Origin of the sequence: Vibrio sp. 10N.261.52.C11 (genome assembly GCF_041471405.1) — a bacterium.
GTDB classification, from domain to species: Bacteria; Pseudomonadota; Gammaproteobacteria; order Enterobacterales; family Vibrionaceae; genus Vibrio; species Vibrio crassostreae_C.
The window spans coordinates 57,672-115,342 of record NZ_JBFROI010000014.1 but is presented as its reverse complement, the minus strand read 5'-3'; the positions used below and the strand labels follow the sequence as shown (position 1 = coordinate 115,342).

Sequence of the window (57,671 nt, the reverse complement as noted above, 5' to 3'; positions counted from 1 at the left end):
CGGCCTTAAAACCCAATGCAGCAAACGAACCTATCAATGGTAGACGTTACTTAAGAATGATTTCGCCAGGTGTTTTTAACACTCTATTCGCGAGAATGCGTTGTCTACGTGGTCAAAGCGATTTTTAATTGTCATCTAGTACTTTTGACTCAGTAGGTCTATACGGTTACGTGAGTTCAACACCTCTTTCAGATGTCTTCTAAAAGTCTTGTACCAAGGCTGCACTTTCTCTCTCCTTATTTAGGTTGAGATATGAACTTTATAAAAATCGTTTTCCAGAAAATCTGGGCCGTTGTGATGGTCTTGATTAAATTCTGCCTGTTTATGGCAGTGATGTTTGCGGGAGCATGGGCTCTTGCACCATTAGGCACAATCCATTCTAAAGACATCGACATGTCTCAATTCAACAATCATCCCAATGAAATGATGATGAACTTCTTCCAGATGGAGTCCTTCTCTGGTTACTTGTTCTCAGTGACCATTGCTGTGGTTTTAGCCGGTGTTTACGGCATGTGGCAGTTGCATGAACTGGGTGTGCATAAAGCAAAAGAGCACAAAAGCGCTCACGTACAAATCGTGTTTGCACTGTCACTTTGTGGTCTATTCATTAGCAAAACATTCTGGGTTATTGCATTAGTTATCGCGTTGGCGAACTGGAAGCATATTGGTCAATCACTGAGTGATGTTATTCGCCGTGGTGTTCAGCCTAAACAAGACGCGACCAATACAGAGACAGCCGCAGTCCACGTATCACCTGAACAACCGGTAACAGAGCCGTCTTCAGTAGAGCAATCTTCAAAAGAACAGGCTTCAGAAGAAAAGACTCCAACAACACCATCCGCTACAGAAAAAGAGGTCGCATAATGAAAGAGATGATGATTCCATACATCCTAATTGTATGGTCACTGTTTGCGACAGGCGCACTTAAGAAGAACTTCAAGAACTACACATGGGCTGCCATTGGCGGCGTAACGATTCTTGCGGTATTAGCGGTTATCTCTCGCTTGTGGGCACCCGTTGATCTAACCAACTCAACCACAGTGAAAGCACCACACGCGGTGATGTCACCGATCTTTGGCCAGCAGATCGACCAAGTGCTTGTTGAACACAACCAAATGGTTAAAGAAGGCGACGTAATTTACACACTCGTCGACATTGACTCAGCCGCAGACAAAGCAAAGATCGAATCTTCAATTGTTCAGAAAGAAGAACAGATTAAGCAAATGACTCGCGACTTAGAGCGCGCTGAAACTTCACCTGAAATTTTCAATCTGCGTGACGTAGAAAAGTACGACTCAGACCTTCGAGTGCTGCACGCTCAACTTGTGTCGTTAAAAGCCGATCTACAAAAAGTAAATTGGGCGCAAGAGAAGAAAACGATTAGAGCTGAATTTGACGGTCAGGTATCGATAGTGAATATTGCTGAGGGGTCTGTAATGGGGAACATGCACCTTTACAACACCAGCAAAAAGTTCCTTGAGATGCGTATTTCAGACCAAACTTACGGATATGTTCAAGTAGGCGATTTTGCAGAGTTCTTCGTTGATGCATACCCAGGGCACGTGTTCAGAGCAAAAGTACACAGTTTCAACGCAGGTACGGGAGAGTCGAGTATTTCTCCACTTCAGGGGCCACAAAGCGTCGGTCAACACGTGGTCAGAAACGGTAATGGTTTAGGTCGTACTATCGTACTTGAGATCATCGAACCAGAAGGTTACAACATCCCTATTGGTTCAACTGGCGCGGCTTGGATCTCGGCAGAGAAACCACATCCGTTCTGGGGCTTCATTGATGTAATCGGCGCAGCAACAGTTCGCCTACAATCTTACAAGTCATACCTAGGTGCTTGGTAAACGATTAAGCTCTTGGTAAACGATTAGCTCTTGATAAGCAATTAAATATTCAATGATTTGGCTGTTATTCACTCGTATCACAGCCACTCATGAACTAGCGACTAATTGTAAAACAAATGCCCTGAGTTTCAGGGCATTTTTGTATCTGTTGCAAGCTCATTTACTAATTGATTTAGATCAAAATTAATCGCCAATACAATCGTTTATCAAACAAATCATCGAAAAAACGATAGATTGAAATATTATTAGCGCGTAGATAGCGACCTACCCCACCTCTATCATTTGGCTCAAGAAATCCAATTCCTGTATCCAAATATAAGGTCACTACCATGACTAATACATTCAAAAAAATGGCGCTTCCTGTTGCTATTGCGAGCACTCTACTTGCTTCTGGTTTTGCATCTGCAACACCGATTGTCGAAGCGACATCGAAAGTCGGCCAAGAACTTCAGACGGCAAATGCTGCGCAATACCAAAACATTGATCTTGATGCTCGCTACAAGAGCGAGGTTCTATTCGAACACAAATCAAACATGTTCTGGGGAAAAGGCGAACGTATTCAAGTTGTTTCTAAAACAGGCGATTCTCTAGCTTACACTGCTGAGTCTGACCATGTTCACCCAATCCTCACCAAGCATGGTCGTAAAATGGACCAAGCAATCATCAAAGTAGATGACAACGTATATCTTGGTTACGGTTTCGGTCTAGATACACCCGTCATGATTGAAGGTACGGACGGCATCATCATTGTTGATCCAGGCGAGTCGGTAGAAATGGCTCAATCGGTTAAAGAGCAATTCCGTCAAATCACCGACAAGCCGGTTAAAGCAATCATTTATTCTCACAACCACATCGACCACATCTCTGGTGTGCGTGCGTGGGTGACTGACGAAGAAGTGGCATCAGGTGAAGTAAAAATCATCGCTGAAGAAGGCCTAACCGCTGCAGTGGCTAACTGGTCTTCAAACCTAGGTACTCTATTTGGTCACCGTACTTCTTACACAGGTGCTAAGCACGTAGAAGAAGGCGAGCACGGCACAGTAAACGACGGCCTTGGTCCACGCTTCATGCAAGGTGCTATCTCGTTCATCGAACCAAACCTGCTTGTACCAAGCCAAAGCCACATCGAAATCGAAATTTCTGGCGTGAAAATGCACATCGAGAACGTGCCATCTGAAACTAAAGATGAGTTAGTGGTTTACTTCCCAGACCAGAAAATCCTGCACGCGGCTGAAGTACTTCAAGGTGAGAACTTCCCTAACCTTCACACCATCCGTGGTACTAAATTCCGTGACCCATCAATGTGGTTCAAGGGCATCGACGTAATGCGTAAGTTCGACACTGAGATCATGATTAACTCTCACGGTCGTCCTGTTGAAGGTAAAGAAGCAGTAGCTGACGTACTAACGGCTTACCGTGATGCGATTCAATACACTCATGATCAAACTATCCGTTACATGAACAAAGGTATGACGCCAGACGAGCTAGTTGAAGTAGTTAAACTTCCTAAGCACCTTGCAGAACACCCTTGGTTAGGTGAACACTACGGTACTGTTGCACACGCCGTGCGTCAGATTTACGTAGGTTACAACGGTTTCTTCGAAGCGGATCCATGGCAGCTAGAGCCAATGGCTTACGAGCAACGCGCTAAAGCATTCGTAGAGATCATGGGCGGTCGTGACAACATCATCGACACAGCAAAAGCAGCGATGAAAGCTGAGAACTACACCTTTGCAGCAGAGATTCTTTCTTACCCAATCACGGTAAATAAAGATGACATGGAAGCACGCTTACTGAAAGCACAAGCTTACAAAGCATGGGCTGCAGACCAAGTGAACATCAACTGGCGTAACTGGGCGCTCAACGCGGCGGCTGAACTAGAGAACAAACGTGACTGCGCTAACTTACAACTTCTCTGATACCAACGAGTCATTCACTATCGAAGTGCGTAACGGTATTGCTCAGCTTCATGAAACGGCACTAGAAGGCGCTGATGTTCAAATCAACACTTCTCGTCAAGTATTGAACCAAATCTTGATGGCTGGTCCAAACGCTCAACAAGTGATTGGTACCAACATGCAGTCTGGTGCGTTTAAGTTCTCGAATGGCGACATTCAAGCCTTTGGTCTATTCATGAGCTACTTCGATAAGCCTCTTTCCCCTGAAGAGCTGATGCTTATCGTTCGTTAACTGACACACGTTAGTTAAGGGCTCGCTAGGATAGCAAACGGATAAACATAGGGACCCTTCGCGGTCCCTTTATCTTTTGCTTATTATATAATTCAAACTCCTCCGCTCACATCAACTTTACTGATGGCGTGATGTGAAATATATACGTTCGACTCAAGGTTTCTAGATGCTAAAACGTTTCGCTCTGCTACTTTCACTCAGTTCATCTTTGGTTTTTGCTTGCGGCCTGCATCAAGATACTGGACTTAGCTTGATCACTGAACCGGGCTCTCTCGAAGTCTTTGGCAACATAATCAATGCAAGACAAGATGACGAATTTGGCAATTTAAATAAGCCTGATCATTTCCGCCTTTTTGCGATACAAGCAGCACTTGGCAAAGCACATCCAAACAAAATTGAGTTCAATCTATTTGAAGCAATCAAAGGCCACTACAGCGAAATCAGCTTTGCTAAAGGTGTCAAAGTTTCAGGAAGAGATACATTACCAACCGAGGAAGATTTACTTCTGATCACAGAGTTAGACGTGTTCGATGCGCTAGCAACAGGAACCATTTCTTGGGATCAAGCAAGCTTGCAACGTTTAATCGTCATCAACGGCCCCCAAGATAAACGTGATCAATTGGAAGCTTGGTTTAATGATATTTTTGAAGGGTAATAGCTAAAATCTAAGTAATTCAAGGCTGAATAGTTAAAGGGGGGAGCAACAAAGAAAAATAAGACAGATGACAAAAACAAACAATAAAAAGTCGTCAAACCCTCGGACTTCAAACATTGAGAGTTCAACGACAAACTTAAATCAAAAAATTGCAGGCAACGGAATCAACTCCAGTCCTAGCACACCACTGATGCTCATGACCACCAGCAAAGAAACTTTAAACACTGTCTTTGACCATTGGATGTAGTTAAGGCAATCAACCTTACGGAACGTCACTTTGGTCCACATAAAGCAAACCGCTGCCGATACCGCTAGGTATTCATAACCCGCCTCTCCGAGTAAAAATAACCCCAGAGCAACTGCTCCAAACGCCACCACATACGCTTTCATGTGTTGATGTGCTTTGTCGACGCCCTCTTTCACCGGTAACACAGGTATACCTGCATCGCGGTAGTCTTGAATGCGGAACATCGCAATCGCATATGAGTGTGGCATCTGCCATAAGCAGAACATGATGAACAGCAGAACGGCTTCTAAGCTCAAGTAATTCGTCACACCAAGGTAACCAACTAATGGCGGAACTGCGCCAGAGATACTGCCAACTAAGGTGCCGTAAACCGAATTACGCTTGTACCACATGGTGTAGAAAAAGACGTAAAACACATAGCCAAGCAACACCACCACCGCAGACATCGGATTAACGAATTGAAACAGCAACGCCGTGCCAGCCAACAACATGACTAACGCATAAATAAATGCGACGTCTATGTTGATGTTGCCCTGAACCAATTCGCGGTTCTGGGTACGTTTCATTTTCTGGTCGATATCTCGGTCAAAGATGTTATTCACCACACAACCTGATGCAATCACAAGCCCTACACCCGCTAACGTCGTCAGTAACAACATCGCACTGGCTGGTTCTGTTTTTGCGGCGAGGAAGAACCCCGCCGCAACAGAAATCAGGTTGCCGAAAATGATGCCCGGTTTGGTAATAGACAAATAACTTTTCAGCATACCCGAGCCTACAACTTCATGTTGACGTTCATGTTGTAGATGATCCACACCGAGCCAGCGATAAGGATCAATACAACAATGGCGGTAAACATCAGTGATACCAAGTTCCAGCGCCCATCGGAAGATTTCGCTTCCATGTGCAAGAAGTACTTAAAATGCACAAAGATTTGCACCAGCGCGCAACCGAACAAGATCACGTAAGTTTCAGTGCTTGGCAGCGCATGTTCCCACACAATGTAGAACGGAATAATGGTCAGAATCAGTGACGCAATAAAGCCTTTCACGTAATCCGTTGCACCGCTATCTAGATGCTGTTCCATTACATCACCCCCATTAAGTACACGATGGTAAATACACAAATCCAAACGATATCAAGGAAGTGCCAGAACAAGCTCAAGCACTGGAAACGCATCGACATGTTGTCGTTCAAGCCTTTGGTTGAAAGCTGGTGATACGCCACCGCCATCCAGATAAGACCGAACGTTACGTGCAAACCGTGTGTACCAACCAAGGTAAAGAACGCAGAAAGGAACGCACTCTCTTGAGGACCATAGCCTTCTGCAATCAAGTGGTGGAACTCATACACTTCCATACAGATAAAGGCTAAGCCCAATACGAAAGTAACTTTGATCCATCGCTTGAGTCCTAGAACGTCTTTGCGCTTCATCGCAATCATGCCAAAGCCGAAGGTGATACTACTGAACAGCAGCATCATGGTTTCGACAAACACGAACGGCAGTTCAAAGATGTCTTTACCTGTCGGCCCAGCGATTGAGCCACTCTCAAGCACGGCATAAGTCGCGAAAAGCGTGGCAAACAGGACACAGTCACTCATCAAGTAAACCCAGAAACCAAACAACTTGTTGCCCGCGGCTTCGTGGTGATGATCATGCGAGTGTGCAAGATCATAAGTGTGTGACGGAGTATTAGCTTGCATACGTCGTCTCCAAATCATCTTTATTTTCGTTGTTATCACTGTCACCGTCAGCGCTGTTACCACGACTAGAATTGTCGCTTTTCACTGACTGTTTCTTCGCTTCTTCAAGCTGTGCACGTCGAGCCGCTTCAATCGCTTTGATCTCTTCAACTTCCACGTAGTAGTCCACATCGTCGTTGTAGCTGTGTTGAATACACGTCACCACGATGCCCACTAGGCTTGCAGCTGCTAACCACCAGATGTACCAGATCATTGCGAAGCCAAATGCCAACGCCCATGCAGACACATAAATACCTGTTGGTGTGTTCTTTGGCATATGAATACGTTCGTATTCTTCTTCCTGAGTTGGGTCAAACTCGCCACTTTGCTTTTGGTACCAGAACGCATCTAGTTCATCGCCCTTAGGCAGTTTTGCAAAGTTGTAGAACGGCGGTGGTGAAGACGTTGCCCATTCGAATGTACGTCCACCCCATGGGTCACCGGTTAGATCTCGGTTTTGGTCGCGGTCACGAACACTCACGTAAATCTGAACGAACTGACACACCACACCCATCGCAATCACGCCCGTACCTGCAGCCGCAACCGCCAATAGTGGGAAGAACTCAGGGTTAATGTCTTGGCTCAAACGACGCGTCATGCCCATAAAACCTAGAGCGTAAAGCGGCAAGAACGCCATCAAGAAGCCGATGATCCAGCAGTAGAACGCGCGTTTGCCCCAAAGCTCGTTCAAAGTGAAACCGGTCGCTTTCGGGAACCAGTAACCAATCGCAGCGAAACAACCGAACACTACGCCACCGATGATTACGTTGTGGAAATGCGCAATCAGGAATACTGAGTTATGCAGAATGAAGTCTGCACCCGGTACTGCCATTAACACGCCCGTCATACCACCAACGGTGAAGGTGATAAGGAAGCCAACTGTCCACAACATAGGTGTTGTGAAACGGATACGACCTTTGTACATGGTGAACAGCCAGTTGAAGATCTTAACCCCGGTCGGGATAGAGATAATCATGGTTGCGATGCCAAAGAAGGCATTCACATTGGCGCCTGAACCCATGGTAAAGAAGTGATGCAGCCAAACCACAAACGCTAAAATAGTGATAGCCACCGTCGCCCATACCAGTGAGGTATAACCAAACAGTTTTTTGCGAGAGAAGGTTGCAGTCACTTCAGAGAACACACCGAAGATAGGCAAGATTAGGATGTACACCTCAGGGTGTCCCCATGCCCAAATCAGATTCACATACATCATCACGTTGCCACCAAGGTCGTTGGTGAAGAAGTGCGTGCCGATGTATCTATCCAACGTCAGAAGCGCGATGGTTACCGTTAGGATTGGGAAAGAGATGATGATCAGGATGTTGGCACACAGAGATGCCCAAGTGAATACTGGCATCTTCATCATTGGCATAGACGGAGTACGCATGCGCAAAATGGTCGCAAAGAAGTTCACACCCGTTAGCGTAGTACCCACACCGGATATTTGCAGCGCCCATATCCAATAATCGACACCCACACCCGGGCTTGCCTCAATGCCGGAAAGCGGCGGATACGCCAACCAACCCGTACGGCCAAACTCACCTAAGCCCAGTGACATATTGGTTAGGATAATACCCACCACAAACAGCCAGAAGCTCAGGTTATTCAAGTAAGGGAATGCAACATCACGAGCACCTATTTGCAACGGCACGATGATGTTCATCAAACCGATAACCAGAGGCATCGCTACGAAGAAAATCATGATCACGCCGTGAGCCGTGAAGATTTGGTCGTAGTGATGTGGCGGTAAATAGCCAGTCTCACCAGCTGCAGAAAGCAATTGCTGACTGCGCATCATGACCGCATCGGCAAAGCCACGAACTAACATCACCATCGCGACCGCAATGTACATGAAGCCTAGTTTTTTGTGGTCTACAGACGTAAACCATTCATTCCAAAGGTATTGCCACTTACCGGCTTTTGTTACCGCATACACCACTAAGCTGCCCACTAAAGCGATCATGGTTAACGTGACCAAAATAATGGGTTCGTGGTAGGGAATTGAGTCTAGAGTTAATCTTCCAAACATGACGATTATCCTTGGGTTTCCGGCAAACAGTTCATTGAACCAGGGTGCTGGGTCACGACATCGGTGAATAAAAATGGTGGGATACTGGAGAACAGAGTGACGGGTTCAGCCACACTTGGCGCAGCCAATGAACGGAACTGCTCCCAATCTTCAATGCGATCAGGGCTTGCTTTCACTTTTTCCACCCAGTTTAGAAATGCCACTTGATCAGGCATGGCTGATGCAGTGAATTTCATCTGTGAGAAACCTTTGCCACTGTAGTTCGATGCAAAACCTTTGAAGTCACCTTCGTGGTTTGCAATCAAATTCAACTTGGTCACCATTCCCGGCATCGCGTAGATCTGCGAACCAAGACGCGGGATAAAGAACGCGTTCATGATGTTGTCTGAAGTTAGCTTAAACGTCACCGGTACATCTTTCGGGAACGCAACATAGTTAACCGTCGCAATGTTTTGCTCCGGATAGATGAACAGCCACTTCCAGTCCAGAGAGACCACTTCGATCACCATCGGCTTAACGTCACTCACCAGAGGCTTGGAAGGCTCTAGTTCGTGTGTTGTTCGCCAAGTGATGGTGGCCAGAATCGCAATAATGATGATTGGAATCGTCCATACCACTATTTCAATCTTGGTTGAGTGCGCCCAGTCAGGTGCGTACTCTTCTGTGGTGTTGCTTTCACGGTATCTATAAGCAAAGTAGATGGTCATCAGGATCACGGGGATGACGACAATCAGCATCAGCAACAGAGCAGTAATAATCAGCTCCTTTTCCTGAACGCCAACGCTACCTTTTGGGTCGAGCAATGCGGAGTTACATCCTTCGAGCATCAGGACGGTTCCCACCAAACCAATCCTCGACAGATTTGCTCTCGATAAAATGCGTTTATATCTTGAAGCTTCCATTAACTTTCTCGATGGTTATCCAGCCTCAGAACGAACGTCTGAGTACTGGTTGTCATGATCATTAGAATATTTATGTGTTGAGCATGTGAAACGCCGCATCTCAAAAAGCAATGCAATAAGGTTCGTTACTGCTGGGTTAAAACCACACAGAAAACATGACTTAATTGTTACACTTTGAAATACATTGTTACATTTGGCGCATTATGAAGAGTTGAAATTGAAAGCTCACCAAACAAACTTGGAAACTAACCTTCCATTTATGAAGACGAAAACTAAGAAGCAGTAAGCGATTAAGACACACATCAATTGCGTGCTACACGGATAGAGCCAGTACTGACAAGGGATTTAGAAAAAGTAGATAAACACTCACTCACCACTAAAGCTCGGGGCAAGTTCAAGGTACATTAGAAAGAGCGAATAAATAGAAGTGTGACGCCCGTCAAAATTGTGAATTCACATACCATTTACAAGGTATTCACTGGTCAGATTATTCAAAATACCCACTCATTCACCAGCAAGATAACCAAGCATTCATCGATGTACTACTGTGACGAATTGAAAGAATATTATGACTAACAGAAAGGATAATTTGACTAATTGAGAACGTTATAGCGGTGAAAAGAACAACACAATGGTAGGAATTGGGATGAATTTATCGAGAATAACAACACCATAATCGAGCCAGATACGGCTCGATTATGGGCAATTGAAAAGCAGTTAAATTAAAAAACAGTTATGCCGCTTGAGTAGCGATGGTTTTTCGCTGATTTTTAGTCATTAAATGATAAACCACCGGCACAAAGTAAAACGAAATAAGCGTGGTTAATACGGTACCGCCAACAATCGCGACCGCGAACGGAGGCCAGAAACCACCACCAGCAATGATCAGTGGCATAAAGCCGCCAACAGTCGTTATCGTTGTCGAGCTGATATGACGAGTACACGACATCACCGCCTCAACCACCGCATCCACATTACCTGATGAAGCTTGTTCATCGAGTTTCAATTCCGTCAGAATCACGATGGCAGCGTTAATCGCTAAGCCCGCAATCCCGAGCATGGCGATGATCACCGTAAAGCCAAACGGATAACCGAAGATCCACACCGACAACAGCCCTAGGCCACCAGCCAACCCTGCTACCATGAAGATGATGCTGCTCATTCGGAACGAGTTGAATGACATCACCACCACCAGCACCATCAATACCACCACGACTGCGACATTCGAGATGAGGCTGTTGACTGAATTGTCTCGCTCCGCTGATTCGCCACCAAAACCAATGGTGTAACCCGATGGCATCTCATAGCTTGCTAAGCGTTTTTGGAATTCATTAAGTACGGTTTGAGGTAAGACACCCGCTTCAATGTAACCCTCGATGGTATTCACACGCTGCCCGTTACGACGAGTAATCGCACCGCGACTGGTCGTCAATTCCAGTTCTGCCAGCGTCGAAACATTGATCCCTGTTGAGTAGACATCAGAACTGATTGGCAGACGAATATTGCTTAAGTGAACCAAGTTTTCACGCGCCTCATCTGCCACACGAACACGGATTGGTACCGACTCACTGCCTTCAATCACAGAGCCACTTTCACGACCTGTCAGAGTAGTTTGCAGCATACCTGCGAACTGGTTCAATGAAATACCATTCAGCTTTGCGGTGTCTTCATCAACCTTCAACCACACCTTCGGAGTACCTGGTTGCAGGGTTTCCCTTGTGTGCGTCACATGAGGAACACCCGCCAAAATCAATCGCACATCCTCACCAATCGCTTTCAACGTATCGAGGTTTTCACCATAGACACGCAGTTCAACGGGCGCGGTAAATGGAGGCCCTTGGTTAAGCTTACGTACCAAGATTTGTGCTTCCGGCACCTCTTCATCCAACACCTTTTGCAACTGTGGAATTAGCGCATTGGCTTGGTCAAAGTTCTCTGTTTTCACCATCGCTTGCGAGAAGTATGGCGCATTATTTTGCCTTGCTTGCAGGTTGTAATAGAAGGATGGGAAGTTAGCGCCCACGAGCCAATCAATGCGCTCCACTTCAAGGTAACGATGAATGATATCGTCTATTTTCTCAGAGGTATTCTTCGTCGCATAAATGCTTGCTTGCGGCGGCATGTACACCTGAATCTCAAACATATCTCGGTCTGATGGCGGGAAGAATTGCTCAGTCAGCTGAGACATACTCCAGTAACCAGTAAACGGAACCAACAACACCAAAGCAATCGTGATGATTGGATGCGTGACGCCAAAGCGAACAGAAGATGAGAACCAGCGCGTCAAAGCAGGAATTCTCAAACCCGTCATGTACCAATGGTGCTGCCCTTTCTTGTCGACATCACTGAGTTGTTTCGGCAGTAGCTTGGTCGCTAAACCTGCGATTAAGGTGTGCGAGATAATGTAAGAGCCGATCAATGAGAAAGAAACGGTAATCGCAATACCACCGACAAATTCACCCGATGCTCCCGGCATCAAGATAATCGGGGCAAACGCCAACACGGTAGTTAAGGTTGAGCCTAATAACGGCACCCATAAATGCTTCAATGCATTCATGGTCGCTTCAGCTCGCTGTTGTCCTTTCAAACGATAAGCTTGAATGGTATCGACCATCACCACCGCGTTATCAACCATGATCCCGAGCGCCACAATTAGGCCTGTCACCGACATTTGGTTAATCGGCACACCGGTCATTTTCATGATCGACAGGGTCAATAATGAGGTTAACGGCAGAGAAATGGCGACTAAGATCGCGGCACGCACGCCTAAAGTGACAAACAACACAATCAAAATCAGACCGAAACCGATCATCAAGCTTTTGCCTAAATCGTCTAAGCGAGTTTCGGTATAACCTTGCTGATTAAAGAGCACCGTCACCTTAACGTTACTTGGTAACTCTTGCTCAAATTTACCAATCAGAGCATTAGCTCGCGACGTCCAGTTGTCGACTCGCAGATCAGGATGCATTCTTGCCGCGACAATCACACCCGGCTCACCATCAATAATGGCAATCTGGTCTTGTGGGGTTTTCTCACCACGTTTCACAGAAGCAATGTCTTCCATACGGATGATGTGACCATTGCTATCAGTGGCTATTGGCACTTGCTTAATACGTTCAATAGAATCGAGTTCAGATTTAATTTCTAAGCCAAAGCGAGAATAAGCACTCACTAACTCGCCGGCGGAGTTCTTGGCGTCTGCCCCTTCGAGCGACTCAGCAATATTGGCACTTGAGCGCCCTAGAGCAGCGGCATCGGCCGTACGTAAACTGATTTGAATCTCTTCTTGCGGCATCCCGTATTCATCAACGAATTCAGTACCCGACAAAGTTCTTAGTCGCTTGGCGAGCTCTTTGGCATAACGGCCCAGCGTTAACCTATCAGGCTCGCCTGCACCAGACCAAGTTAGAGATGCGATGGTCGTGAAAGCATAGGTATGGTCGCTATCGAGATCAGGCGATTGAGCACCCGCAGGCAAAATGGATTCGATATCAGATAACTTGTCGCGAGCTTGGGACCAAACTGGCTCAGGCTCGGTGATGGTGTCATTCAATTCTAAGGTGACAATAGACACGCCCGGTCTTGAGGTTGAGCTCACGAGTTTAACTTCACTCAGCTCGCGCAGCTTGTTCTCGATAACTTCTGTTACCAAGGTTTCAACACGCTCGGCACTGGCTCCGGGGAAACTGGTAGTAATGTTCGCGTAACGGTTGATGATTACTGGGTCTTCTGCACGTGGCAACGTCATGAACGCAGAAATACCACTCACCATCAGCAGTGCGGTCATCAAGATAAGCAGTCGAGTGTTGGAAATAGTCTCTATTATTTTCATACTATTACCTACTCAGCCGCACTGACTGGTTTCACGATTTGGCCCGGAACTAAGCGATGTAAACCACTGGCGATGACCTGTTCACCGTCTTCAATCGCCCCACTCACGTACGCTTGTTGATTGTTGGCAAACAACACCTGAACACTTCTACGTTCAACCTTATTGTCTTCACCAATCACAAAGATGTTCCACACACCGCGCAATCCATCAATCAAACTCGTTAATGGCACCCAGTAACCTGAGTCATCAATCTGCTCATCAAATTTAAGGTAGGCAAGTTGCCCTTCCAATACCGATGATTGTTCAGGGAATAGGTAACGCAAACCGACACTGCGAGATTGGGTGTCGACCATTGCGCCGGGATTCAATAGCTCCACGGCATAATCTGTTCTCCCAACTCGGATGTTAGGCGAAGAAAGTGAGGTGACTTTTTGCATTTGGTGAGCAGGAATACCGATGAAGGCCTCTTTGCCCTCAGAAGCGAGCAGTGTAAGAGTTGGATTACCCACATTCACCACATCTCCGAGCGAAACAAAGCGCGTCGCGATGGTTCCAGAATAAGGCGCAAGCACTGTCGACTTCACCAATTTCAGTTCATTGCCTTTTACCGATGCATCGATGCGCAACAAGTTCGCCTGCAATACGCGTTGCTCACTGGTGAGAGAATCAATCTCCGCTTCGGCACTGAAGCCTTTCGCTTTCAATGAACGTTGACGTTTAAGGTTCGCTGCCACCAAACTCAATTGAGCTTTGACTTCTTCAGCCTGCGCTTTCAGTTGGCTAGACTCGGTTTCCAAAAGTTGGGTATCCAGTCTGATCAACGGCTGACCCGTTGTGACTGTGTCACCGACATCCACCAGAATCTCGTTTACTTTTCCGGCCAACTCGAAACCTAAATTGGCCTGTTGACCCGCCTTAACCACACCGACATATTCGCGTTGTACTGCATAAGAGGAAGACAGCGCCAAGGCCATCGTTTCCACGGTTAAAATAGTTTGGACGCTCGATGCCGTTTCAGAGGTTGAATCAACCGACTCTTGGGCTTGTTCCTTTTCGCCACATCCAACAAGAAAAGCCGACAACGCCACTGCCACTGCGCTTCCCTTCATCAATTTATACATACGTACTGTTCCTATGCGGTACTCAATTATGTTCTTTTTTTAGACTAACCAAATCAAACTAGACTGTCTAGTTTGATTGTGTTAAAAATAAGTTTCATCGTTAATGATTGATAAAACCATCACAAAAAGCATAATGCTTAGCGTAAAACGAGACACATAGAACTGAGCACCAACAGGCACCAAGCAAAGAGACAAACTAGGTAACGAGACAACACTAAGTAACGAGAAGCAAGCACGTGACTAAAATCATCAAGAGTGAACAGAAGAGATCGCAGATCTTAACCGCAGCCAGCCAACTTTTCTCTGAACATGGCTTCAAGATCAATATGGACCAGATAGCCAAAGCAGCGAACGTTTCTAAGCAAACGGTCTACTCTCACTTTAAAAACAAAGACGAACTTTTCGAAACCTGCATGCAAACCAAGTGTGCGGAGCGAGAACTCAGTCCTGCTGCCTTTGATATGGATGCTGCGGTGGGTGATGAGTTGGTGAAATTTGGTGTGAAGTTTCAGGATTTATTACTTGATGAACAATCTAGACAAACCTTTCAAAATGCCATTAGCCAAGCGAATACGCATCCAGAGATCGCCTCTATCTATTTAGAAACTGGGCCTCAGAAAACCACCAAGTTACTTGCTGATTATTTGCAGTCGAAAATAGACTCTGGTGATCTCACACTGTCGACATCAAGCTCGCCAGTCATTGCAGCACGCCAACTGTTGCTGATGTTTCACGGCAAATCGGCGTATTGGGGATTCTTCGGACACGATAGCGGAGAATCTGAAGAAGAAAGACTTCACTACACTCGCGAATGTGTCGCGCTATTCTTGAACGGCAACCAGCCTCGTTAATCTTAGAATATTTAACCGTTAGCTCGCATTTGAAGCTGACTCAAGAAGTAACTCATAGAAACGTTTAGCAGCAGGGCCTGTCTTGGCTCCTTTTGGTAAAGTCAGGTGCAGCGGAACGTGATACCCACTGCCATTTTCGACATTCAACACAGTGAGCTTGTCGCTACCTCGACTTTCAACAATGTGCTTTGGTAGTCGACAATAACCGACTCCCTGCTCTACCGCGCCAAACGCATGATCGAAATTATCCACCGTAATGCGCTGACTCGACTTCAACCAACCCACATCCTGTTTGTTCCCTTGGCTTTTAGTGCCTTGATTAGATCGTGTACCTAAATCTCGCACCACAATTTGCGGCAAAGACGACAGTTGATTCAACGACACTGAAACGGCACTTGCTAACGGATGTGAGCTAGCAACTACTGGCTCCATCATCGTAAAACCAAAGGCTTCGGCTGAGTAATTAGTAATAGGCAAGTTGATGATAGCCACATCAGCCAGTTCTTGAGTCACCATTTCCGTTGTTTTAGACAGAGACGTTTCAATCACTTGTATCGATGTGGTGTTGTTCTCCGTCAAAAATGTAGCCATTGGTTGATAAAGGCGTTCAAGGCAGCACAAGTGATCAACAGCAACCACAATTTCAGACTCAACACCTTTCGCTAGCTGTTCACTGATCAACTCTAGCTCGCGAGCTTGTTCCAACATACTGCTTGCACTGCGCAACAGTGATTTCCCATCCTCCGACAATACCGCCCTACGACCTTCAACCTGCACTAAAGTCACGCCTAATTGGTCCTCCAATTTTCTCAGCGCATAAATCAGCGTGGTGTGGCTCTTGTTCAATTGCACTGCCGCCGCCTGAATGCTGCCTGCGCGGTCAATCTCGTAAAGGGTTTGCCATTGGTCGAGGGTGGTTTTCAATCTCATCGGTCTAAAATCCTGACAGTTAATAACTATATTATGAACTTTTCTGTCTGTTTTTTACAGGTAATATCTATTCCAACAGGCAATCAAGCCCCCTACGTTTTGCGAAATGACCATGAGTCTCAGCGCAATACCAAGTAACTGTTTGGAGAAATAACCATGAAATTATTACAAGTCGATTTTGAATTTAGCGGCCCATTTGGTGAAGAGATGTCAAACGCACTCGTTGACCTAGCAAAGTCTATTAACAACGAACCGGGCATGATCTGGAAAATCTGGACAGAGAACGAAGCTGAAAAACTGGGCGGTGGTGTCTACCTTTTTGAAGACCAACTCAGTGCAGAGACTTACCTAGCGATGCATAGCGCTCGCTTAAAAGAGATGGGTGTCGACGAAGTACGTGGGGTGATTTTTGACGTCAATCAGCCATTAACTACCATTAATAAAGGCCCAATCAACGGTTAATCAAACTTGTTCATTCGCTGAATGACAACAAAGATACTGAATAGCTAAGTCGCTAAGTAATAAATAGAGAGATACGTAATGAACAACAAAACTTTTCTTAGCCTACACGGCATTATTTACGCAGGGTTTGCCATCGCACTGTTTTTTATCCCAACGGTAATGTGGCCCATGTACGGCGTGGAAATTAATGATAAGTACGCTTACTTTCTCTCTCAACACACCAGTATCTTTTTGGGTGGTATCGCAGCGATAAGCTGGTTGCTTAGAGACATTGAACCTGGCGTGTCAGCTAAAAAGCTCATCCAAGGTTTGGTGGTTACGAATATGCTCGGCGCTATCATCACATTGTATGCGGCGTTTACAGGAATCTTTGTTGGCTTTGGCTGGAGTGATCCTGCGTTCTTCCTGTTTCTATCAATACTGAGCGTGTTGCAGGTTCGCAAGCAAGCTTAACCAATGAGTTCAGATAGCACAAACAAAAAAACACTCGGTATATGCCGAGTGTTTTCGTATTAAATCGTTAACTTTAACGTCAGGCTATGAGCGACCAAGCATACGACTTAGCGTGCCATCTTTATCGACAAACTGATGCTTCAATGCGCCTAATACATGCAGAGCAAGTGCCACCATAATCAGGTTCACTGAATTGACATGAACAAAAGAAGCCGCAGACTGTAACCATTCGGTTTTTTCACCAGCAGCGATAAGCTCGAAACCGAACACGTCTAATGCACGCCCACCAGCAACACTCATCACAGCACCAGAAATTGGCATCGCCAACGTCACCAACAATAAGAAGTGGTGAACACTTTTCGCTGCGATTTCTTGTGCTCTCGTCAATACGGCAACACTCTCAATTGCGCCCTCTTTAAAACGCAATACCAAGCGTGAAAGTGCGACAACTAAAACAATCAAACCCAACGATTTGTGTAGCCCCATCAACTCACCTTTTTCGGGGCCTCGCGGCATACCTTCAAATTGAAGTCCAATCACAAACACGACAAGGAACAAAATACCGGTAAGCCAATGGAAAAAAACAGTCTTTTTCGATAACGAATTACTCATAATGACCACTTTATGTCTCTAAACTTGATGCTATTTTCGCCTAATATCATTACGTTTTATAGGGTAAATACGTAAAGTTAGGTAAAGACAAATAGAAGCCAGAAATCGTTATTTTGTGTGCTCTACAAAAATCAACTTGTCAGTGTTGAAGCCACGCTCTTTAGACATGCTTTTGAACTTCTCCATCACCTCTGGCGCAACTTCTGGTGTTCTTGAAAGCAGCCATAAGTAATCGGTGTCAGGGCCAGAAACAAACGCGTACTGGTATCCCTCTTTGTCCAATTCAAACACCACATAAGCACCGTAGAAAGGGCCAAAGAAAGACACTTTCAAATAGCCTTGTTCAGAGCCTTCAACGAAGTACGCTTTTCCTTCCGCTTCGTTCCACTCACCCTCTTCGGCAGAGTATCCACGGTTAATCACCTTCACGCCACCATCATCACGCAGGCTGTATTCAGCGCTCACATTACTTAAGCCGCGCTCAAACGAGTGATCCAAACGAGCCACTTCGTACCATTTCCCTAGGTATCGTTCCAACTCAAACTGTTGAACAGGCTTAACCGTTTCGGGCATGCCAACACAACCACCCAATAAGATCACGCTAAGCAGCAATAATATTTTTTTCATCCTAACCTCGACTTGTTTTTATTAGTAATGCGAGTAAGTCTCGTGAAAACATAAACTTACATCCTTGGTAATACGTTAAATCCATTTTTATAGTTCACTTAACTGTAATTTATTCAGAACCTTATGTGAATCGTTTAGTCTGCGAATGGATTCGTAATCCTTTATTCATGAGCTGTATTCCCACAACCACCTCAAAAGATATTGGAATTACATGCAAACAAGAGAGCAATCAAGGACACTTTATTATTAAAAATTCACGATATGATTCTGGCCACTCGCTTTCTATACTTACTAAACAGTGGAACATGGAAGACATAATAATGAATAACAAGCTCACTCTGTCACGCACTGCATGGATAGCATTACTCGCAAGCTTATCGGCCGTAGCGCCGGTGCTTGCACAAGCCAACACTATTGTTCAAACACAAACAGCAGTTCAAGCGCAAACAACTGTTAAAAGCCAAAGTGCTGACCAAATTTTTACCAATGCAGATATATATGGGCATCGCGAGTCAGACTCGATCGTTACCCACAAAGGCAAGATCATCTTTATCGGTAACCAATCACAGGCGCAAACTTTTCAAGGGCAAATCACTGATGTCATTGATCTAGACAATGCCTTTGTCTTGCCGGGGTTCATTGACAACCATAACCATGTGTTTGAAGCCGCCTCAGAGCTGGGTGGCAATTGTGAACTCGACTCTGAAGCAACATTAGAAGAGCAAATCCCCTACTTAGAAGCGTGTAAGATCAATGCTGATACCGATGGCAGAGGTTGGCTAATGGGTTATGGTTTTTCTTTAGAAGCAACGCTCGATAGCGACTCTGACTATACACCGCTAGAGATCATCGACAGTATCTTCCCGGATCGCCCAGTGGTGATCATGGAGCAGACTTCACACTCGATGTGGGTCAACTCAAAAGCACTAAAAATCGCTCGAATCAGCCAACAATCTTCAGACCCACAAGGCGGTGCCTATTTAAAAGATTCTGATAGCGGAAAACTTAACGGCATCTTATTAGACAATGCTGGCGATCAAGTGATGGAGATGGCTTGGAACAGCCAAAGCGAGCTGTTTGAGCAAAGCTACCAAGGGTTAATGTTCGGACTTGAGGAAGCGGCAGCCCACGGCATCACCACCATTGGTGACGGTCGCATGTATTGGAAACGAGGTTGGTATGACGTTTGGCTAGAGGCCGAGCAAAATCAAGACTTAACGGCGCGTGTATCGCTGCGCCCTTGGGTGTATCCATCGATGGCAATGCCTTCTCAATTAGAAGTCTTTGAGAAGATGTATTCCGACGATAAAAGCCGTCTGTTACTTGTCGATCAGGTGAAAATGTACAGCGATGGCATCTTCATCAACGGCACCGCCAAAACACTCGCGCCCTACTTAGATACTTATCTGCCCCAGTCTCCTAATGGCTTGAACTATATTCCACCAGAACAAATGAAGGAGTGGCTAACTGCGCTCGAGAAAATCGGCTTTAGCGCCCACATTCATGCCATTGGTGATGGAGCGATTCGTGAATCTCTTGATGCGATAGAAAGTATTCGCAAACAAGGTTCAACCAAACCCTACATCCTAACCCATGTCGAATTAATCAATGATGAAGATGTGCCACGCTTTCGCCAATTAGACGTGACCGCAGATTTCCAAGTCGGCTCTGATTACGTTGCAAGGCATCAACACCAATGGGCCGAAGCTTTTCTTGGTGCTCGCCGTGCCAAAGCCATGATGAACCTCGACGCGATACTCAAGACCGACGCGAATATCACCTTAAGCAGTGATTGGAATGTACACGACATCAACCCTTTGGTCGGCATCGCGAACAGCTTAATCATGGGCAAAACCGGCCTAACTGATATTTATACCGCGATTGATGCTTACACACTCAATGCCGCCAAAAGTCTTGGAATTGAAGACGTAACAGGTTCTATTGAGGTGGGGAAATCCGCTGACTTCGCCATTCTCGAACGCGACATCACCACAGTGTCAGCAAGACAAATCGCTAAGACTCAGGTGTTGATGACGGTGTTACGCGGGGATGTGGTTTACGAAAAATAAAGCCAATTAGCGTATCGAATTGGTTATCGCAACTCAAACGAAAACGAGCCAGCTTATTCAGCTGGCTCGTCTGTTATTCACATAGGTATTTTATGTTGTGTTACGCGTTGGTCTCTTTAAGCGCTTTCACATTTGAATCTTGTTTGTCATCCAGAGCAAAGTAGATCTTCGATACAATCACTTCAGCAACCAGAATCGTAAATACCACCGCGAAGAACGCGACAACACCGCCCCAAGGGCCGGTAAAACTCACCTTATCTCCGAACAGAAGGTTAATCGCTTCTAGCATCACGAATTTTGAGCCCACCAAGATGATATAAGTGGTGATTGCTCGGTAAACCTTAGGCGCGGTGCCCGGCTTGCTTTTGAAGTGCTCGGCAATCTTGTGCTCTAAACCAATAGAGAGCTTCAACAACAACGCCGCAATCAAAGAGATAGTGAAAGACTCAATGTTGACGAAGTCCCAGTACTCATCGAAGAAGTTAAGTACGACCAAGTCCACCAGCACGGCTAACGTGTAACCTACGAATAGACGTTGTGGTGTGTTGAACCCGTAAACTTTGTCTGATTTAATCATTCTGTCTCTCTCTAATTTGATAAGTAGCCTTGATTTGAAATACATCTTAGCGTTCGAATCGAAGCAAAACTTACCATTTCATGACACTACTCAAAATCATTCACAACACAAATGAATCGTCATAGTGTCTTCGCCCCTCCACCTTCAATAATCCTGATCGCCCACGTATCACTGTAAAGTAAAATGGCACTCTCGAGTGATCTGCTACTACCAAGTAACCTGCCACTACCAACTAAAGAAAGAATAGCGACGCTAAATGGATGACCTTTATTTAAGCAATGAGTGTGTTAATTGAAATCTTGCGTCCAATAAGACATCTTCGATGCATCTGACTTACTGGCTTTGTATCCAATCCCCATCTTTGTGTGTCGGCTATTCATCACGTTTTGGCAGTGACCTTCGTGACCAGCCCAACTATTAAGACCAGCATTGTTAACTTGCCCATCACTTCGCGGGCTGGTGTAACCAAAAATAGGAATCACAACAGAATTGGATGAGAGGACAAACGCATTCTGACCAGAACTGTTCACAACAAAGTGACCTTGAGCATCTCTTCGGTACTGCTCATCTGAATTCAACTGGGCATTACTTGCCGTGTTATTGTCCCAAGCGATAGGAGCTGCTGGTGGGTAGTTACCACTCGAAAACGATGAACCAAATGCATCACAATAACGTTGTGTCGACCTCGCACAATTTGTCGAAATAACAGATTGATACTTAATACTGTTCTGACTTAGATCTTCTGGAATATTCACAATTCGGCACCATTTTTCATCGGCAACGCCTTGACCGGGCATCCCCCAAATCGCACCATTCAATAATTGATTTGTATCTAGTGAAGCGAAATCGATGAGAGTGTCGCTATTAAGCTGACCTAGATCCAAATCGATCTTTCCAGATGAAGTGTTCAACTCAAAGATCGAGGCCCCAACCTCCTTAGCTGCTGCGTTAATTTTGTCGCGCTGTAATAATTCCCAAGAATCACCAAACCGCTCTTTTGACTGCTCTCCATAAGCTTGAGCGATAAAATCGTAAGTAGGTAAATTAGACTCTATCCCGCTCCCATCTTTGGAAACTACGCTGCCAACGGTTTTAAATTCCAACGAACTGTCGAACACCGCATCATTAAACACATACGATCCCAAGTGCTCACTAGAACAAGAGTTACTTTGCATATCGTATCGATATTCAGAAATTGTACCGTCCACAAGTAATTGATGATTCTTCCTTTGCGCGCTTAATCCTGTGGTTTCGTAACAGTGCCAATCGTTAACAAAGTTGCTGCCATTATCGATAACGATTGTTGGTACAGCGATAGTCACATCAACCTTCTGAGTATCTCCACTCTTGAACGCAGGCAGCTCATTTTTGACGGTAATAGATGAGAAATTTCTGATTGGATCCGTTTCTTCGATAAAACCTTCGATAGCAAAAATCATATTGTTGCTAAGAGCTTTAATGTCAGGCTGCTGAGAGGTAGATGATGAGCCGGTATTACTCGGATTACTTGAATTACTTGGATTACTTGGATTACTTGGATTACTTGGATTACTTGGAACATTAGCGTTATTAGACGTTGTGCTGTCACCTCCTGATGAACTTTCTCCTCCACAACCTGTAATAATCAGTGCTAGAAGGGCGACTGCCGAGATATTTTGTTTTTTCATGAGTTAATCCTTAAGCATATATTTATCTTAATGTAAGGATGTTGCCTCATAGAACGAACTTAAATTTCAGACCAATGTCAGAGCCCCAAATACTGACACCGATTTAACATTTTATAAGATATTGTCAATTTAACGTTCGACCTATAAGCCAATGAACTCATTCAGTATTTTCCTTAGGCCTTCCGTTTTATAGCCAGTTACAGTTCGGTAAATTGATTCTCAACACAAGGTGACGACGATTTGAAATACACCTTAACGTTCGAGTAGGAAAAACTTAGAAATATAGAAAAGCACCAAAAGATAAGTCTCGTCATTGCTTGTCACCAAATGGCCATTCTTCAAATGCTGCGCCCCATATGATGACCCCATCAGCGACACACACTCATTTCCAAAAGGTGCAGACTATGAAAAAGCTAATCACTAACGCGAACGTATTTAACGGTGTTGATAACAACTTAATCGAGAACGTATCAATCCTCATCGAAGATAACTTGATCCCTCAGATTGGAGAGATTGACCCAACGATTGCCGATGAAACGATTGATGCTCAAGGCGGTACAGTCATGCCAGGCCTGATTGATGCACACGTTCATATCACTTTATCTGCACCATTCAATGTCATTGATACCATGACGCGTGAAGAAGTGGCGATTCGCTCAGCAAAGATTTCAGAAGAGATGTTAATGCGCGGTTTTACTACCATTCGCGACGTGGCGGGTAATACGCTTGGCCTTAAAAACAGCATCGACAAGGGCTATGCCACTGGCCCACGTATTCTTCCGTCAATGGCGGCTATCTCGCAAACTTGTGGTCACTCAGATTACCGTCAAAACCAAGCACAAGAGCGTTTAGCAAACGGCCATGAAGATTCACCTATGATGAAACTTGGCGCCATGAAAGTGGCAGATGGTCGTTCAGAAGTATTAAAAGCTGTGCGTGAACAACTGTTTATGGGCGCTTCTCAAATCAAGATCATGGCGGGTGGTGGCGCATCTTCAACGTTCGACCCACTAGACACGTTGCAATTCACATCAGAAGAAATGAAAGCCGCGGTTGATGCCGCTTCTGATTATGGCACTTATGTTGCCGCGCACATCCACACCTCTGATGCGATGCGCCGAGCCGCTGAAGCGGGCGTGATGTCTTTCGAACACGCGACTATCATGGACGACGACATTGCCGAGATCATTAAAGAGAAAGGCATTTGGGTGATTCCTTCTTACTTTACCTCTTCATTGATTGCAAAGCGTAAGATCCCGCTGCCAAATGAAGAGACATACCGCAAGACAGAACGCGTAGGCAAAGCGATGTTCAAGTCAGCAGAACTGATTAAGAAATACGACATTCAGAACATCGCTTTTGGCACTGACTGTGTAGGTGAAACCAACGTTCACGCGACACAATTGAATGAACTTGGTGCGATTGAGCAAGTATTCGATACCATCACCGCACTTCGCATGGCGACATCAAACTGTGGACGCTTGTTCGAGATGTCGACTTATCGACACCCATACCAAGAAGGCAAGCTAGGTAAGATCGTTGAAGGCGCGTATGCCGACCTATTGATCATCGATGGCAATCCACTGGAAAGTGTTGCTTGTGTGGCGAACACAGAGACACAAAAACTGATCATGAAAGACGGCAAGGTGTACAAAAACACGCTTTAACCTCTAAAAGCGCTCGTCCATTCACCATAAAAGCAACAAATCTAAAGCAAATAACCGAGATGACTAACTTGGTTGTTTGCTTTTCTTTGAATCGCCTAAAACTGATCTCGCTTTCGACCAACAAACTCTGACAACAACTCGATTCTATTTTAGATCAGCATAAATTGTGGTTGGAAAACCAAGGCGGCGAACGAGCACAATTAGGTAATACCGATCTAAGTAATCTAGCGCTTCAAGATGTTGACCTTCGTTGCGCCAACCTGATACGTACTGATTTTAGTGGCGCCGATTTATCGGGTGCGAACATGAATGAGGCTGACATCACCTATGCCAATTTCAGCCACGCGAACCTCAACAATACGAGCTTCCGCGATGCTGACCTACGTAACGCCAACATGAGTTACGCCCAAATGCTCAACGTCGATTTACTGCGTGCCGACTTGTTTCGCACTGACTTCAGCAATGCTCAAGTTAATGACTCTGCTTTCAAACGAAAAGACACAGGCAATACCATTATTGAGCTGCGAGATCCTACCCGACAGTGTCTCTCTGCCAAGTAGGCTCAAACAGCGATGATCTCCAATGCGCTGATATTGTTGCATATTCATTCGATTATTCGATAAATACCGAATTGGACTGGGCACTCACCTACTGAACTCAGGTCGTAATAGCAGATCTCGCACCCCATATCACTAAGCATCGAACGACATTGTTCTTACTTGGTTTTTTGTTCTTACATATTTTCGATTCTCATGTATTATGTGCGCCCATAATTGTATGACAAATATGTAGCGCCGTTTCTGTATGACCAAAGCCACCAACCACGCGATTTTGCTCTTAGTATTCGCCAACCTGCTCGCCTCCTTTTCAGACGTTTCACTAAAAGTACTGAATGGCGAAGTGCCCACGTTCCAATATGTGTTTATCCGCCAGCTATTGAGCGTGATGTTGCTGCTTCCTTTTTGGCTAAAGCTACCCAGAGAGACGCGCATGCAAGGTGGCTGTCGCATCAACTTCTTACGGGCTCAATTCATCCTAGTAGGTAGTGGCTGCGCAATGATTGCCATCACACACCTCACCTTGGCGACCGCAAATGCGATGTTCTATGTTGGGCCCATTCTTATGCTCCCGCTTTCTATTGTTTTACTGAAAGAGAAGCCGACATCATCAAAAGTGGTGGCGACATTGATTGGTTTCGTGGGTGTGTTAATCGTGTTGCGTCCAGAGCAATTTCACTGGGCCGCTATTGCAGGGTTAGGCAGTGCGCTCGCGATGGGTGTCGGCAATATTTTGATTAAACGTCTTCACGCAGAACAACACATTATCTCGACACTATTTTGGACCAGTGTGATGACTCTACCGCTGGCGTTGGCTCTTGCTCTACCTGCATGGGCGGCGATTGAATGGCGTCATGTTGGGTGGATTATGGCAATCAACCTGTTCGTTCTTGGATACCATGCCCTTGTGGTGGTGGCTTATAAAAAAGCACCAGCAAACCAAATTGCTCTCGCGGAATACTCGGGGTTGGTGTTCGTGACCTTATTTGGCGTGATGTGGTTTGATGAAATTCCAGACATGTTGACCCTTGTCGGCATCAGCCTGATCGTCATTCCGATGATGCCAATAAAGTGGAAGAAGTACTTCAGTAAGCCAAATCAAACGGCGCTTGATATAGAAGCCAATCAGACTAAGTCTTAATTGCCAGCAGTATCCTTGCAGCGCATCGAGCTAACCCACTTTCGACCTATTCAAATGAGAAAAGGGACCGGTATTTCTACCCGTCCCTTTTTTATTTTCGTTTGTATAAGGTGTTACTTAAGCTTGAACACCAACACTTTGTTGTATGCCGTTACCATCAGTAAGTCTTGCTGTTTCCCGCCAATTTCTAGGTTGCTGATATGGCCCGCATCAATAGCAATGAAGTCTATCTGCTTACCGTCTTTATCGAACACACCCACGCCACCGTGCGCTGCAACAAATAGGTTGTCATCGGCATCAACAGCGACACCATCAACCATAGGTTCAGAGCCAGACTCCGCCTTCACTTGAGCAAACTGAGTCTTATTGCTGAGTGACTCTCCATCAACATCAAATCGGTATACCCAGCCATCAGATGTGTCGGCAACGTATAAAGAAGATTCATCAGAAGAAAAAGCGATGCCGTTTGGCAGCTTGAACTCTCCGGTGATCAACTTTAGATCACCATCTAAATAACGATAAACGCCATTAACCGGTTGCTCTGGTTCTGCCTTTGCTGGGCCGTAACCTTGGATACCAAACGGAAGATCGGTAAACCACACGCTGCCATCACTGTTAACGGTTAAATCGTTCGGACTATTAAGCAGTTTGCCGTTATACGTTGCAGCGACAATCACTTTCTCTCCGTTGCCCTCACGGTACGACAGCTTTCTATCATGGCGGGCTGCCCAAAGGTTGCCTTTCGCATCAATATCGAGACCATTGGCATAGCCAGAGTTATCATCAAAAACGCTCAACTTACCGTTAAGATCGTAAGAATAGGTAGTGTTATTTGGAATATCGCTAAACAAGAAACGTTGATGTTCCACATCCCATGTAGGGCCTTCAACAAAGCCAAATGAGTCTCCAACCAATGTTGGGTTGCTTTCTACAACAGAGGCAGCTGAAACATTCATAGAAGCAGCCATTGCAGCGGTAATAAGTAGTAATTTGTTCATTGTTCTTCTCCTTTCTGTTTACGTTTTGAATCTTAGTTTCTTGAAGGAGTGAGAAAAACAGTACAAAATGACTTAACTGTTTACTAAATGGTGTTAATGATGAATTTGATTTATATGCAGACCTTCTTGACTGTCGCCGAAGAGCTAAGCTTCACCAAGGCCGCTGAAGTATTGGATGTGTCGAAAGGTTTGGTGTCTCGGCATGTACAACGACTCGAAGAAACATTGAATTCTAAGCTGTTTCACAGAACGACTCGTTCTATCAGCCTCACAGAAGTGGGTGAAGAGTTGTATTCGAAAGCGAAGCAAATTCAACTATTAGCAACCGAAGCGGAAATGCGTGTCTTAGACATGACGCAGGAAGTGGCAGGCGATTTAAAAATTACCGCCCCGATAGAGTTTGGGCGTGCGCTTTGTCGCCATATCATCCCTACTTTCAAGCAAGAGTACCCAAAAGTGGATTTGATTCTCGACTTTGGGCCGATGAAAAAGAAGATAGAGTCTGGCGACTTTGACATTGCTTTTAGAGCCTACGATGAACTGCCTAATGATGTGATTGCCAACGATCTCGGACATATCCGCAATGTTCTGGTTTGCAGTGCGGGTTACGCATCGACTAACCCACTTGCCACCACTAAAGACATCCATAAATGCAGCTTCATTCTTAACAGTCAAAATGAACGCTGGAATCAGCTGGAGTTGAGCAATGGCGAACAAACCTACCATGTTGAAGTAACCGGAAGTGTTAGCTCTAATACCTACAGTTCAATTTTAGAGTTAGCGATGCAAGGGATAGGTGTCGCCAGCTTGCCGTTCTATCAAGTTGAAGAGCAGCTCAAACAAGGTGAGCTTATTCACGTGTTCCCTGAGTGGTCGATAAAAGCCCAAAAGCTAAGCCTTATCTATGCTCAAAGAAGAGTAACACCGCAGAAGTTAGTCACTTTTAACCGAGCGGTAAAAGAGTGGCTGGAATCGAATAACGCTTATACGTTGTGAGTTTTAGAACGCTAAACCTTTCAATTGGAACGTATGTGCGTTCCATTCATATCAGGCTCAATCGCAGTGCTTTCAATAGCTGATAGGCTGCCGTGTATTCGTCGATTTTGAAACACCCTCCCCCTCTAACTCCCCCTCAAGTTGAGTTCATCCCCCTCTCTAGATTGACGACCGAGGGGGAGAATCTTCTTTGGCGCTGAATGTGAAAATGCGCATGTCGCCATCGGCATTCAGTTCCTCCCCTTTCCACGAAATCATAATGGGTCGAAAATACGGATTAAGGGGAGATTAGGAGGGAATTTGAGGTTGGTGTGATTACCGAGGGAGGTTGGGCTAACACGGATTTGCCCCAATACGAGTTACGAGCACATCTGAAGCTGCAATACTTACCTCTCAAATTCGTTGAGTAAACTTATAACCAACACCATAAACAGAGCGAATTGGTGATTCGCCCGTAGAGACTTGGCCTACCTTTTTACGAATATTCTTGATGTGAGTGTCGATGTTGCGATCCGATACATCAGCCGTGTCTGAATAAGCCCGATTTAAGATATCGTCACGGCTGAACACTCGACCTGTGTTTTCAAGAAACAGTTTTAGGATCTTGAACTCTTGTGGCGTCAGGTCAATTAAAGCTCCTTCAAAGCGAACTTCAAACTCATCAGGCTTCATTTCAAAACCAGAGTCGATGATCATGGATGCTTGCTGATTTGCCGAATTTATCGGTGTCACTCGGCGCAGCACCGTTTTGATGCGGGCGATGACTTCGCGTGGACTGAATGGTTTACAGATATAATCATCGGCGCCAAACTCAAGCCCCAGCAGTCGGTCAATCTCTTCGCTTTTTGCCGTAATCATAATAATTGGCAGTTGAGAAAATGCCCGAACCTGTTTACAAATATCCATGCCATCGGTATCTGGCAGCATTAAATCAAGCAGCATCATATCAACATGGTGAGTTCTGATATGGTTGATGACGTTTGAACCACTCGCGAGATGTGTTGCTTCAAAGCCACTGTTTTGGCAATACGCCACCAGAACTTCTGCGATATGAGCTTCATCCTCGACAATCAAAACTTGAGGTTTCGTCATAGGTTTACTTCCTTAAACAGTGGTAATCGGATGGTCACTTTTAGGCCGCCAAGTGGGGAATTACTAGCAATAACAATGCCTTGATGCGCTTCGGTAATTTGTTTACACAGAGCCAAGCCTAGCCCTGAACCGCCATGTTCGCGGTTTCGAGAGGACTCGACTCTGAAGAAACGATCAAACAATTTGTTGTGCATCTCAACAGGTACGCTTGGCGCCGAGTCTTGTAAGACTAATGTGAGGTCTTGATCTTCAATCTGAGCAATTAGGTTCACTTGCCCTTTAGCATGCGTATATCGGTAGCTGTTTTCCAATAAATTAGTAAATAGCTGCTTCAGGCGGTCACTATCGCCAAGTATCTGACAACGTTCATTGTTTAGCAGGGGGGTTAACGTCGAACAGTTAACAGAAAGTGGCTTTTGATCGAGTTTTGCTTCAAATCCGCTCAACACTTCCAGTAACAATTGTACTGGCTGCACCACCTCTTTTTTATAGGAGAGTCCACCGACATCGGTGATAGAGAGTTGGTACAGGTCGTTAACGATGCGGCTTAATGAATCCACCTGATCCACCATTAGTTGAATGCGCTTTTCATCGGCTTGGAAAACCCCATCTTGAATGGCCATCAGTTGTCCACGCATCACGGTTAATGGTGTCTTAAGCTCGTGCGAAACATCCGACATCCATACCGATCGGTTATTTTGGTTTTGCTCTAAGGTTTGCGCCAGAATATTCACGTTTTCCGCCAGATGAGCAATTTCATCTTTGCTCTGTTTCTCAACGCGAACTTGATAATCGCCTCGAATCATTCGATAGGTACCAGATATAAGGCGACTGATGGGTGAGACAAGATGTCGCGAGAAAACCCATGCAGTAACAAATGACAGAATAACCACAGCAAGTGCGATGGTGTAGTAATTTCTGGTTTGTTTGGCCAGAAACTCATTCTCTGCACTGTAGCTATTAATTTGAGCGGGTATGAATGAGAGGTAGCCCACTAAGTTACCATTATGCAGAATGCGCTGGTTGCGCGCATCGGGGTGAAACTCTTTACGCCCGATCACCACCTCTTTATTGGCATCAAAAAGACTCACTCGTCTCGGTACGTGAAGTAAGCGACCCAAGCTATATTCGCTCTCCGCCTCTTGTGTTGATTGGTCTGCTTTTCGATGAAAGTTAGCAATACTTTTCCACAATGCGTCATCTTGTTTTAACGACTCCCAGCTCTTTTCTTGGTCGTAAAAAAGAGTCAATTGCTCTTGTAGCGCGGCAACATGCTTTAATTCCTCAGCTTCCACGTAATCATTGAAACCCGTAGATAAGTTATGCGTGACCAGCAGCAACATTAATCCCACCGATGTAAAGCTAGTCACACAGAAAGTGAAGAAGAATTTGTAGAGTAGTTTCAATGTTCTGTCCTAGTAAAGGTTCGCCACACACACCATAAGGAATGGGGCGTTTTTGGTTTAATCTCGCGCTAGTGCTTCTACTGGATCGAGTTTGGCGGCATTGCTCGCGGGTAGAAATCCAAAGACAACGCCAATTAAAGTCGAGCAACTGAATGCTGCGATGATAGAACTTGTTGAATAAATCATTCGAATGTCACTACCCATATACCCTAATGCAAAGCCAACAAAGTAAGCCAAGCCTATTCCCATCAAGCCACCTAAAACACAGACTAACACAGCTTCAATCAGAAATTGGCGCAGGATGTCGGTTTGTCTGGCTCCGACGGCCATACGAATGCCTATCTCCCTCGTGCGCTCGGTAACGGACACCAACATAATATTCATTACCCCAATTCCGCCAACAACCAGCGAGATAAAGGCGATGGCTGAGATGAGCATGGTCATGGTTGATGAGGTTTTCTCAATGTTTTGGCGAATAGCGTCTGTATTGACTGTAAAGAAATCCTCGGCACCATGACGCGCTTTGATGAGCGTGATAATCGCCTGTTCAGCCGCTGAACTTGATACCTCGTCATTGAGTCTTACCGTAATGTCGTTAACATAGCTTTGGTTCAGTAATCGGCCCGATACTGTCGAGTAGGGGAGCCAAACATTCAACGTATCGCTGCTGGTAAGGCTATCATCTTGCTCTGCGGTGACACCGATGACGCGCACAGGCAATTGACCAAGAAAGATGACCTTACCAATCGGGTCCTCCCCCTGAAATACATCGGTTACGACATTGGCGTCAATGATCGCCACTTGCTCGAGCGAATCGATACTCTCTTGACTGAAAAACTGCCCTTTATCGAGCTCAAGCCCCTTAACTCGAAAGTAGTCTAAACCCACTCCCTCAACGCTTCCTGTATGCACTTCACTGGCATAACGAATGGCACCATTCGCTCGTACTGTTGGTGTCACGCTATCAACAAATGCAAAGTTTTCGAGCACTTTGGCATCATCCGCAGTAAGCGTTCGGATACGACCCGAGTGTTTATCACCCCTGCCAGTTCCGGGTTTTATCTCTATCGTGTTGGTGCCCATGTTTGCCATGTTCTCAAGGATGGTTTGCTGGGAGCCAGTACCCATTGCCACAACCGATACCACCGAGGCGATACCGATGATGATCCCTAACATGGTCAGAAAGGTTCGTAGACGGTTGTTAGACATCGCAAGCAACGCCATCTTAAACGCCTCTAGATAGCGAAAAATGCTGAGTTGTTTGTTGTGATCTTGGATCGCGTTGTTCTCTTTAGCGACAACGTTTGATTTAGGTTTATCGTGGTTTTGCTGGTCTTGGATGATTTGACCATCTTTGATCTCAATGACTCGATCAGCAAACGCGGCAACCTTAGGGTCGTGAGTAACAAGAATGATGGTATGTCCGTCAGCGTGAAGCTCCTGAATAAGTTGCATCATCTCTTTGCCGCTGTGACTATCGAGCGCACCTGTCGGTTCGTCAGCAAGGATCACATCGCCACCATTGACCAGTGCTCGGGCGACACTCACACGCTGCTGCTGACCACCACTTAATTGATTGGGCTTATGATCAAGGCGCTCCTCTAAACCCAATCGAGTGAGTAGCTGCTCGGCTTTCTCACGGCGTTGCTCTTTGGTTGTATTCGCATACAAAGCAGGGATCTCTGCATTCTCAAGCGCCGTTAAGTCACTCAGTAGATGATAGCGCTGGAAAATAAAGCCGAAGTTTTCTCGTCTTAGTTGTGCAAGCTGATCAGCATCCATATTTGAGACATCCTGACCATCAATCAGATATTGGCCTTGGGATGGTTTATCAAGACAACCAAGAATGTTCATCAATGTAGATTTTCCTGAGCCAGAAGCGCCGATAATCGCCACCATCTCGCCTCGATTTATCGCTAGGTCAATGTTGTTCAGCACAGTGAGTGCTTGATCGCCAGATTGGAACGCTCGGCTCACGCCTTTGATTTCTAGTAGTGGATTATTCATCGCTTACATCCTCATTGGGCCTTGGCCGCGTATGGGCATATCGCTAGACGCGGTTGACGAGGCTTGACCAACCACCACCTCATCTCCCTCTTGAAGGCCAGATGTTATTTCTGCATATATATTATTGTTAAGCCCAACTTCGACCTGTCTTAGCTCCACTTTTCCACCCTGAATAACAGGAACTTGAAAGCCATCTTTGCCAGAGTTTTGTAGTATTTGCGCTGGGATCATCAAAGCATCATCCGCACTATCAAGAACAATCGACACCTGAGCTGTCATGCCAATGCGTAAGAGTCTGTCTGGGTTTTGCACCTCGAAGCGTGCGTTGTAGTAGATCGCATCGCTGTCGCCAATTTCTAGATTGCTATCATCACCGTTCATTAAGGTCGGGCCCGGTTCAATTGAGCGTAATACGCCACTAAAGCGTGTATCTGACTCGCCAAGAATCGAAAAGTAAGCCTGTTGCTCCTCACTGACATGGATAACATCCGCCTCAGAAATTTGAGCACGGACCACCATGGTATCGAGATCGGCAATCTCAACAATGGATGGGGTAGATTGATTGGTGTTGACCGTTTGTCCTTCCTCTACTGAAACGTACACCACAGTGCCACTCATTGGGGCATCAATCGTGGTGTAGCTCAGATTTAGACGAGCAGTATCGACGTTGATTTCGGCTTTCTGTTTTTCTGCAACTAGCTGATCTAATTCAGCTTCGTAGATAGCAAGCTCTGCTTCAGCACTGTCGTAATCCGCTTGTGATGACGCCTTGTTACTTAGCATCGACTTATAGCGCTCAAAGGTGGAGGTTGATTTCTTGATCATGGCTTGCTTAGCACGAATTTGCGCCTCGATAGAGTCGAGAGAAGCAAGCGCTTCTTTTAGCTCATTTTGTTGAGTGAGGCTGTCTATCTGTCCGATCAACTCTCCTTGCTGGACTTCTTGACCTAACTCGACAGCAATTTGTTCAATTTCTCCGGAGACTTGAGCACCGACGTTAACCAATTTATTTGGGTAAAGCACACCATTGCTCAGCACGACATCCTTGATGTTGCCTCTACGCACCATGTCAGTGGTGTACACCATTTCTTGTTGAGCGTTCTGAGCTTGGTAGTAGTATGCGCCGCTACCTATAGAGCCAATCATCAAGCATGTAATAATCGCTTTGGTTAGTTTTTTCATCATATCCCCTGAAAGGTTAAGTCGGCTGAATGAACGTTGCCTTGATTGATGATGAAATAATAACTAACAAAGATAGGGGAAAAATGAAGTGCGGTAATTTTTAAATAACTGAATAGTAAAGGTTAATTTGAATTGTGAAGAGATAATGAAGATTATGGTGTGTGCTATGAGACTATAATAAGTATTCGCTATTGATAACCGAAAGATTAGATGCAGATATCTGCCATTGAATGGAATGGAGCTTTTATTCTAAACCATTTTTGTCCGTGCGACCTGAGGTCGTATGAAGCGTTGTTCACCGCTTAACGAGTGAACCATCTGTATCACCAGATGAACCTACGAGCCTGAATAAAGCAGCGGCTCGGACAATGTAACGAAACTTGGCCGTTGGGCTGAGTGGGAAAAGAATCGTGAGAGGACGTTCCTCCTGAAAACCACAATTCGGGTAAGTGCTAGGTAGTCAGTATGATGAACGTATGTGAATCCATTCAAGGTGCGTTATATGATGAAGCAGCGGAAGTGGTTAATACGCTGTGGCCAAAAGGCAATGAGAGTTGGAAAGAGGTTGGACAGTACTTTTTCGTGGTCGCCGTACTCTCCGCACTATAGTGGGCATCTAAGCTGACATTTTACGTAACATACGGAACAGGGTAAGCCTGTATCACTCCCTTTGGGAAAGCCTTTGTGGCCGATAGTGATGCAGGTATAGGAGGTCGGAAAAAGCGAAAGCTGCATTGTAATGATGCAGATACAGACTTATGTCTGATCACGAAAGTGAGCCCACTTCCGACTGGTCTCCCATTGCGAGAGAATTTGAAGAACTTTATTCAAGGAGAAAAGCAAATGGTGATCTCGAAAGAGATTAGTGCATCTTCTGACGGCGCTCAATGGCAGTCCATCGACTGGAAATCCGTTGAAGCACACGTATTGAAGCTTCAAATGCGTATCGCAAAAGCAACGAGAGAAAAGAAATACGGTAAGGTGAAGTCCTTACAGTGGCTCTTGACTCATTCTCGCTCAGCCAAGCTTCTTGCGGTTAAGCGAGTCTCTCAGAATAAAGGCAGTAAAACGTCTGGAATAGACGGTGTCACCTGGAACACAGATGTACGCCGTATGAAAGCAGTCAATCAACTGAGCCGCAAGGCTTACTCTGCAAAACCACTCAAACGTATCTACATCCCCAAAAAGAACGGTAAGCTCAGGCCATTGGGTATTCCATGCATGATTGATAGAGCGCAACAAGCCCTCCACCTTCTAGCATTAGAACCAGTGTCCGAAACGCTTGCCGACCTCAATAGCTATGGGTTTAGGCCAAATCGCAGTACGGCTGACGCCGTCAGTCAGTGTTTCAAATGTTTGGCTCTAAAGCGATCAGCGAAATGGGTTCTTGAGGGAGATATTAAGGCTTGCTTCGACAAAATCGGGCATCAATGGCTTATGGACAATATCACGGTAGATAAACGTATGTTAGAGCAATGGTTACAGTCTGGCTATGTGGATAAGGGTCTGTTCTATGATACCGATGAGGGTACACCTCAAGGTGGAATAATATCTCCAACCTTGATGCTAATGACTCTCGCGGGAATAGAGCAACAAATAAAATCTACAGCTCTGAAAATGGGTGCTAGGGCCAACTTTATTGGTTATGCGGATGATTTCGTGGTCACCTGCTCTTCAAAGGAAGTGCTAGTGAACGATATCAAACCGTTGATTGCTGACTTTCTGGCAGAAAGAGGGTTAACCCTCTCCGAAGAGAAAACGAAGGTCACTCATATTGATGATGGCTTTGACTTTCTGGGTTTCAATCACAGGAAGTACAAAGGGAAATTGCTCATTAAACCGAGCAAATCTAACACGCTGTTATTCCTTAGAAATCTACGTGAACTTATTAAAAAGCACGCAACCATCCCTGTTAACGATCTTATCAAGTTGATAAATCCGAAACTTAGAGGGTGGGCGAATTACTATCGCCACTGTGTTGCTAAACAAGTATTCGGGTATGTCGGCCACAAACTATTCCAAGCGTTATGGCACTGGGCAGTTAGACGTCATCCAACCAAGTCCAAAGACTGGGTTGTTCATAAGTATTTTCTCAATCGTAAAGGCCAGTGGCAATTTCACGGTTGGCAGAAAATCATGGACATGGACTGTCACTTCAATCTGTTCCAAATAGCTAAAGTGCCCATCGAGCGACACGTAAAAATCAGGAATGCAGCGACCCCTTTTGACCCTCAATACCAAGAATATTTGGTGAAGAGAAAATCTAAAAGGCTAGCTCGTAACTCTTGGAAAGAGCCTGTCCCGACTGCGTTATAAGTTGCTGGGTATCAATGATGCCTTAGTGGAGGCTTGAGCCGTATGCAGTGAAAGTTGCACGTACGGTTCTTAGAGGGGCGGCACTTGGTAACAAGTGTCGTCTACTCGACAGAAGCTTCGTAGGATGAATTTTTACCTTTGGCACTTCCTTTCTCGAAAGTGCCTTAAACGTTTCATTAGGTATGGCACGAGTAATACAACTAGCTAATGTGAAAAACAGGTACATTGCTCACCAAACAGCGATAAAAAAAATTCGTTTCCAAATTTTGAAATAGACCCAGTAAAGCGCAGTGTTATTTTTTGTTATTGTGGATCTACATGCCCAGAACAAGTATAGGACTGACCATCAACACCACGAATAGCGATCTGGTAGTTCAGCGCCAATCCATTGCCGACGATGTCTGACAGGCCCTCAGTTTCTGGATTGTTCATGCGATCGTGGTACATCTGACAAACGTGTTCTTCACCATGCCATTTTGATTGCACCTCTTCGATTCCATCAGCCTCGATGTCTACGCGAGCAACTCCATTTGTGCGCTTAGCTGCCTTAGTCGTGATGATCGTCGTCGTCATTGATGTATAACGGATACCATCGATTTTCGAACTAGCTTCGGTAAGTTGGTCGTGGTCTGCGTGTGTGATAATTGGGTCAGACACGAAGGCGTTCGCAGCCTTTACCTTTAAGCTGGTACAGCCAGTAATTGTCACAAGTGCAAGTGCGATAGCTGTTAAACCAATGGTTTTGATTGAGGTCATTTCATTGTCCTGTTAGTCATTCTGTCTGGGGTTTACTATAAACAATAAAACACTGTATTATTAGTTCAAACTATGAATACTAACTTACCGATAATAGAAAGCCGCGACTAGCATTCGTTACTTGTTTAAGGCTGCTCTAAGTCTAACTCTTCACGTGGTTGGTCGTGAATGTCCTTTGGGATTCGTATCATAAGGGCTATGTTAGATCCGGGTTATCCATAAGCTTTGTTAAATTAGAAAAAGCGCAACTCAATTTTATCCAAATCCAATTCAACACACCCAAAACAAAAAGGGATTGGTATCTCTACCAATCCCTTCACTACTTGTTTATAAAGTAACGGTTCTTATTCTCTACAAGCTCTCTATTGCCTTTTGTACCGCAGGGCCAATCTGACGCTTACGCGAAGTGACGCCTTCTAATGTCAGCATGTCGCTTGTTGGTTCAGCGTTGAAAGCCGATTTGATGACTTGATAGTCGCTTTCATCTACCCAAAGTAAGTTTGCTTCTTTGTTCTTAGTGTCTGTGATAGAGAAGAACAGATGGTCCAAGCCGTTCTCTTCTTTGTAGGCTTTCATAGCCGCCAAAAGCTCATCTTTACGGTCAATCAGTTGTTGAGCCGTTAGCGTTTCAGCGACACCGATACCCACCTGTTTGCCACCGTATTTAAAGTTTTTGTAATCCAGCGTCAGAATGGTTTCAGAAGAAAGGTGACTGAGATCCGACTTAGCAATCAGCATCTGTTGACCGAAATCTTCGATATCTGAAATACCTGCAACTTTTGCCAGCTTTTCAGCGTATTCACGATCATGCTCAGTGGTGGTTGATGATTGGAATACCACGGTATCAGAGAGAATTGCGCCTAAGCCTACACAAGCAAGGTGCTTAGGTATTGTCACATCCAACTTTTCAGCGTTGTCAGCAAGAATAGTTGCAGCCGATCCCCAGCCTCGAATATCCATCTCGACAATTTGTGGTGTATTAATCGGTGAGCCACCAATCGCGTGATGATCAACCACAGCAACAATAGATGCTTGGTCGATAGTTGGCGCTAGCTGAGTGACCTGATTGAAATCCACCAGCCCCACGCGGTATGAAGAGTAATCTGTCTCTAGGCGTGGCGATTCAGCATTGCAGTAGTTCAAGATGAAGGTGGATTCTGGATTAATCGGCTCTGGTACTGTCGCTGTACCGCCATAGATATGAGCCGCGAGCATCGCAGACATTACCGTGTCGCTATCTGGGCTTAGGTGCCCTGTCCATACGAGATCTTCACTGTTTTCATTAGCAGATTGTTGCAAGCTAAAAGCAAAACTTGCTGAACTGAAAGACATAATTACGGCTGCAACGACAGGGGTTAGCTTCACGGGTATTTCCTTATTTGAATTCGATATAGAATCACATAAGCTAAACACCAAAAATTTCAGAACCGTGTCACTAATATTTCAGATTTACTTCAGTGAGTAACGAAATGTAATTTCCCTCACTTCGAGAGTCTTCTTCTCCTATCAATTGTACCTCCCCCTTTCTATTACACGCCCGCCACAACCAATTTTGGATTAGTTCAGCTTTTCATTATTTCACAATGAATTTCAATGAACCCTAATAACAAGAAAGCTAAGACACTGATTTATTGACCACATAACATCATCAAACCACATATTAGAAATAAGATAATCTTATTAAAAATGGATTATCGAAAGGCACAAAAAAGGCTACAAAGCAGCCTTATTGAGTAAGCATAAATGAGCTATTGATTCACCGATATCGAGGTTCTGTTCCTCCCCTTTCCCACTACTGGTAAGGGATCGTAGATGTACACCAAGGGGAGGTTAGGAGGGGATTCTAGTGTTTATATCGAAAGGTATTACTATCATCAACAATCTCGATTTTAACAGGCACGGTGCCTTGTTTAACGTTGCCGATTTTTGCAAATGCCTTGTGCGACAGGTCGATCACTCTGCCTTTTACATAAGGGCCTCGATCATTAATTTTCACATCAACATACTTGTTATTGTCTGTATTGGTCACTCTCACGATAGTCCCGAATGGCAAGGTTTTATGAGCCGCAGTATTCGCATTCATATTATACGTCTCACCACTTGCTGTGAGCCTTCCATGGAATTTATCGCCATACCAAGAAGCTTTACCAGCAAGAGCATGTGACTTGGCATATTCCTTTGTTTTAGAACTGCCGACAGCCGACGTTGAGGTGCATCCGGCTAATATCATAAGGATAAGAGCGGTAAAGATAATATGTAATTTTTTCATGTGGTTTGTGTGCGCTAATCTCTGCATGTTTCTCTATTTTCGTTGTTGTTGGTTAGCAATATAATGCTGAGTATAGTTACTGCTCAGCCAAGGCTACCATTCGGTATGATGACGGAATGTTTTCATGAACGACACTTTCTTCCGTCATATTCATGAAAGGTTTTATCGTCAAAACGTCAACTTTAACAACGTCTTAAATCTGTATATTTCTTAATCGCTTCATGTAGATAAGTCACTCAGCCAAACATCCAAATACAAAAGCGGATTGGTATCTCTACCAATCCTCTTTAGGGGTAATTCGTTTTTCTGCCTTAAGCGCAATTGTCCGTAATCAGTCACCTACGCTTCTTCTCGGCTGTATAAGTTACGCTTTACTGGTTTGTACCGAATTCGTCATCGATTTGGCTTTAGTTTCAGGCACCAAAGACATCAACCCGGTAATAACAAGAGCAGCAACACCCGACATCGTGACTGGCGAGCCAAATATGCTTTGCACTAGCGTGGGGGCTTCTTTCAATAAATCCGGTACCAGCATTACCCCCAGCCCTAAACCTAATGAGATGGCAATCGTCATGATTCTGCGACGATCCAGCTTCTCACTAGCGATAATCTTGATGCCCGCCGCAGCAACCGTACCAAACATCACCAATGTCGCTCCGCCTAATACTGGCTTTGGAATCGTCATTAATACCGCGCCTAAGATGGGAAATAGACCTAATAGAAACAGAATTGCCGCAATGAAGTAGCCAATGTAACGACTCGCAATCCCAGTAAAATGGATCACGCCATTGTTCTGGCTGAAAGTCGTGTTCGGAAAAGTATTGAATACCGCTGCGATGAGCGAGTTCACACCGTCACCTAGCACGCCCGCCTTGAGTCGATTGATGTATTTTGGACCCTTAACTGGTTGGCCTGAGAACATACTGTTGGCGGTAAGGTCACCCGTGGTTTCAATAACGGTAATCAAGTAAATAAAAGCGATAGGCAGGAAGGCTTGCCAATCAAAAGCGAAGCCATATTTAAATGGAACTGGAATGCTCAATAACGGTTGAGATGCAAAAGAAACCATGGGTGCTTTGCCCATCAAAATAGCAACGCCCCACCCTACAACTAAACCGACCAAAATAGACGACAGCCTAACCATAGTATTGTTGCTTAGGTTAAGTGCCACTATGGTTCCGAGCACAATCGCACCCAACATCAGATTGCTTCCAGAACCAAAATCTTCTGCGCCAACACCACCAGCGATATCAGTGACGCCGACTTTAATCAAAGAGACACCAATCGTCGTGATAACGATGCCGGTCACAACGGGCGTGATCACTACTTTGAGTTTTTCGATAAAGCGCGATAGGACGATTTCGACAAATGCACCAAAGAAGCAGACACCAAAAATGGTGGCGAGCATCTCATCCGGCCCACCGCCATTTGCTTTAACAAGAAAACCCGCACCTAAGACAGAACCTAAGAACGCAAAGCTGGTCCCTTGGACACAGATCATCCCTGCGCCAACTGGCCCTATTTTTCTAGCTTGTATAAAAGTGCCAACCCCAGACACCATCAATGCCATGCTGATCAAATAAGGGATGTGTTCACCCAACCCTAAAACACCGCCAATAATGAGCGTGGGTGTGATAATTCCAACAAAGCTGGCTAATACATGCTGCAGCGCCGCGTAACTGGCTGCTTTGACTGATGGTCGATCGTCTAATCCGTAGATCAATTCACTGTTCTGTTCCATGTGACTTCCTTTATGTATTTTTTATTGTATACAATTTACATAAAGGCAATAGAGCAACATATATGCCAATGGTTTAACATCATATTTATCAATCAGTTAAGTTTTCGCTCAAGCCAATGCTGCACTATAGATCAACAATGTCGGCTTGTTTTAGTGCAACCGATAGTTTATCCGATGTTCCTAAATTAAGCCCTACAGACACAAAAAAAGGATTGGTATTGCTACCAATCCTCTTTAGGGGGTGTTTCGGTTTTTCTACCTATGGAAGGCAGTAACGCTATTACTCGTAATCAGTCGCGTACGTATCTTCGTATGTGTGCGAGTAGAATTCGAATAGGTTGCCAAACGGGTCTTCTAGATAAACCATTTGCGCTTGTTTTAGTTCGTCTTCTGGGTGGTAACGCATGATGTCCATACGAACCTTACCGCCAAACTCTTCAACGCGCTTAATAGCTGAATGAAACTGCTCTTTTGGAAGTTGCAGACAGAAGTGGAAGATGCCTAGACGAGAGAAGTCTACTTCGTGACGCTCTTGACGATCTTTCATTTCGAACAGCTCAACACCGATGCCATCAGATGTGACTAGGTGTGCAATGTTGAAGCCTTTGAAGCCTTCGCCAAATACTGCGATACACATACGGCCGATTGCTGATTCGCGCTCTTCCAAAACCTTAGTGTTGTTCATTACGATTCTTAGACCCAGAGCCTTAGTGTAAAACTCGACTGCTTTGTCCATGTCGCCAACCATGATGCCTACGTGATTCATTTTCATAACTTGCTCCAAATTCGTTTTTAATTCTGTGCGTTTCGAAGACTGGCTTCGATGTTTCGTTTCGATGGAGAGAGTATAGGTACATGCGTTAATTAACTGAAATTATCATAATTTATATTAATGATAATTTTTTGTTATTTACAGTTTGATATAACAACTCAACTCACGCAAAGAAACCATACCGAACCCTACCTACATAGACACATAGATACACACACCAATAGAGATAAGCCCAATGTAGAGAACAACCTAAAGAGCATAGCTACTTAAATTGGGAGTTGTTGATGTTTGATGGCTTTTGTTAATTGTTTTTGTTGATAGCTTTTACCGATAGCCTTTTCCTTTCGAAGATAGGATTCGCCTATTGAATCTATAGAAATGTCCGATTTCACTAATTTTCGGTGGCAATGCAATATATCTACATCGACGCGGGATAGCGTTAAACACTATAAATTAGAAAGAGAGTCAAATCATGATCAACACAGAAATCAAACCATTCAACGCAACAGCATTCAAAAACGGCGAATTCGTAGAAATCACTGAGCAAGACGTTAAAGGCAAGTGGGCTGTATTCTTCTTCTACCCAGCAGACTTCACGTTTGTATGTCCAACTGAGCTAGTTGACCTACAAGACAAATACGCAGAGCTTCAATCTCGCGGCGTAGAAGTTTACTCAGTATCAACTGACACTCACTTCTCTCACAAAGCATGGCACGATACTTCTGACAAAATCGGCACTATCGAATACTTCATGGTAGGCGACCAAACTGGCAACATCACAAATAACTTCAACGTTATGCGTGAAGGTCAAGGCCTTGCAGACCGTGCAACGTTCCTAATCGACCCTGAAGGCGTTATCCAAGCAATGGAAATCACAGCTGAAGGCATCGGCCGTGACGCAGAAGACCTACTACGCAAGGTTAAAGCAGCACAATACGTAGCCGCTAACCCAGGTGAAGTTTGCCCAGCTAAATGGAAAGAAGGCGAAGAGACTCTAGCTCCATCTCTAGACCTAGTAGGCAAGATTTAATCTAAGCCTAGCTAACAAGAATAGCTAAACGGTTCTACAGGCGCGCTTCGGCCCCCCTCCTAAAGGGCAGTCGCGCGCCACCCTTTCAAAACATCAACACCACAATATTTGCCGACTTGCGCCCCCTTTTTATTTTCCTTTTTCAGCAAGAAGGTATTGGTCAATACCAAGACACAGAATTTAAGAGCAGGCACGATTATGTTAGATCAAGCAATGAAGCAGCAGCTAAAAGCATACCTAGAAAACCTAAAAACCAATGTTCAGTTAGTGCTTAGCCTGGATGGCAGCGACACCGCGAACAAACTTCAAGATCTGGCGAATGACATCTCGTCTTTAACCGATAAAATTGAAGTGACTCGCGATGACAGCGCAAGCACTCGCAGCCCTATCATGCAGGTCGTGAACCAAGAGAAAGGCACCGCGATCGGTTTTGCCGGTTTGCCAATGGGTCACGAATTTACGTCACTGGTTCTAGCACTGCTTCATAGTGGTGGTCACCCTATCAAGCTTGAAGCGGACGTAATCGAGCAAATTAAAGAACTCGATCAAGAGCTTAATGTAGAGATTTTTATCTCGCTCTCATGCCAAAACTGTCCAGAAGTGGTTCAAGCCTTCAATATGATGTCGGCGATTAATCCTCTGGTTAAGACAACGATGATCGACGGCGCAGCATTCCAAGATGAAGTGAAGTCTCGCGACATCATGGCAGTACCAAGTGTATTCGTTAATGGTGAGCTATTTGGTCAAGGCCGTATGTCACTGGCTGAAATCCTTAACAAGGTTGATTCATGCGCAGCGGAAAAGAAAGCAGCAAACCTAAACCAACAAGCACCGTTTGATGTATTGGTTGTCGGCGGCGGCCCTGCAGGTTCTTCAGCGGCAATTTATGCTGCACGTAAAGGCATTCGTACTGGTGTGGTTGCTGACCGATTCGGCGGCCAAGTGATGGACACCATGGCGATTGAGAACTTTATCTCAGTAAAAGCGACAACTGGCCCTAAATTAGTGGCAAGCCTTGAAGAGCACGTAAAAGAGTACGGTGTTGAAGTGATGACTGAGCAGCGCGCTGCAAACATCATTGCAGCAGAAGACACTGAAGACGGCTACATCCACGTTGAGCTAGAGAGCGGCGCAACACTACGAGCTCGCACGGTTATCACAAGTACCGGTGCTCGCTGGCGTGAAATGAACGTTCCGGGTGAGCAAGAGTACCGCAATAAAGGCGTCGCTTACTGCCCACACTGTGACGGTCCTTTATTCAAAGGTAAGAAAACAGCGGTTATTGGTGGTGGTAACTCAGGCATCGAAGCGGCAATTGATTTAGCGGGTATCGTTGAACACGTAACCGTACTTGAATTTGCAGACACATTGCGTGCCGACCAAGTACTTATCGACAAAGCGAACGCAACACCAAACATCGAAATCATCAAGATGGCACAAACAACGCAAGTGATTGGTGATGGCAACCGTGTAACCGGTCTGGAATACAAAGACCGCAACACCGATGAACTTAAACAGATTGAACTCGCAGGTATCTTTGTTCAAATCGGCCTGATGCCAAACAGCGAATGGTTGAAGGGTTCGAAAGTTGAGCTCTCACCACGCGGTGAAATTGAAATTAACGCTCATGGCGCAACATCAATGAAAGGTGTGTTCGCAGCGGGTGACGTAACAACCGTACCTTACAAACAGATCATCATTGCGATGGGTGAAGGTGCGAAAGCAAGCTTAGGTGCATTTGACCACCTAATCCGTAACTCAGCTCCAGTTAAAGAGGCTGAAACCGCTTAACCTTTACACTGAAAAGCTTAAAGCTTTTAACTCAAGCTCCTTAAATATTTGTTAACTTAATTCTTTACTGTTAACGACTTAGTCGACATTTAGACGCCACTCCTATGGATTTAGGAGTGGTTTTTTTCTTTGTGATTTACGCCGGTTGATAAAGCATAAAGGCAACCACCATCGCTAAGCTTCCGCCCAAGCAACGGTTCACAAACATCATCTGTTTTGGTGATTGCAGTAGCTTTTTAAGCATGGTGCCGCAATACGCCCACACCAACATGCACGGTACACCGGTAATCACCATACCCGCGATAATGGTCACGACTTGAATCAAGTAATCTGCATTCGGAGTGATGAACTGCGAAAACACGGTTAATGACGCTATCCAACCTTTAGGATTTAACACCTGCACCAACACACCCGACACAAAGCCTGAACGATTGTCAGTGGTGCTTTCTTCGATTTGCATATTCGCAATCGACCACGCCATGAACAGCAAATAAGCCGCACCCGCGTATTTCAAAATGCTGTATAGCTCTGGGTAAAGGGTAAATAGGCTCACCAAACCGACACTAGAACCCGCCAGTACGATGATGATGCCAACAGCGTTCCCAGAGATAAAAGGTAAAGTCGCAGCAAATCCATAACGACTTGAAATCCCAAGTAATGCGATATTGCCTGCCCCAGGGGTAATTGCAATTGATGTTGAAAATAGCAAGAACGCCAGCATTAATTGAGAGCTCATTTCCTCTCACTCCTAATAAGTAAAGTATTTATAGGGAGAGAGTTTACAGATTCGACTAGGAATTAAATTGCTATATAGGCTAATATTAGTCCAAATTTGAGCAAGAATTTTCCAAAATAGCCATGAAACAGAAAGAATCCACCAAAGAAGTATTGGATGACACAGATATCGCCATCTTAGAGCATATCCAGCAAGACGGACGCATGAGCAACAGCAAGCTCGCAGAGAAGGTCAACCTCAGCGAAACCCCATGCTGGCGTCGTTGGAAACGCATGGAGGAAACTGGCTATATCGATGGTTACGCCGCTAAGCTGAATCGTAAGAAATTAGGCTTTCATGTGGCTGGTTTTACTCTTGTGACCTTGGGTAACCATGAAGTTGAAAACACAGAACCATTCGAAGAATTTGTCGCGGTAACCGATTGGATTCCTATGTGTCACTGCATTGCAGGCGGCGCCGATTACATGGTGCAAGTGTTGGCCAAAGATTTGGAAGAGTACTTTGAGCGTATTAGCTCGATCAGACGAGTCAAAGGCGTGAGTGCGATTCAGTCGAACATCTCAGTAAAAGAGTTGAAAAACAGCTATCGATTACCGCTTTCAGATTAGCTCCCTAAAACACATAAAACAAAAAGCCCAGCCGCGATAGATTTCTAAAGTCTAAGGCTCTGGGCTTAACGTTATTATTTACTGGGTTAACTGGCTTAGCTATTCACAAGGATGAGCTAAATGGATCAAGGCTAAACCACCGAGTGATGTTTCACGATATTTCTTGTTCATGTCTTTACCGGTTTGGTACATGGTTGCGATGACCTTATCGAGTGAGATCAAAGACTTGCAGTTTCGCTTCAATGCCATGCGAGATGCATTAATTGCCTTCATCGCACCCATCGCATTTCGCTCGATACACGGCACTTGAACCAAGCCGCCAATTGGGTCACAAGTCATACCCAATGAGTGTTCCATCGCGATTTCCGCCGCAATACAGATCTGCTCATTGCTGCCACCGCGTAGTGCCGTTAATCCCGCAGCCGCCATAGAGGATGATACGCCTACCTCACCTTGGCATCCCACTTCCGCACCAGAGATCGAAGCGTTAGTTTTGTACAGAATACCAATCGCGCCCGATACCGCTAAGAAATCTTTTAACTGCTTAGTATCCAACTCTTTAATGAAGCGATGGTAGTACATCAACACAGCAGGAATAACGCCCGCCGCACCATTGGTTGGTGATGTTACCACTTGGCCACCAGCCGCATTTTCTTCGCTAACCGCAAACGCAAACAAGTTAATCCAATCCATGATTTCCATTGGGTCGTTTTCAACCGCCGCATTCGCTTCTAACTTTTTCAGTAGGTTAGGCGCACGACGAGTTACGTTCAAACCACCATCAAGAATGCCTTCGGTTTCAAAGCCACGCTCCATACAACGACTCATCACTCGCCAGATTTGATCCGCTTTCTCTGAAATAATGTCAGCGCCTTCGAACTCCGCTTCATTTTTTAGAATCATACCACCGAGGCTCATCCCACTATTGTCAGCTTGTTGAAGCATTTCATCGGCGTTTTTGAACGGGAAAGGAACTTCTACCGCTTGGGTTTGAGTACCATTTTGCAGTTCATCAGCAGTTGCGATAAAACCGCCGCCAATCGAATAATAAGTTTCATCGACAATCACGTTGCCACTCTGGTCAAACGCAGTAATCATCATGCCATTTTCATGCAGAGGCAGATTGTCTTTGTGGAACAACATGTCGGTTTCGTAGTTGAAGGCAATGTGCTTGGTGCCCGCTAAATCCATCTCACCACTGTCTACGGCATGACGCATTGCTTGGTTTGCGCTGGTGATTTTGATGGTGTCTGGTTTATTGCCTAGTAGCCCCAATATTGTAGCTCTGTCGGTGTGGTGACCTATGCCAGTCAATGACAAAGAACCGTATAAATCCACCTGAATACGCGTCACTTCTGCGATTTTATCAGCGATTAATTGTGTGAAATGGAAACCCGCAATCATTGGGCCGTTGGTGTGAGAGCTCGATGGCCCAACACCAATTTTGTAGATATCAAAGATCGATAACATAGATATACCAGTAAAAAATCGGTCAATTAAGAAAGAGCGGCATAAAGCCAATCAGGGATAACAGTACAAGCAGCAATCGTCACAACAGCGAACACCAACAAGCCATAATGACTCGCGGTAGGCTTTGCAAACAAATGCTTTTGCTTTTCTATAAATTCATTTTGTTGCTCGGTTACCTCTCCCCAGAAGCGGCTCACAACAACACCTAACACTAAGAAAACCACAGTGCCAATCAAGGCAAACCAAGGCCAAGCTATTCCGCTGTATTTGGCGATGAATACGACGGCCACACTGCCAATACTGCCCGCAATTACGCCTTTCTCGTTTGCTTGTTTGAAGAACAAACCCAAGATGAAAGAGCCAAGGCGAATACCAACAAAAATAGAGGTTAAGCTCGCAATCGTTTTAAGCACTGATTCATTAGAAACAGCCAGTAACGCAGGCACAACAACCGACGCTGCAGCAACCAGGCTCATTTTTCTAGCCACTGATTCATAGTGCGCGTCAGAGGCTTGCTTACGGAAGAAGCGCTTATAGAAATCGAACGTTGCGACCGTCGCCATTGAGTTATAGGTGGAATCCAATGTCGACATTGCCGCAGCCGAAAGTGCTGAGATCACCAAACCAACAATGATTGGGTTGGTATGGTTAAACACAAAATCGAGAATCACTTCGTTGCTGTTTTCAAAACTGCTGTCTTGATAAAAGACACTTAACAGCACCCCCATCACAGCAAAGAACAGATAAACAAAAAATGCGCCGTAGCCACAAAGCAACATCGATTTTTGCGCTGTTTTAACACACTTAGTCGCCAATGTTCTTTGAATAATCAGTTGGTTAGTGCCATACACACTCAGGTGCAAGAAGCTCACAGCCACTACGCCGGCCCACAATGTGGTATCGACGCCTAAGTCAAAATCGAGATTGATGATATTCAAATGTTCAGGAGACAACATCTCGCCCGCATCGATTTTCATCAGCAATAAAACAAAGATCGCAATGCTGCCGATAATCAACACTGCTGACTGAAGCATGTCAGTCCAGATTACAGTCGAGATACCACCCGCATAGGTATACAACGCAGTAAATACGCTGATGTAGATGATCGCCTCAGAGATACTCACTGGCAGCACTTGCACTAAGATCAGGGCTACCGCATACAGAATAACCCCTGCCGAAATACACTGAACCACAATGAACACGATGGAATTGATCGTGCGAGCAACAACGCCAAAGCGGTGCTCTAGGTATTCGTAAATCGAGGTTAGGCCGAGCTTGTAAAACACCGGAACAAAGAAAAGCACAGTGAAAAAGATCACTATTGGATAGTTCAAATGTACGCTCATCGCTTCCATGCCTGAGCTATAAACCCAGCCCGGCATGCCAACGAACGTCATTGCGCTGATGTAGGTTGCAAGAATCGACACACCTGCCGTAAACCAACCAAACTGTTTTCCACCAGTCGAAAAGTCGCCACCGACGCTATAGCGCCTATTAACTAAGTAGCTGATAAACAAAGTAGTTAGCACATAAAGAGCAATAACCACAAAACTTGAGTACGTAACCATTTTTAGATTCCGTTTATTGTATGTCGCAATTAATTCGCTGCCAATAGTACTCAAAAATGGATGTTTTCCCTCAAAAACCCACAATAAGTGTGACTATTATCACTAAGATAGACGATTAAACACTCAAATCGCCCCACAAAGCACAAAAACCCAGTTAAATGAGATCAAGATCACTAAAATGCACAAAATGGGTACGCACTCATTTTAAAATTGACTTTGATCACGGATCTAATAACCACAAAAATTCTATTATCTCTCCCGAAATGAAGACGGTGTGATGAAGCTAAATAATCAACACACAATAATTAAAACCAAAACCACCCTATATAAAATAAAGGTTTATCGGTCATGACCATTAAAAAACACATGAGCGAAGTTCCTATGATTCAAAGGGTAGCCGCATATCTAGCAATTCTAGTAGGTTACTTTTTTTATTGTTATAACTTTGTAATTATTGACTACGTACGCCCATACATTGTGGAAGAATATGCTGGTATTAGCCTTTCTGATACCGCTCAGTTCTACACTTGGCAGTCTGTTGGTGCTCTGATTGGTGCACTGAGCTGTGCATGGTTCGCAACCAAGTTCGGCAAAAAGTCCACGCTAGTAGCAATTACGGCATTAAACGGTGGTGCAACCATCATCAACATGATGTTTACCGACTACGCCACTTGGGCCGCAATGCGTTTCATCATTGGACTGTCTTTAGGCGGTTACTTCACTGTAGCTGTATCTTTGATGATTGGCCTATTTACACCAACGGTTCGCGGTAAGTTGACTGCTTTTGCTTCTTCAATGTTCTCTGTTGCTTTAGTGGCAATGGGCGCTTACGCAGCCTTCATTACAAGTGTTGATGCACCTTGGCAGAGCCTAATGTGGGTAGGTGGTATTCCACCGCTTGTAGCAGCAGCGTTAATGATCTTTGTATTACCAAGCGACAAAACAGTGATCGCCTACGGTGAAGAAGATCAACAAACCACAACCAATGCAGCTGGTGAAGTAACCGAAGCTAAAAAAGGTTCTTGGGGTGAGATGTTAAGCAAGCCTTACCGCAAAATTACGATTACTTGTTTACTTCTTTCTGGTCTTAACTTCTACGGATTCCAATTCTTCGGTGGCTTTGTAACTACCTACCTGAAAGATGTTCGTATGTTTGATGGTGCAACCATCGGTTTGATCTTCTCTATCTCAGCATTTGGTTCACTCTTCGGTGCTTGGTTCTGGGGATGGGCAGCAGATAAGTACGGTCGTAAGATCAACGCGTTCGGCTTCATCCTCGCAGGTATCATGGTTTCTATCTTCTTTGTCGCACCTGGTGACATGATGATTGGCGGCCTAAACATGCTGGCTCTTCTAGGTCTTATCTACAACTTCGGCCTGTCTGCTTCTGCAGTATGGGGCGGTTACTTCTCTGAATTGTTCCCAGCACGCTTGCGTAGCTATGGTGCAGCTTTATTCCATGGCGGTCGTATTATCGGCATGTGGGCACCAATGGTTCTTATCTTCATCCAAGAGCGTACCGACCTACAAACAGCAATGTGGGGCTCACCAATCGTATGGATTATCGCCGGCCTACTATGGCTAACACTGCCTGAAACTCTAAAAGGTGGCGTCTTCGATAAGAGCAAAAAAGCTGAAGCAGCAAAAGCTTAATTCGACACTCATACGCTGAAGTTCAAATACGAAAAGTTTAAAGCCGGCTGATAAATCAGCCGGTAACAAAATCCAAATCGAGTCCTGTTCCGAATGTTGACTCGACAACACAAAGAGAAATTATTATGTCTAAATATCAAGAAGCGAAACGCATTGTTCGTGAATACTTCGATGCAATGGAAAACGCAACTCACGAGAACGTTGCTGAAGTTTTAAAAGCACACACTTCTGAAGATTACTTGTGGCGCGGTGTTTACCCATTCCGTGAGCAAGAAGGCGCACAAGCAGCAGCTGACGTATTCTGGGCACCAATGATGAAGTCAATGACTCGCATGCAGCGTCGTCAAGACATCTTCATCGGTGGTAACAACGAAGTTAACCCAGATGAGATTTGGGTAATGAGCATGGGTCACTTCATGGGTCTATTCGACGCTGAATACCTAGGTATGCGCCCAACTGGCAAGATCATGAACGTTCGCTACGCAGAATTTAACTGTGTTGTTGATGGCAAAATCACTAAGACAGGCCTGTTTCTAGACCTACTAGGCATGATGGATCAAGCGGGTTGCTACCCACTTCCACCATCAACTGGTAAGCACTTCGTATACCCTGGCCCACGTAACCACGACGGTCTGCTATTCGAAGACGCGGCTCCAGAAGAAGGTGTTGCGACACTTGCTCTAGTAAACAAAATGGTTGATGACCTGTCTGCTCTTAACGACAGCGGCGCGATGGGTTGCCCACCAGAAGTACTAGCGAAGAGCTGGTCAAAAGACATGATTTGGTACGGCCCATGTGGTATCGGCGCGTCTTACACAATTCCTCGCTACCAACAACAGCACCAACTTCCTTTCCGTAACAACCTGAAAGACAAGAAGTTCAACGGCCACGTTTGTCGTTTCGCTGAAGGTAACTTCTCTTGTTTCTTCGGTTGGCCAAACCTATCAAACACACCAACAGGTGGCTTCCTAGGTATGACTGGCGGTGAAGTACGTGCAAACATGCAAGTAGTTGACGTTTACTACCGTGACGGTGACAAACTGTCTGAGAACTGGGTTCTTATCGACCTTCCTTACTGGCTACAACAGCAAGGTCTAGATGTGTTCGAACGCACTTCAAGCATCATGAACCCAACGCTGTAATCGATACGCTTTAATCCAAAAGATTGAAACGAAATAGTGGCAACCTAAATAGACATCTGATTTAGGTTGCCACGCTTACTGGGGGACCCTTCTCGCTCCTAGTAAGTGCTCCAACCAATTCATTATTGCTCCACTAATAACTGAATCTACTCGTGCCTCATGGATGGGGTACACCCTGCCAAACCATTACCAATATAACGGGCTTGAAAGCACGGTGGCTTTCTACGGCCTGAATAAAGAGAATTACAATGAAAAAGTCGATTCTTTCAGCAGTGATCCTGACAGCACTTACCTCAGGTTCTGCTTTTGCTGCACACACTTTTACCAATGACGCGGGCGATAGCCTTACTTTAGACGGTCGTTTCGACGTTCGTTACCAAGATAAGGGCGGCGACCACAACGGTGAGTGGAACAGCGGTAGCTCTCGTTTCGGCCTTAAAGGTCAAATGGGACTCGATAACGGCTGGACTGCCTTTGGCCATGCTGAATGGGGTTACAACTCAGGTGCTAACGGCGACAATATTTACGACCGACTTCTATACGCAGGCGTAGAGCACGACAAATACGGCAAGATCGCAGCAGGTACTAAGCAGTGGTCTACTTTTTATGACGTCGCATGGTACACCGACTTAGGTCGTGTCTTCGGTACTCGCGGCTCAGGTGTTTACAACCTTTCTGACTGGGGTATTGCATCTGGTACAGGTCGAGCAGAAAACTCCATTACTTACCGTAACTCGATCAACGACCAAGTAAGCTACGGCTTCACTTACCAAACGACACGTGAAGAAGTGGCACTAGCGAGTAATGCGACAGCTTCATTGAAAAACGGAATGGGTGCGTCAATCACTTACAAACCGGTTGATGGCGTAACACTAGGTGCAGCTTACCACCAAAATGAAATTGCAGACCTAGACTCAGGTGTGGTTGGCGTAGAAAATGGCGACAACATGCGCATCATGCTATTGGGTGCGAACTACAGCAACGGCGGCTTCTACGCAGGTGCCACTTTCCATGTTGGCGAAAACTGGGAAGCTGTAAGCCAAGGCGGTACGGATGTAATGTTCGATACCCTAGGTGGTGAAATCTACACGTACTACCACTTCGACAATGGCCTACGCCCTACGTTGAACTACAACTACATGGAAGATCGTGATGACCAAACAGATGGCTATGAGCGTAACCTGCTTATCCCTGGTGTTGAATACCACTTCCAGAAGAACAAATTCCTAGTTTGGACTGAATACCAATTCGACCTAGGTAAAGATCAGCTCGTTGGCAATAAATTCGAAAACAGAGATGACCAATTCGCTGCAGGTATTCGTTACTACTTCTAACGCCCAGTTAGTCGATTCATAAATTCTTTAAACAAAGCTCTGCTCTTACGCAGAGCTTTTTTGGGTCATACCCAGAATAATATTCAACACTCTCTATTAACCCTTATTTTTCATCCAATCATGGCATATTGTATTTTTGAGTACGTACCTAATTATGTTACTCTATGCACAATCAATTTGGTTCAAAAGTATGGTCTATGAGCTCTCCAAAACACTCCACGGCGTCAAAGCCAACCGTCACCTCTAAAGATGTCGCTAAACTTGCTGGCGTTTCTCAATCAACTGTATCTCGTGTATTTGTCCCGGGCAGTTCAGTGTCTGAAAAGACCAAGCAAAAAGTGTTCGATGCAGCAAAATCGTTGAACTATCGTCCCAATGCCTTTGCCCGCAGTCTGACGACAAATGAGTCCAAATTGATTGGCTTAGTTTTCCCAGATGCCGACTACCCTATCCACATGAAAACTCTGCAGCTTATCTCTACTGAGCTACAAAAGCAGGGTTACTCTGCGGTATTGATTCCTTGGCAAGTGGATGGAAACGACAACCACTCGATTCCTAATATCTTCCAATACCGAGTTGATGGCGTAATTGCTGCTTCGGCGACCTTTAATAAGTCGCTTTATGAAGAGTGTGAAGAGTTCAACATCCCCATTGTTCAGTATGCTCGTGTAGTTGAGGGGACTAAGAGTAGCCATGTAATAAGTGACAACTACGCCGCAGGCCAAGTCGCCGCTCAACATTTACATAGCGTAGGAACAAAGTCAGCGGTTTACCTGACAGGTAACGTGCCAACCTACACCAACGGCGAGCGTGAATCGGGCTTTTGCTCAGAATTCGAAGATCTAACAGGCAAGCAAGCTCGTGTTATTGAAGCTGACTATGACTACCTTGATGCTCTAGATACCATTCGGACTCTGTTTTCAGAACCCACACATCCTCAAGCGATTTTCTGTGCGACAGATAACCTCGCGATGGCAGTAATGGATGTGGCGCGCTTAGAATTTAACCTGCGTATTCCAGAAGATCTTCAAGTGATTGGTTTTGACGATATCCCACAGACTCAATGGTTGAACTACCAACTCACTACCTTCAAGCAAGATTTCAGACGCCTTGCACGTGAATCAGTGAAAATTGTCGTTAGCCAGATTCAAGAGCAAGACACAAGCTTGGTTAAGCTGATGGTGCCAGTGAAGTTCATTGAACGAAACACGACGCTAAAACAGAACCAACGTTAAGACGCTTTCAAACAAAAATCCCGCTCAGTGTGAGCGGGATTTTTTATGATATTTAACTAGTTACCTACACCACCGGTCTTCTCTGCCGGAGAGTCAGGCGTCACTGGAGACCACTCTTGGAAGGTTGCTAGATGTTGTTGGACAGCCGCTTGTGCCGGGCCAAATGCCCACATTTTTTGTCCCATCCATTTTAGGTACATGCCCGACTCTTCCGCCGCTCGCTCGTATGGGTCACGACGTAAGTTAAACAGCAATGGTGCGTTTAGCTCTTCTTTAGGGCCACTCCAACCGTGGTTTTGCACGATGAAATGCGCCTTCCAATCACCAACACGAACCGCTTGCAGCTTGTCTCGTTCGTAGTAGTAGATCTCTTTACGGTTTGACTCGCCTTTCTCGGTCAGCATATCCACTTGGTTGTAACCATCAAGGTGCGCTTTAAAGCCATCGTGACCTTTCAGCAGTTTTTCTTTTAGATCCGTTGGACCACCAGCCGCAGCGACAAGAGTGGGTAACCAATCCATACCATCAAAGATGCCATTGCCTACAGTACCCGCTGGGATTTTACCCGGCCAGCTAACCAATGCAGGGGCTCTTACGCCACCTTCCCAAGTTGTGCCTTTCTCACCGTGATAAGGTGTCATACCGCCATCTGGCCAAGTCATGATCTCTGGGCCGTTATCGGCAGTGAAAATGATGATGGTGTTGTCAGCAATACCGAGTTCTTCCATCTTCGCCATCATCTCACCGACGTGATCATCAAGATCTTTCATGACCACTTCTTGGAGTCCCCAACCGTTTTGACCGAGCATCGCTTCGTATTCAGGTGACAGGTGCGTCCAAACGTGACCGCGTGATGGACAGTACCAAATAGGTGTGAGATGGATAACGCAGATCAATAAGGATTGGAAGTTTCACGCAACCATTGATGCAGGGCTTGGTAGTGACACCAACTTTACCTCATCTCTGTTAACTGGCGTGCGATACCAGATAAACAGTTGGTCTGACTTAAATGTTGCCTACAAATCGACCTGGGTTGATTACGAAAACAAGGGGACCTTTGAATACGATACCGCATCGCAAGGGTTCCTGATTGGTTGGGCTGCTCATTTCTAGTCAAACAATAAGAGGTAAGCCTGATATCGTTAGGCTTACCTGACAATGTCAATCTTTCAAGAGTTAATGCCGGTTTTAACTAACGAACAAGCAAAACTACCCATCAACGACCTAGTTATTCACAGTGTTTGGAACTACGCACTCTTTCTTCATGATAGTTAAGCCGGCCTCGAGAGTTTCTGTCCAAGCTTGTTCGACGCTTTCATCGTAGTGAGGGTCATATTTTTTAACTGTATTGAGTAACGAATTGAACCACTCGTTGAGTTCTTGCTCAGAGATATCCATTCCTAAATCTTTATGTCGCTTCCCAAGCTTTTTTACCGAGTTTCGTACGCTAGGCAGACCCGCAGAGTTATAGATAAGAATGATCGAGGCTTTAAGCATCTTGGTTTGTTGCTCTAACCCTATATTTTCAAAACGTTCTGAAAACCTTGGGTTATGCTCGCAAAAATCAGCCAAAAACGTTTCGAGAAATTCTTGGTCAATCCGGCAGCGCTCAAAACTTTCATAAAACAGTTCGTTCGGTTTCATCTAGCCAGTCCTTTGCAAAATTTTGAGTTATCGGGAAGCTAACAAGTCCAGAGCCGCAACTTAGCCAACTCCGAACCATCAATATGATCTAAGTATACGCCACTGTGGCATAAAATGAACGATGGCATAACGTAAACTACGGCATAAAGTGCGTTGCACAAATCTTGTTTCCATCAGGATCTCGCAAATAAGCCATGTACAAGCGACGCTCGTCAGAACCTCTCGCTCCGGGGCCATTTTCAATGCTGGTACCGCCATTTTCGACGCCAACTCGATGCCACTCATCTACAACTTCAGGAGAAGACGCAAGAAAACCCACCGTCATACCGTTGCCGTGAGTCGCAGGCTGACCATCAATCGGCTTCGTTAAGCCCAACACACCCGTTTGGCTAACGTAAACACAGCGCCCTTTGGGATCAACAGAGCCTTCGCTATAACCAAGCACTTTCATGATTGGGTCATAAAAAGCCTTCGCGCGTTCAATATCATCGGTACCGAGAAAAACATGGCTGAACATAACTAACCTCTTCTTTTATTGAAAGAACCATCTAAACTAGACCTATAATTCGTGTTTGTCTAGGCACGCTATTCGGTCACAACTGTTGCTTAACCCATTGAGCAAACACCTGAAACTTAGTTCGCTGTTCCATGCCTTTCGGGAACTCAGTTAGTCTGTTCAACAATTCGTTGTGCGCCCTGCCCTTGGTCATGCAAGATATCATCAGGATTTAGCAAGTTGCACTTTTGCATACTCAAGCATCCGCAACCGATACAGCCGGTTAAGTTCTCTTGTAGCGATTTAATCTGCGCCATTTTACTGTCGAGTTGCCCCTGCCACTTCTTAGCAACGCGCTCCCAATCTCGCTTAGTCGCGGTATGGTTCATCGGCAGTGTCGATAATTCTTCGGTGATCTCTTCCAGCGTGAAGCCTATCGACTGCGCGACTTGGATCAACGCAATTCGTCTCAACATCGCCGACTGATAACGGCGCTGATTTCCGTTAGTACGAATCGAAGCAATCAACCCCTTGGTTTCGTAAAAACGTAACGCCGAAGGAGCCACGCCACTGCGCTCAGCCAACTGGCCTATGGTGAGGTATACGATGTTTCTCATTACGACACTATCCTTGAGATCATAAATATTTAAAGCTTACTTTAACTTTAGAGTAGCGACCTATTGTTACCTTAACCAATTAATGTCCTTAAACTTTGACAACGGGCGCAATGAAAAGCAATCGTGAACATGGCTGCTTTGTTTTATTGTGGTGTTCTCGCTCTCTAAATCTGACTCATGATCGATTTCAGGCTCTCGGCCATTTCGGCATTGATGATCTCACCCGTTTCTACATTAAAGTTGTCGTAGAAACTTGGCACCGACATCGACCCCTTCACATCAACATCAAAGTAAGGTGCGGAATTTACCGCAGACGACAACACAGAGCTTGCGCCACCGGGGCCTGGTGATGTGGAGAGCATCACAACAGGTTTGCCTTGGTACACTTTCATGTCGATTCGTGATGTCCAATCAAACACATTCTTAAAGGCTGCGGTGTATGAGCCGTTATACTCTGCAAAAGAGATGACCACAGCATCTGCTTCGCCAATCTTGCTAAAAAAGCGTTGAGCGTGTTGATGAACACCTGAATCTTGCTCTCTTTTCTCGCTGTAAATTGGCATCTCGAAATCATTAAGGTCGAGCACCTCGACTTGCGCGCCTTCGACTAAACCTGCGGTGTAC

49 protein-coding genes and 3 pseudogenes (1 of these 52 only partly in view) are annotated in these 57,671 nt (G+C 45.2%); 22 read left to right on the top strand and 30 right to left on the bottom strand.

Annotation, left to right across the window (positions count from 1 at the left end; translation table 11 throughout):
* The first annotated feature begins 252 nt into the window (after window positions 1-252).
* The 4 genes and pseudogenes from AB4323_RS05880 to AB4323_RS05865 all read left to right on the top strand — a co-directional run bounded on the left by AB4323_RS05880 (window position 253) and on the right by AB4323_RS05865 (window position 4,698).
* Entirely contained in the window at window positions 253-864 is a 612-nt protein-coding gene (locus tag AB4323_RS05880; RefSeq protein ID WP_017065282.1) for a hypothetical protein, read from the top strand.
* Window positions 864-1,853, top strand: coding sequence for an efflux RND transporter periplasmic adaptor subunit (locus AB4323_RS05875; protein ID WP_372106181.1), 990 nt, complete (start codon window positions 864-866; stop codon window positions 1,851-1,853). The genes AB4323_RS05880 and AB4323_RS05875 overlap by 1 nt, the downstream gene beginning before the upstream one ends.
* Window positions 1,854-2,182: 329 nt before the next feature.
* Window positions 2,183-4,043: pseudogene (locus AB4323_RS05870) on the top strand (alkyl sulfatase dimerization domain-containing protein).
* A gap of 166 nt (window positions 4,044-4,209) precedes the next feature.
* Complete coding sequence (locus AB4323_RS05865) at window positions 4,210-4,698, top strand: hypothetical protein (protein WP_372151912.1); 489 nt, start codon at window positions 4,210-4,212, stop codon at window positions 4,696-4,698.
* A gap of 141 nt (window positions 4,699-4,839) precedes the next feature.
* On the opposite strand, the gene cyoE is transcribed toward AB4323_RS05865, so the two are convergent.
* From cyoE to AB4323_RS05830, 7 genes are all read right to left on the bottom strand, one after another.
* Window positions 4,840-5,712, bottom strand: a complete 873-nt coding sequence (cyoE, locus tag AB4323_RS05860) for a heme o synthase (protein WP_372151910.1) — start codon at window positions 5,710-5,712, stop codon at window positions 4,840-4,842.
* Between the two features lie 8 nt (window positions 5,713-5,720).
* Window positions 5,721-6,032, bottom strand: a complete 312-nt coding sequence (cyoD, locus tag AB4323_RS05855) for a cytochrome o ubiquinol oxidase subunit IV (RefSeq protein WP_114633190.1) — start codon at window positions 6,030-6,032, stop codon at window positions 5,721-5,723.
* Window positions 6,032-6,649, bottom strand: a complete 618-nt coding sequence (gene cyoC, locus AB4323_RS05850; RefSeq protein ID WP_016786087.1) for a cytochrome o ubiquinol oxidase subunit III — start codon at window positions 6,647-6,649, stop codon at window positions 6,032-6,034. The genes cyoD and cyoC overlap by 1 nt, the downstream gene beginning before the upstream one ends.
* Entirely contained in the window at window positions 6,639-8,720 is a 2,082-nt protein-coding gene (gene cyoB / locus AB4323_RS05845) for a cytochrome o ubiquinol oxidase subunit I (protein ID WP_372151909.1), read from the bottom strand. Before cyoB ends, cyoC begins: the two co-directional genes overlap by 11 nt.
* A gap of 5 nt (window positions 8,721-8,725) precedes the next feature.
* Complete coding sequence (cyoA, locus tag AB4323_RS05840) at window positions 8,726-9,622, bottom strand: ubiquinol oxidase subunit II (RefSeq protein ID WP_080572717.1); 897 nt, start codon at window positions 9,620-9,622, stop codon at window positions 8,726-8,728.
* A 733-nt stretch (window positions 9,623-10,355) separates the two neighbouring features.
* Window positions 10,356-13,454, bottom strand: coding sequence for an efflux RND transporter permease subunit (locus AB4323_RS05835; RefSeq protein ID WP_372151907.1), 3,099 nt, complete (start codon window positions 13,452-13,454; stop codon window positions 10,356-10,358).
* 8 nt (window positions 13,455-13,462) lie between these two features.
* A complete protein-coding gene (locus AB4323_RS05830; RefSeq protein ID WP_372058581.1) occupies window positions 13,463-14,575 on the bottom strand; it encodes an efflux RND transporter periplasmic adaptor subunit in 1,113 nt (370 codons plus the stop codon).
* Between the two features lie 236 nt (window positions 14,576-14,811).
* Here AB4323_RS05830 and AB4323_RS05825 point away from each other — a divergent pair, with 236 nt between their 5' ends.
* Complete coding sequence (locus AB4323_RS05825) at window positions 14,812-15,426, top strand: TetR/AcrR family transcriptional regulator (protein ID WP_004736309.1); 615 nt, start codon at window positions 14,812-14,814, stop codon at window positions 15,424-15,426.
* Between the two features lie 18 nt (window positions 15,427-15,444).
* Here AB4323_RS05825 and AB4323_RS05820 read toward each other — a convergent pair whose 3' ends face one another.
* Window positions 15,445-16,356, bottom strand: a complete 912-nt coding sequence (locus tag AB4323_RS05820; RefSeq protein WP_372151905.1) for a LysR family transcriptional regulator — start codon at window positions 16,354-16,356, stop codon at window positions 15,445-15,447.
* A 156-nt stretch (window positions 16,357-16,512) separates the two neighbouring features.
* Here AB4323_RS05820 and AB4323_RS05815 point away from each other — a divergent pair, with 156 nt between their 5' ends.
* On the top strand, window positions 16,513-16,818 hold the full coding sequence (locus AB4323_RS05815) for a monooxygenase (RefSeq protein ID WP_108086737.1): 306 nt from the start codon (window positions 16,513-16,515) through the stop codon (window positions 16,816-16,818).
* A gap of 78 nt (window positions 16,819-16,896) precedes the next feature.
* Entirely contained in the window at window positions 16,897-17,271 is a 375-nt protein-coding gene (locus AB4323_RS05810; RefSeq protein WP_372058585.1) for a hypothetical protein, read from the top strand.
* A gap of 84 nt (window positions 17,272-17,355) precedes the next feature.
* Here the strand turns inward: AB4323_RS05810 and AB4323_RS05805 are convergent, their stop codons facing one another.
* Window positions 17,356-17,883 (bottom strand): cytochrome b, encoded by a 528-nt coding sequence (locus tag AB4323_RS05805; protein ID WP_372058587.1) that lies wholly within the window; start codon window positions 17,881-17,883, stop codon window positions 17,356-17,358.
* A 108-nt stretch (window positions 17,884-17,991) separates the two neighbouring features.
* Window positions 17,992-18,510, bottom strand: a complete 519-nt coding sequence (locus AB4323_RS05800) for a lipocalin family protein (protein WP_102429133.1) — start codon at window positions 18,508-18,510, stop codon at window positions 17,992-17,994.
* 320 nt (window positions 18,511-18,830) lie between these two features.
* On the opposite strand from AB4323_RS05800, the gene AB4323_RS05795 reads away from it, so the two are divergent.
* The gene (locus AB4323_RS05795; protein WP_372151903.1) at window positions 18,831-20,579 is read left to right on the top strand and encodes an amidohydrolase; all 1,749 of its coding nucleotides are present in this window, start codon (window positions 18,831-18,833) and stop codon (window positions 20,577-20,579) included.
* Between the two features lie 100 nt (window positions 20,580-20,679).
* Here the strand turns inward: AB4323_RS05795 and AB4323_RS05790 are convergent, their stop codons facing one another.
* Complete coding sequence (locus AB4323_RS05790) at window positions 20,680-21,156, bottom strand: hypothetical protein (protein WP_065584369.1); 477 nt, start codon at window positions 21,154-21,156, stop codon at window positions 20,680-20,682.
* Between the two features lie 287 nt (window positions 21,157-21,443).
* Window positions 21,444-22,823: a CAP domain-containing protein gene (locus AB4323_RS05785; RefSeq protein ID WP_372151901.1), complete on the bottom strand. Its 1,380-nt coding sequence runs from the start codon at window positions 22,821-22,823 to the stop codon at window positions 21,444-21,446.
* Window positions 22,824-23,227: 404 nt separating this feature from the next.
* On the opposite strand from AB4323_RS05785, the gene AB4323_RS05780 reads away from it, so the two are divergent.
* The 3 genes from AB4323_RS05780 to AB4323_RS05770 all read left to right on the top strand — a co-directional run bounded on the left by AB4323_RS05780 (window position 23,228) and on the right by AB4323_RS05770 (window position 26,188).
* Window positions 23,228-24,490 (top strand): amidohydrolase family protein, encoded by a 1,263-nt coding sequence (locus AB4323_RS05780; protein WP_372151899.1) that lies wholly within the window; start codon window positions 23,228-23,230, stop codon window positions 24,488-24,490.
* A 164-nt stretch (window positions 24,491-24,654) separates the two neighbouring features.
* Entirely contained in the window at window positions 24,655-25,050 is a 396-nt protein-coding gene (locus tag AB4323_RS05775) for a pentapeptide repeat-containing protein (protein WP_017060189.1), read from the top strand.
* Between the two features lie 244 nt (window positions 25,051-25,294).
* Window positions 25,295-26,188 (top strand): DMT family transporter, encoded by an 894-nt coding sequence (locus AB4323_RS05770; RefSeq protein ID WP_017060188.1) that lies wholly within the window; start codon window positions 25,295-25,297, stop codon window positions 26,186-26,188.
* Window positions 26,189-26,301: 113 nt separating this feature from the next.
* Here the strand turns inward: AB4323_RS05770 and AB4323_RS05765 are convergent, their stop codons facing one another.
* Window positions 26,302-27,186 (bottom strand): SMP-30/gluconolactonase/LRE family protein, encoded by an 885-nt coding sequence (locus AB4323_RS05765; protein WP_372151897.1) that lies wholly within the window; start codon window positions 27,184-27,186, stop codon window positions 26,302-26,304.
* 99 nt (window positions 27,187-27,285) lie between these two features.
* Here AB4323_RS05765 and AB4323_RS05760 point away from each other — a divergent pair, with 99 nt between their 5' ends.
* Window positions 27,286-28,182, top strand: coding sequence for a LysR family transcriptional regulator (locus tag AB4323_RS05760; protein WP_372151895.1), 897 nt, complete (start codon window positions 27,286-27,288; stop codon window positions 28,180-28,182).
* 393 nt (window positions 28,183-28,575) lie between these two features.
* On the opposite strand, the gene AB4323_RS05755 is transcribed toward AB4323_RS05760, so the two are convergent.
* Genes AB4323_RS05755 through AB4323_RS05740 form a run of 4 tightly spaced genes read right to left on the bottom strand, consistent with a single transcriptional unit; the run spans window position 28,576 to window position 33,872 of the window.
* Window positions 28,576-29,274, bottom strand: a complete 699-nt coding sequence (locus tag AB4323_RS05755; protein WP_102333411.1) for a response regulator — start codon at window positions 29,272-29,274, stop codon at window positions 28,576-28,578.
* Entirely contained in the window at window positions 29,271-30,680 is a 1,410-nt protein-coding gene (locus AB4323_RS05750; protein ID WP_372107300.1) for an ATP-binding protein, read from the bottom strand. Before AB4323_RS05750 ends, AB4323_RS05755 begins: the two co-directional genes overlap by 4 nt.
* Window positions 30,681-30,737: 57 nt before the next feature.
* The gene (locus AB4323_RS05745; RefSeq protein ID WP_102333010.1) at window positions 30,738-32,687 is read right to left on the bottom strand and encodes a MacB family efflux pump subunit; all 1,950 of its coding nucleotides are present in this window, start codon (window positions 32,685-32,687) and stop codon (window positions 30,738-30,740) included.
* 3 nt (window positions 32,688-32,690) lie between these two features.
* Window positions 32,691-33,872 carry an efflux RND transporter periplasmic adaptor subunit gene (locus AB4323_RS05740; RefSeq protein WP_170967426.1) on the bottom strand — a complete coding sequence of 394 codons (1,182 nt, stop codon included), beginning with the start codon at window positions 33,870-33,872 and terminating at the stop codon, window positions 32,691-32,693.
* 462 nt (window positions 33,873-34,334) lie between these two features.
* On the opposite strand from AB4323_RS05740, the gene AB4323_RS05735 reads away from it, so the two are divergent.
* Together AB4323_RS05735 and ltrA are read left to right on the top strand one after the other, a co-directional pair.
* A complete protein-coding gene (locus AB4323_RS05735; protein WP_162497971.1) occupies window positions 34,335-34,478 on the top strand; it encodes a hypothetical protein in 144 nt (47 codons plus the stop codon).
* Between the two features lie 234 nt (window positions 34,479-34,712).
* Window positions 34,713-36,185, top strand: a complete 1,473-nt coding sequence (gene ltrA, locus AB4323_RS05730) for a group II intron reverse transcriptase/maturase (protein ID WP_198593305.1) — start codon at window positions 34,713-34,715, stop codon at window positions 36,183-36,185.
* Between the two features lie 303 nt (window positions 36,186-36,488).
* On the opposite strand, the gene AB4323_RS05725 is transcribed toward ltrA, so the two are convergent.
* The 5 genes from AB4323_RS05725 to AB4323_RS05705 form a co-directional block, all read right to left on the bottom strand.
* Window positions 36,489-36,941: a hypothetical protein gene (locus tag AB4323_RS05725; RefSeq protein WP_102503346.1), complete on the bottom strand. Its 453-nt coding sequence runs from the start codon at window positions 36,939-36,941 to the stop codon at window positions 36,489-36,491.
* 351 nt (window positions 36,942-37,292) lie between these two features.
* Window positions 37,293-38,306 (bottom strand): manganese-dependent inorganic pyrophosphatase, encoded by a 1,014-nt coding sequence (locus AB4323_RS05720; RefSeq protein ID WP_372151893.1) that lies wholly within the window; start codon window positions 38,304-38,306, stop codon window positions 37,293-37,295.
* A gap of 478 nt (window positions 38,307-38,784) precedes the next feature.
* Window positions 38,785-39,237: a septal ring lytic transglycosylase RlpA family protein gene (locus tag AB4323_RS05715; protein ID WP_372151891.1), complete on the bottom strand. Its 453-nt coding sequence runs from the start codon at window positions 39,235-39,237 to the stop codon at window positions 38,785-38,787.
* A gap of 337 nt (window positions 39,238-39,574) precedes the next feature.
* Window positions 39,575-40,951: a uracil-xanthine permease family protein gene (locus AB4323_RS05710; protein WP_372151889.1), complete on the bottom strand. Its 1,377-nt coding sequence runs from the start codon at window positions 40,949-40,951 to the stop codon at window positions 39,575-39,577.
* Window positions 40,952-41,231: 280 nt separating this feature from the next.
* Complete coding sequence (locus tag AB4323_RS05705) at window positions 41,232-41,723, bottom strand: VOC family protein (protein WP_017065982.1); 492 nt, start codon at window positions 41,721-41,723, stop codon at window positions 41,232-41,234.
* 472 nt (window positions 41,724-42,195) lie between these two features.
* Here AB4323_RS05705 and ahpC point away from each other — a divergent pair, with 472 nt between their 5' ends.
* Window positions 42,196-42,753: an alkyl hydroperoxide reductase subunit C gene (gene ahpC / locus AB4323_RS05700; protein WP_016798107.1), complete on the top strand. Its 558-nt coding sequence runs from the start codon at window positions 42,196-42,198 to the stop codon at window positions 42,751-42,753.
* A 198-nt stretch (window positions 42,754-42,951) separates the two neighbouring features.
* Complete coding sequence (ahpF, locus tag AB4323_RS05695; RefSeq protein WP_372151887.1) at window positions 42,952-44,544, top strand: alkyl hydroperoxide reductase subunit F; 1,593 nt, start codon at window positions 42,952-42,954, stop codon at window positions 44,542-44,544.
* A 136-nt stretch (window positions 44,545-44,680) separates the two neighbouring features.
* On the opposite strand, the gene AB4323_RS05690 is transcribed toward ahpF, so the two are convergent.
* Complete coding sequence (locus AB4323_RS05690; RefSeq protein ID WP_017071831.1) at window positions 44,681-45,280, bottom strand: LysE family translocator; 600 nt, start codon at window positions 45,278-45,280, stop codon at window positions 44,681-44,683.
* 122 nt (window positions 45,281-45,402) lie between these two features.
* Here AB4323_RS05690 and AB4323_RS05685 point away from each other — a divergent pair, with 122 nt between their 5' ends.
* Window positions 45,403-45,888 (top strand): Lrp/AsnC family transcriptional regulator, encoded by a 486-nt coding sequence (locus tag AB4323_RS05685; protein ID WP_017065258.1) that lies wholly within the window; start codon window positions 45,403-45,405, stop codon window positions 45,886-45,888.
* A gap of 99 nt (window positions 45,889-45,987) precedes the next feature.
* On the opposite strand, the gene AB4323_RS05680 is transcribed toward AB4323_RS05685, so the two are convergent.
* Both AB4323_RS05680 and AB4323_RS05675 read right to left on the bottom strand, forming a co-directional pair.
* Window positions 45,988-47,358, bottom strand: a complete 1,371-nt coding sequence (locus tag AB4323_RS05680; RefSeq protein ID WP_136979737.1) for an L-serine ammonia-lyase — start codon at window positions 47,356-47,358, stop codon at window positions 45,988-45,990.
* Window positions 47,359-47,384: 26 nt separating this feature from the next.
* Window positions 47,385-48,926 (bottom strand): sodium:solute symporter family transporter, encoded by a 1,542-nt coding sequence (locus AB4323_RS05675; protein WP_017065256.1) that lies wholly within the window; start codon window positions 48,924-48,926, stop codon window positions 47,385-47,387.
* A gap of 348 nt (window positions 48,927-49,274) precedes the next feature.
* Between AB4323_RS05675 and AB4323_RS05670 the strand changes: the two genes are divergently transcribed.
* From AB4323_RS05670 to AB4323_RS05655, 4 genes are all read left to right on the top strand, one after another.
* Window positions 49,275-50,579, top strand: coding sequence for an MFS transporter (locus AB4323_RS05670; RefSeq protein WP_017104144.1), 1,305 nt, complete (start codon window positions 49,275-49,277; stop codon window positions 50,577-50,579).
* Between the two features lie 125 nt (window positions 50,580-50,704).
* On the top strand, window positions 50,705-51,721 hold the full coding sequence (locus tag AB4323_RS05665) for a nuclear transport factor 2 family protein (RefSeq protein ID WP_017065254.1): 1,017 nt from the start codon (window positions 50,705-50,707) through the stop codon (window positions 51,719-51,721).
* A 248-nt stretch (window positions 51,722-51,969) separates the two neighbouring features.
* On the top strand, window positions 51,970-53,055 hold the full coding sequence (locus AB4323_RS05660) for a porin (RefSeq protein WP_372151885.1): 1,086 nt from the start codon (window positions 51,970-51,972) through the stop codon (window positions 53,053-53,055).
* Window positions 53,056-53,252: 197 nt separating this feature from the next.
* Complete coding sequence (locus tag AB4323_RS05655) at window positions 53,253-54,290, top strand: LacI family DNA-binding transcriptional regulator (protein WP_017065252.1); 1,038 nt, start codon at window positions 53,253-53,255, stop codon at window positions 54,288-54,290.
* A gap of 56 nt (window positions 54,291-54,346) precedes the next feature.
* On the opposite strand, the pseudogene AB4323_RS05650 reads toward AB4323_RS05655, so the two are convergent.
* Window positions 54,347-55,156, bottom strand: a pseudogene (locus tag AB4323_RS05650) (sulfatase-like hydrolase/transferase); the annotation flags it as partial.
* Between AB4323_RS05650 and AB4323_RS05645 the strand changes: the two are divergent.
* Window positions 55,152-55,403, top strand: a pseudogene (locus AB4323_RS05645) (DUF481 domain-containing protein); the annotation flags it as partial. The pseudogenes AB4323_RS05650 and AB4323_RS05645 sit on opposite strands and share 5 nt — an antisense overlap.
* Before the next feature lie 111 nt (window positions 55,404-55,514).
* Here AB4323_RS05645 and AB4323_RS05640 read toward each other — a convergent pair.
* The 4 genes from AB4323_RS05640 to AB4323_RS05625 all read right to left on the bottom strand — a co-directional run.
* Entirely contained in the window at window positions 55,515-55,934 is a 420-nt protein-coding gene (locus tag AB4323_RS05640; RefSeq protein ID WP_017065249.1) for a globin, read from the bottom strand.
* 136 nt (window positions 55,935-56,070) lie between these two features.
* Window positions 56,071-56,451, bottom strand: coding sequence for a VOC family protein (locus AB4323_RS05635; protein WP_017062185.1), 381 nt, complete (start codon window positions 56,449-56,451; stop codon window positions 56,071-56,073).
* A gap of 146 nt (window positions 56,452-56,597) precedes the next feature.
* Window positions 56,598-57,047, bottom strand: coding sequence for a redox-sensitive transcriptional activator SoxR (soxR, locus tag AB4323_RS05630; RefSeq protein ID WP_017062186.1), 450 nt, complete (start codon window positions 57,045-57,047; stop codon window positions 56,598-56,600).
* A gap of 164 nt (window positions 57,048-57,211) precedes the next feature.
* Window positions 57,212-57,671 carry the 3' portion of an NADPH-dependent FMN reductase gene (locus AB4323_RS05625; protein WP_372151883.1) on the bottom strand. 62 nt of this gene lie beyond the right edge of the window, so the window shows 460 of its 522 coding nt (coding positions 63-522); its start codon lies beyond the right edge, outside the window — the gene reads right to left on this strand; the stop codon is at window positions 57,212-57,214.

Bases quoted from the DNA above. Each gene is read 5' to 3' on its own strand.
- AB4323_RS05880 (WP_017065282.1), top strand. From the start codon at position 253: ATGAACTTTATAAAAATCGTTTTCCAGAAAATCTGGGCCGTTGTGATG.
- AB4323_RS05875 (WP_372106181.1), top strand. From the start codon at position 864: ATGAAAGAGATGATGATTCCATACATCCTAATTGTATGGTCACTGTTT.
- AB4323_RS05865 (WP_372151912.1), top strand. From the start codon at position 4,210: ATGCTAAAACGTTTCGCTCTGCTACTTTCACTCAGTTCATCTTTGGTT.
- cyoE (WP_372151910.1), bottom strand. From the start codon at position 5,712: ATGCTGAAAAGTTATTTGTCTATTACCAAACCGGGCATCATTTTCGGC.
- cyoD (WP_114633190.1), bottom strand. From the start codon at position 6,032: ATGGAACAGCATCTAGATAGCGGTGCAACGGATTACGTGAAAGGCTTT.
- cyoC (WP_016786087.1), bottom strand. From the start codon at position 6,649: ATGCAAGCTAATACTCCGTCACACACTTATGATCTTGCACACTCGCAT.
- cyoB (WP_372151909.1), bottom strand. From the start codon at position 8,720: ATGTTTGGAAGATTAACTCTAGACTCAATTCCCTACCACGAACCCATT.
- cyoA (WP_080572717.1), bottom strand. From the start codon at position 9,622: ATGGAAGCTTCAAGATATAAACGCATTTTATCGAGAGCAAATCTGTCG.
- AB4323_RS05835 (WP_372151907.1), bottom strand. From the start codon at position 13,454: ATGAAAATAATAGAGACTATTTCCAACACTCGACTGCTTATCTTGATG.
- AB4323_RS05830 (WP_372058581.1), bottom strand. From the start codon at position 14,575: ATGTATAAATTGATGAAGGGAAGCGCAGTGGCAGTGGCGTTGTCGGCT.
- AB4323_RS05820 (WP_372151905.1), bottom strand. From the start codon at position 16,356: ATGAGATTGAAAACCACCCTCGACCAATGGCAAACCCTTTACGAGATT.
- AB4323_RS05815 (WP_108086737.1), top strand. From the start codon at position 16,513: ATGAAATTATTACAAGTCGATTTTGAATTTAGCGGCCCATTTGGTGAA.
- AB4323_RS05810 (WP_372058585.1), top strand. From the start codon at position 16,897: ATGAACAACAAAACTTTTCTTAGCCTACACGGCATTATTTACGCAGGG.
- AB4323_RS05805 (WP_372058587.1), bottom strand. From the start codon at position 17,883: ATGAGTAATTCGTTATCGAAAAAGACTGTTTTTTTCCATTGGCTTACC.
- AB4323_RS05800 (WP_102429133.1), bottom strand. From the start codon at position 18,510: ATGAAAAAAATATTATTGCTGCTTAGCGTGATCTTATTGGGTGGTTGT.
- AB4323_RS05795 (WP_372151903.1), top strand. From the start codon at position 18,831: ATGAATAACAAGCTCACTCTGTCACGCACTGCATGGATAGCATTACTC.
- AB4323_RS05790 (WP_065584369.1), bottom strand. From the start codon at position 21,156: ATGATTAAATCAGACAAAGTTTACGGGTTCAACACACCACAACGTCTA.
- AB4323_RS05785 (WP_372151901.1), bottom strand. From the start codon at position 22,823: ATGAAAAAACAAAATATCTCGGCAGTCGCCCTTCTAGCACTGATTATT.
- AB4323_RS05780 (WP_372151899.1), top strand. From the start codon at position 23,228: ATGAAAAAGCTAATCACTAACGCGAACGTATTTAACGGTGTTGATAAC.
- AB4323_RS05770 (WP_017060188.1), top strand. From the start codon at position 25,295: ATGACCAAAGCCACCAACCACGCGATTTTGCTCTTAGTATTCGCCAAC.
- AB4323_RS05765 (WP_372151897.1), bottom strand. From the start codon at position 27,186: ATGAACAAATTACTACTTATTACCGCTGCAATGGCTGCTTCTATGAAT.
- AB4323_RS05760 (WP_372151895.1), top strand. From the start codon at position 27,286: ATGAATTTGATTTATATGCAGACCTTCTTGACTGTCGCCGAAGAGCTA.
- AB4323_RS05755 (WP_102333411.1), bottom strand. From the start codon at position 29,274: ATGACGAAACCTCAAGTTTTGATTGTCGAGGATGAAGCTCATATCGCA.
- AB4323_RS05745 (WP_102333010.1), bottom strand. From the start codon at position 32,687: ATGAATAATCCACTACTAGAAATCAAAGGCGTGAGCCGAGCGTTCCAA.
- AB4323_RS05740 (WP_170967426.1), bottom strand. From the start codon at position 33,872: ATGATGAAAAAACTAACCAAAGCGATTATTACATGCTTGATGATTGGC.
- AB4323_RS05735 (WP_162497971.1), top strand. From the start codon at position 34,335: ATGATGAACGTATGTGAATCCATTCAAGGTGCGTTATATGATGAAGCA.
- ltrA (WP_198593305.1), top strand. From the start codon at position 34,713: ATGGTGATCTCGAAAGAGATTAGTGCATCTTCTGACGGCGCTCAATGG.
- AB4323_RS05725 (WP_102503346.1), bottom strand. From the start codon at position 36,941: ATGACCTCAATCAAAACCATTGGTTTAACAGCTATCGCACTTGCACTT.
- AB4323_RS05715 (WP_372151891.1), bottom strand. From the start codon at position 39,237: ATGCAGAGATTAGCGCACACAAACCACATGAAAAAATTACATATTATC.
- AB4323_RS05710 (WP_372151889.1), bottom strand. From the start codon at position 40,951: ATGGAACAGAACAGTGAATTGATCTACGGATTAGACGATCGACCATCA.
- AB4323_RS05705 (WP_017065982.1), bottom strand. From the start codon at position 41,723: ATGAAAATGAATCACGTAGGCATCATGGTTGGCGACATGGACAAAGCA.
- ahpC (WP_016798107.1), top strand. From the start codon at position 42,196: ATGATCAACACAGAAATCAAACCATTCAACGCAACAGCATTCAAAAAC.
- ahpF (WP_372151887.1), top strand. From the start codon at position 42,952: ATGTTAGATCAAGCAATGAAGCAGCAGCTAAAAGCATACCTAGAAAAC.
- AB4323_RS05690 (WP_017071831.1), bottom strand. From the start codon at position 45,280: ATGAGCTCTCAATTAATGCTGGCGTTCTTGCTATTTTCAACATCAATT.
- AB4323_RS05685 (WP_017065258.1), top strand. From the start codon at position 45,403: ATGAAACAGAAAGAATCCACCAAAGAAGTATTGGATGACACAGATATC.
- AB4323_RS05680 (WP_136979737.1), bottom strand. From the start codon at position 47,358: ATGTTATCGATCTTTGATATCTACAAAATTGGTGTTGGGCCATCGAGC.
- AB4323_RS05675 (WP_017065256.1), bottom strand. From the start codon at position 48,926: ATGGTTACGTACTCAAGTTTTGTGGTTATTGCTCTTTATGTGCTAACT.
- AB4323_RS05670 (WP_017104144.1), top strand. From the start codon at position 49,275: ATGACCATTAAAAAACACATGAGCGAAGTTCCTATGATTCAAAGGGTA.
- AB4323_RS05665 (WP_017065254.1), top strand. From the start codon at position 50,705: ATGTCTAAATATCAAGAAGCGAAACGCATTGTTCGTGAATACTTCGAT.
- AB4323_RS05660 (WP_372151885.1), top strand. From the start codon at position 51,970: ATGAAAAAGTCGATTCTTTCAGCAGTGATCCTGACAGCACTTACCTCA.
- AB4323_RS05655 (WP_017065252.1), top strand. From the start codon at position 53,253: ATGAGCTCTCCAAAACACTCCACGGCGTCAAAGCCAACCGTCACCTCT.
- AB4323_RS05640 (WP_017065249.1), bottom strand. From the start codon at position 55,934: ATGAAACCGAACGAACTGTTTTATGAAAGTTTTGAGCGCTGCCGGATT.
- AB4323_RS05635 (WP_017062185.1), bottom strand. From the start codon at position 56,451: ATGTTCAGCCATGTTTTTCTCGGTACCGATGATATTGAACGCGCGAAG.
- soxR (WP_017062186.1), bottom strand. From the start codon at position 57,047: ATGAGAAACATCGTATACCTCACCATAGGCCAGTTGGCTGAGCGCAGT.